The organism is Exiguobacterium sibiricum 7-3 (genome assembly GCF_000620865.1).
In the GTDB taxonomy this organism is placed as follows: domain Bacteria; phylum Bacillota; class Bacilli; order Exiguobacteriales; family Exiguobacteriaceae; genus Exiguobacterium_A; species Exiguobacterium_A sibiricum_A.
On record NZ_KK211190.1, the window covers coordinates 2,210,183 to 2,267,853 of the forward strand.

Below are 57,671 nucleotides of genomic sequence, written 5' to 3' on the forward strand. Positions count from 1 at the left end.
CCTGTCGCTTTTCGTTTTAGAACAATCAATTGGGGTAAATGTAAAAGTATTGATGATAAGGGAGATGACAGAATCATGACGGATAAAAAACAAGACTTGCCAAACGAAACAGCAGATGTCGGCTTACACCCGGATCCGGAACCCGCGGAAACATCTGATCCCGGTATCAAACCGGCTGAAACACAGCATCCGGATCCCGATCTGGAAGAATTACAAAAAGATCCCGCTGATCAATAAATAGGATTTTCCATTAAAAAAAGGTTTTGCTCTCCCATAAAGGAAAGCAAAACCTTTTTTGACGTCTTCTTATAACTTGACCAACAATTTTCCGGTATTCGAACCATCAAACAGTCCAAGAAACGCATCCGGTACTTGATCAAACCCTTCAAAAATCGTTTCTTCATACTTTAATTCACCGTTACTGACCCATTGTCCTAGTTGCTCCGCCGCCTCTTTAAAACGTTTAGCGTAATCTCCGACCAAAAAGCCTTGCATCCGTGCGCGTGACATGATCAATTTGGATTGAACACGTGGACCAACATCTGTTTTTTCATTGTATCCGGAAATTGCTCCACAGACTGGAATACGGGCAAACGGATTTAAACGATTGAGTACTGCATCACCGATTTCCCCGCCGACATTTTCGAAATAGACGTCGATTCCGTCCGGACACGTCCGGTCCAAGGCTTCTCCGATTTGTTCCGTTTTATAATTGATGACTTCATCAAATCCAAGTTCTTCTTTGAGATACTGAATTTTTTCATCACTTCCCGCAATACCGACGACCCGTGCACCTTTGATTTTAGCAATTTGTCCGACAATCGAGCCGACTGCTCCGGCTGCTGCCGAGACGACAACCGTTTCACCGGGCTGTGGATTCCCGATATCCAGTAATCCGAAATAAGCCGTCATGCCGGTCATCCCAAGTACACCAAGTGCCGTTGAGACAGGTGCCAGTGATGCATCAATTTTACGGACTTGTTTGGCATCCACGACTAATTTTGTTGCCCAATCGAGCATTCCGACGACGATGTCGCCGACTTCGAGTGTATCCGTTTTTGATTCGATGACACGGGCGACTACGCCTCCTTGAATCGGTGCATCCAGTTCAAATGGCTGAGAATAAGAACGGGAATCGTTCATTCGTCCCCGCATGTATGGATCAACTGAGATATAAAGCGTCTCTAACAAGACTTGATCCGTTTGCAACTCATTCAGTTCAATCTTTTCGTACCGGAACGTCTCCCGTGTCGGACGTCCGTCCGGTCTGTTGGCTAATACGATTTGTTGTTCTGACATAACTGTTCCCTCCCCGATTTTTACTCTTTCACTCTAGCAGTCCTATCGTGTGAGTGCGAATACTTTGCCTTTGTTTTTTCAGAAAATTCCATTTTTACCTTGACGTGCTACAGAGACTTTCGTATGATTAAACACAATTCATCGCTTTTATACTGTTATGCACAAAAGTGATACATAAGGAGTGATTTTTATGAAGACAACTTCGAAACGGTTCGACCGTCAATTCGGAATCCATGTGTTAAACGGTCTTAGTATCGGGATTTTAGTTGCACTTATCCCCGGCGCCTTACTTGGCGAACTCGCCAAAGCCTTGCTTCCGTACTTTTCTCCCGCCCAACATATCATCGACTCTACCGCGCTTGCGATGCGTTTGTTACCGATGGTGATTGGTGTCGCCGTAGCGATGCAGTTTAAGACGTCTCCCATCGAAACTACCTCGATTGGTCTCGCGACTGTCGTTGGATCAGGTGTCGCAAGCCGGACCGATACAGCAGGTTACTTATTCGTCGGCACGGGGGATGTCATCAATGCCGGACTAACGGCTGCCATTGCAACAGCTCTCGTACTGTGGATTGGCAATCGGTTTAAAACGTATACCGTCCTCGTCATTCCGACCTTAATTATCGTCGGAGCAGGCGGAATCGGTGTCCTGACCTATCCTTATGTCACAAAAATCACTGCCAGTATCGGTCAGTTGATTACTCATTTTACAGTCCTTCAACCTGTGTTAATGGGCATCACTTTAGCCGTCACCTTCTCTGTCCTGATTGTCTCACCGTTGTCGACTGTCGGAATCGCAACTGCAATCAGCTTATCCGGTGTTGCCGCCGGTGCTGCCAACTTAGGTGTTTGCGCAGCCGGTTTCGGACTTGCGATTGCCGGTTGGCAAGCGAATTCACGAGGCACTTCCATTGCTCACTTTTTAGGATCTCCTAAAATCCAAATGGCAAATTTCATCCGAAATCCCATCATGATTCTGCCAGTCATGTGCAGTGCGGCAGTTCTCGGCGGACTGGCTGGCGTTCTTGGTGTTCAAGGAACACCGTTCAGTGCCGGTTTCGGCATGTCAGGCCTGATTGGTCCGATCAATGCGTTACATTTAATGACCGGTGGTTGGACATGGGGCAATATCTCGGTTGTCTTCGGACTCTTCATCATTTTACCGATTCTTCTTTGTCTCTTATTCCACCACTTATTCCGTCGTTTCCGTCCATGGACGAATCATGAACAATACCGGCTCGATTTTGATTGATACAAAAAAGAAGCGACGCTGTCAGCATCGCTTCTTTTTTGTATCTTTATTATACGTATTTCAATACGTCCATCGGTGTCTCTAACTGATAATCAGCCGAATTCCACTCCTGTTCCGTTCCGAAACCGAACCGGCAAATCGCAACCCGCATCTGTTGGATTCGTGCAGCTTCGACGTCCGATGAACGGTCTCCCACCATCAAATATTCGACCGCACCGAATTCGTCTCGATGGGCTGCTAGAATATCGGCTTTTTGTTTACCCTGAACCGACTCCAGACATTTTGGACTTGTAAAATACGAACGAATGTTTTGACTGTCGAGCACTAGATTCAAATAGTGAACGCCGCAATTGCTTGCTGTCGAAACGATGTGTCCTTGTTTGGTCAACGTTTCTAACATTTCACGAATCCCGTCAAACAAAACATCCTGTCCCGCCATCGTCTGTTCTAGATGATGGTGACGTTTTTTTCGAATCGCACGAATGTCTTCTTCTGAAGCATCCGGAATCGCTTTTCTCCAAAAAGCATTTCCTGCCAAACCATAGCTGGACTGAACACTCTCTTTTGATGGTTTGACAAGATGCGGCATATCTTCCATCGCCAGATGAATTGCCTCTGTCATTTGATTGGTTGAATCAATCAATGTTCCATCGATATCAAATAAAATCACTGCCATGTGAACACTCCTCTATTTTTTAAAAGCGTTTTGTTTTTTCATAAGCGTTTTCTTCCGGAAGTAGATATATCCGGCTCCAAATACGAGTAACCCGATGAGCCAAGGTGTATAGTGATGGAGTTCATGATGCCGCCCCATCATACCATGCCCCAGTTTTTTCCCGCCCCAAATGAAAAAGGCCGACCAGGCGAAAAAGGAAATTGTCGTGGCAATCGTGAACGTCAACCGTGAAACACCTGTCAATCCGGCCCCGATGGCAAATCCCATCCGCCACATCGGTGACAACAACAGGATAAAACGTCCGCGTGTGTCCATTTGACGTTGAAACTGATTCATCTTCGTTTCAGAAATCCGAAACCATTTAAATACACGGGCCAGTAAGCGGTCACTTCCGAGCCGACCAATCGTAAAGAAGATGTTTTGACTGATCACAAAACTGAGTACTGAGACAATCAACATGATAATGAGATTAAATTGCGTCGTATGTACCAGGTAGCCCGCATAAGCTAAAGGTACTTCACTCGGTAAAAACGGAAACATCAACGTCAACATCATTCCGAAATAGCCATACGATTCAATCCACGAATGCCAAGCCATGATCCCCCCCCTTTCACTGGATTTTTCTTCTAACTCCAGTGTAACGAACTTTTGAGGTAGCGTACAGAAATCGTGTTCGGCTTCACGACTAAAAACCCTGTCGCTGACTCGATGTCAGTGGCAGGGCAGAATCAATTCATGCACTTAATACGCATCTTCACTTTGGAGCGGTTGCGTGCTTGCTTTTTGTTGCTCATCTTGCCAGTCACTAAAACGTGTCAATTCTTCAAACACCGTTTTTGTCACGAACAGAACGATGGCGATATCATCCGCAAAACCAAATCCAAGTACAAAATCAGGGACCAGATCAATCGGAGAAACGAGATAAATTAACGCACCGATCACTTTCAAAATCGTCGTCCGGCGAATATTTCGATATTCACCTGACTGGTAAGAACGAACCATGTCGACAAACAAGCGAACCGGTGAGAAAACAACTGATAAACTTGAATTTTTATTTATTTTATCAATTGCTCGTTTTAGCATCGAATTGGTTTTTTTAGGTTGATTAATATACGCTTTAGCTTCATCTGCATATTTTTCTTGTTCTGTTTCGAGCTTTTGATTTGATAAATCCATCAAAAATCCCCCATTCAACATAATAATAGCGTTAGCTATTTTCTATGTTCCCTAATGCCTATCTGGATAATCCTTTCTTCAAAGATCCAGTATGTTTTAATCGATTCGTTTTCGGCTATCTGATTATAGCAGTCTACTCAACTACACACTCCCCAGGAGGAATTTACAATGAATCATATCAATCATACTGTCATCATCACAGGTGCTGCTAATGGCATCGGAGCTACACTTGCCAAGAGTTATGCCAAGGAAGGTGCATCGGTCATTTTGGCCGACATTGATCAAATGACGGGTGACGACCTTGCATCGGAAATCGAAGCTGACGGCGGAACCGCTTATTTTTATCATCTGGATGTTCAAGATGAACAAGACGTCAACCTATTGATTGATAAAGCCATCGAACATACCGGCCGGATTGATATCCTGATTAACAATGCCGGCATCATGGTTCGTAAACCGTTACTTGAATTATCGCTCGATGAATGGGACCGTGTTCAACACACCAACCTGCGGAGCATCTTTTTAACAACAAAAGCCGCTGCTCCTTACCTGAAGAAAAACCCGGCCGGTGGACGGATTGTCAATTTGGCCTCCACCCGTGCCTTTATGTCTGAGCCGGATACGGAATCTTACGCGGCTACTAAAGGCGGGATTGTCGCATTAACGCATGCTTTGGCCGTTTCTTTAGGACCAGACCGAATTTTAGTCAATGCGATTGCCCCCGGCTGGATTGAAACCGGAAATTATCATGAACTTTCACCAGAAGATCATAGCCAGCATCCGGCTGGACGAGTCGGAAAACCTGAAGATGTCGCCCGGGCTGCTTTGTTCTTAACGAATCCTGATAACGACTTTTTAACGGGAGAAACATTGGTTCTCGATGGTGGAATGACTCGGAAAATGATTTACGAAGAGTAAGTCAAAACTAATTTATATAACCTTTTTCTCGATGCATCAAACGTTTCATTTTTCAGTTCTTTTTAATATTACAAAAACATATCATCCCTTTTTTAAAAGTGAATCCTTGTATTCACTTTTTTTATTTTTTCTTTTTTCCTGTTTCGCCAACAGTTTTCTCTCTCTTTTGAGAGAATTCAAAGAATGATTTACAAAAAGGAATGTTACTCCCTGATAATTTCCATATAATATTTTTAATGAAACTGTAACGGAGACTTGACCTATTTCTTGTTAGAGTAGAACAGGTAACATTTTAAAACATGTATCTGATTTAGGAAGGAATGATTGATTCAACTATGAAATCATCTTTAAAGCAAACACTCGGTCTGTCCCTCATGACGATGACATTACTCTTCAGTCCACTTGTCCATCCGGTCGGAGCGGCAAGTTCTTATAAAGAAAAACAACAGCAAAACCATAAGCAGCAGTCAAAACAAAAACAAGCTCTCTCGAAAACGACAGCTCAATTGTCCAAAGCCCAGCAAAAGGTCTATGCGCTTGATCAACAAATCAATGGATTGACGTTACAAGTCGTTGAAAACCAACAAAAAATTGATCGAAACCGTAAGCAGATTAAACGATTGGAACAAAAAATCGATGCCTTGCGCGAAAAGATCAACAAGCAGGAAAAAATGTTGGGTGATCGGTTAGCAGTCCGCCAGTCGAAAGCAGATGAGGATCCGCTTCTCGAAGCTGTTTTCGGTGCCAAGGATGTCGGAGATATGATCAGCCGGTTTAATGCTTTTAATACGATTGCTGAAAGCGACGCTTCTTTATTAAAAGATTACGAACAAAATAAACATCAATTGGCACTTGCTCAAAAAGAATTGAAGCAAACCCGTGTCGATTTGATCGATGATCGCACTCTTCTAAAACAGAAACAGCGTGAACTAACGGCAGAAAAAATCAAGCGGACAACGTTGCTGAAGCGCTTGAAGACAGAAAAACGTTCCATCGAAACAAATATCTTGAGCTTAAAAGATGCAGCCGCTCAATTGAAAGCACAGGAAGCTGCTGCCCGTTCAGCTGCTCGAGCTGCACGACTAGCAGAAAAACAAGCAGCCGCGCAATCGGCGCAACCTGCTTCTGTTACAAAAGCAAGTACAAAAGTCCTGTCAAAAGCAACAGGAAAGTTCATTAAACCTGCTGCCGGTTCCATTTCACAAGGAATGGGTGCTGCCAGCGGAAGTAACGGATATGCGTACCATAACGGGATTGATTTTGCGGGTCCACTGAATTCGCCAGTCGTTGCTTCCGCCAGCGGAACTGTCATTCAGGCAAGTTCAGGCGGCCCTTACGGTAATCACGTCTACCTCTCTCACAGCATCGGCGGAAAAACGTATACGACCGTTTATGCGCACATGAATTCTCTGACCGTCAAACAAGGTCAACAGGTGAAACAGGGACAACAAATCGGTAATCTTGGAAGTACCGGAAATTCAACCGGTCCCCACCTTCATTTTGAGATTCATGACGGCGGTTATCAATACAATGCCAACGGCCGGACAAACGAACTGAATCCAAGTGACTTCTTTTAACTAACTGTTGATGCAAAATCCCTCACCGGAATAACTCCGATGAGGGATTTTTTGATGTTTCTTTTTGAATTACAGTTTGAACTGGCTGGTTTGTTGATCGAGTGAAGTCGTCGTTTGTTCCAGTTCCAGCATAAGTTGATGAATTTGTTCGAATGATGCTTGCTGATCGCGCATCGACGCCGCCACTTCTTCATTCCCCGCGGCCAGTTCTTCCATCACGCCACTGACTGAGCTGACCTGATTGACCACTTGATTGGCTTGGTCTTTCGATTGTAGTAACTGTGTCGTCATGAACTGGACGGCTTCCGTTACATCCGTCACGTGACCACGGGTTTCTTCGAATGCTGCTGTCACCTCAGCAAAGTTTTGGACCTGATGTGCTTGTTCTTTTTCAGATTGAAGTAACGCTTCCTGCAAAATTGCTCCGTCTGCCCGAATTGAACGAACGAGTGAGAAGATAGAGCGGGTTGCTTGATGTGTTTCATCCGCTAGCTTTTTCACTTCACTCGCCACGACAGCAAAACCACGTCCTGCTTCTCCTGCCCGTGCCGCTTCGATCGCAGCATTTAACGATAGCAAATTCGTTTGTGCCGAGACACTTGAGACGAGTTGCGCCATCTGTTCGATTTGCTGTGTTTGTTGCAAGAATCCAGCCAACTTATGACCAAGCTCCTGATTTTGGAGAGTAGCCGTCGCCAGTGATTCCGCTTGTTCCTGCATGATGGTGGCACTTTTCCCCATCGTCGTATCCGCGAGTTGTCCTTGACTCAACGCCTGTTGTGCCCGTTGTTCACTTTGTTCAAACAATGTACTCATATCCGTGATCGTGCTGACTGTCGTTTGTAAGTCATCTGAGACAGTTTGCGTACCACTGGCCATTTCATTGATGGCATGTGTCATGTTTCCGGATACTTCGACGATATTTGCATTTTCAGCTGTCGCTTGTTCGCTCATCTGATTGATGGTCGACGATGTCTGGCTGATCGTCCCGATAACACCATGCAATGTCCCTTGCATTTGGGCGATTGCTGATTCGAGACGGCCAATTTCATCCGTCCGTCCTGAAACCTGCAGTTGTTGTGAGACATCCCCTTGCGAAATCTGTTCCGCCGTTTTAACGACCCGGCTGATTGGACGGGTGATGCTCCGGGCGAAATACCAATTGTAGAGTGCTAATGCAATCAGAAGGATGAATGTCGCGATTAAAACTGAACGCGTCAGATTCAACGTTTTATCTTTCGCTTCTTGTTGCAGTACATCGTAAAATTCACCGTTCTTTGTATGTAACGTGTATAAATCGCTGAGTACCCCTTCCACCTGGGCTGCATGGGAACGGATTGCGATTGGATCGAGCGCATTTAATAATGCCGTCCGTTTCTCCGCTAAGACCGTATACTTCATTTTGGCACGATTCAAATCGGGTTTAAACCGATCAATCAAATAAGCTTTTTGTAATGAATCGAGAGCTTTTTCATTTTTTTTACTCAAGGCAAGGACCTGTTCTTTTTGATTTTCTGACGGCTGGCTTGCTAACCTGTTCCAGCCTGCCTGCTCATACAGTAACTTGGTCTCCAATTCTGAAATCTCAACCAATTGTTTTCCGTAATCTTCATTGTAAGACTGGATTTGCCGCAGCTCGAATAATGTCCAACCCATCAGGGCGACGACACTGACAATCGTCACAAGTGTCGAAATTAAAAATCGTTTTCGTAACGTCATTGGACCTTCACCTTGCCTTCCAGTATTTCTTGTTTCAATTGTTCGAGTCGTTGCAGTTCCTTTGCTGTAAAGTTGGCATTACGAATCGGTGCTAATTGAATAGCTCCATCTTTGACCCCTAACACGATTTGACCGGATTGAAGACCTGATGCCTTAACGCTGTCGCCAATTTTCGTAATCGCAAGATCGACCTGTTTCAACATCGACGTCATGACTGCGTCCGGTGCAATTGCCGTTTGATCACTGTCGACACCAATCGCCTTATTTCCTTTTTCTTCTGCCGCTTCCAGAACACCACTGCCGGTAAGCCCTGCTGCCGCATATAACACATCTGCCTCTTTTTTCATTTGAGCATTTGCCAGTTCCCGTCCTTTGTCCGGCGCAGCAAAGTCCTCCGCATAATCGACAAGAACACGGATGTCAGGATTAATCGCTGTTGCACCGGCCCGATAGCCTTTTTCAAACTTTTCAATGAGCGACGACTTCATGCCGCCGATGAAACCAATCGTTTCACTGTCAGATTGGATTGCTGCCGCTGCCCCCGCCAGATAACTGCCTTCATCCTCTTTAAATGTGACGGATAATACATTCGGTAGTTCTGACACGGCATCAATCAATGCAAACTGCTGTTTTGGATACTGTTTAGCAACTTTCTCCAAGTCCGCCTGTCCCATGAAACCGAGACCGACGACAACGGTCGGCTGTTGTTTCGCTAATGCGGCAAATGCCGCTTCATATGATTTTGTTTCGCTCAATTCTCTATAATCAATGAACCAGTCTTCTTTTTCACGCAGTAAGGACATGCCGCTCATGGCTGCATCACTGAATGATTGATCCCCTAATCCGACATCGGATAAGACGACTGCCATTTTTCGACGCTCCTTCACTGCTTGTTGCGGATCATCGATGACACTTCCACAACCCGCCAGACCGATTGTCAATGCTAGTATGGACAAACTGAATCGTTTTGACATATTTCCACTTCCCTCCACTGTTCTACAATGGATTATCGGAAAGGTTGTCTGACTTCTTAACCTAAAAATCAAATTCAGAATTGTTTTAAAACAAAAACGTGTCCTTCCCGCAACAACAGTTGCAAAAAGAACACGTCGGTCTATCAGATTAAATTAGTAATCGCTGTCTGAAGAACCACCTGTGACGATGGCGATTCCGGCAGAAGCACCGATGCGTGTTGCGCCAGCATCGATCATTGCTTTTGCGCCTTCGAAATCACGAACGCCGCCTGAAGCTTTAACACCGATGTCAGGTCCGACTGTTTCACGCATGAGACGGATATCTTCTACCGTTGCGCCGCCTGTCGAGAAACCAGTTGACGTCTTGACAAAATCTGCACCTGCTTTGACTGATAACTCAGCAGCGGTTTTAATTTCTTCTTTTGTTAAGAGACAGTTCTCGAAGATGACTTTGACGAGTGTCCCGTTTGCTGCTTCGACAACCGCACGAATGTCGCGTTCAACAAGTGAAAGATCGCCGTCTTTCAATGCGCCGATATTTAAGACCATATCGATTTCTGTTGCTCCGTTTTTGATGGCATCTTGTGTTTCAAATGCTTTTACTTCTGGTGTGTTTGCACCAAGTGGGAAGCCGATGACTGTACAGACTTTAACTGCGTCGTCTGATTTCAAAAGTTCTGCTGCGAGTGCTACGTTTGTCGGGTTGACACAGACGCTTGCAAATTTGTATTCGAGTGCTTCCTTACAAAGTGTTTCGATTTGAGCACGTGACGTTTCTGCTTTTAAAGCCGTGTGGTCGATCATTCCTGCTAAATTCATGATTCATTTCCTCCTTAAGGATATCCCTTAGACTCTGTTTCCATTCTATCATGCAAGAGGTCAGACTTCTATCTTTTTACGCGACTTTTCGTAACTGTTTTTTCCGAATCAATAAACCATTTAAGGTAAAGACAAGGGCAGCCGACCAAATGAATGTAAACGCAATCAAGTGCGTTCTCGTAAAGGGTTCATCATACAGGAGAACTCCGATCGCAAGCGACAACGTCGGAGCAACGAATTGCAGAAAACCAACGACTGTAAACGGAATCCGTTGCGCTCCAAATCCGAACAATAACAGTGGAACAGCGGTAATGATACCAGTCAAAAAGAGTCCGATCATCACAAAGGGAGACGACGTAAAAGTCTCTTGCCCACTGACACCCATATATCCTAAGAACAGGATGGCAATCGGTAACGGAGCAAGCGTTTCAATCGTCAAGCTGACCGTTGATTCAAGCGGTCGCTGTTTTTTGACGACTCCATAAAAACCAAAGCTGAAGGCCAGTGCGAGCGAAATCCAAGGAAACTTTCCATAGCCGATCGTCAGGATCAAGACACCAATCGTCGCAAGTAGAATCGCGAGCCATTCAATCCGCGACAGTTTCTCCCGGAAAAAGAACACTCCGAAAATGATGCTGACAATCGGATTGATGTAATACCCAAGCGATGCTTCGACGATAAAATTATGATTGACCGCCCAGATGTAGATGAACCAGTTCATGCTAATGATCAGTCCGTTCAGGAAAAAAAGACGACGGGTGAACGGGTTTTTCAATGCCCCCGTAAACTTCGGCAATGCTTTTTGAAGGGATAATAATAACAGTAAGAAAATAAACGACCAGACGATTCGGTGGGCTAATATCTCTTCACTCGAGACGGTCGCAAGTAATTTCCAGTAGATCGGCAACAAACCCCAAATGATATAGGCGGATAATGTTGCGATGAAACCTGATTTATTCATGAATAATTTCCTCTTTTCTCAATCACGATACTTTTTTCATTTTCATTCGTCCGCTTGATATCCCACTGATTGTAAAGACAGCGACGGCCAGCCAAATGAACAAGAACGCGATGAAGTGAATCGGTGTAAAGACGTCATTGAATAAAAAGACTCCGAGAATCAAGGTCAAGGTCGGAGCGATATATTGTAAAATCCCGACATAGACGAACGGGATTTTCGGCATTCCGTATCCAAACAACATCAATTGAATGGCCGTTGCCACTCCTAACATGACGATCGCGAACAAGGCTTCCGTCGGGAGAGCAATCGGGTTCGCACCCGTTAAACCAAGCGTCAATACGGCAAACGGTAGCGTCACGAGTGTTTCAAGAAACAGACCAGATAACGGTTCTGCCGCTGCCTTCTTTTTCAGAACACCGTAAAAGGCAAATGAGATGGCGAGTGAAAACGCAATGATCGGAAACTTCCCGTAACCGAACGTTAAAATCAAGACACCCGTGATGGCACTGACGATTGCGAGCAGTTGGGCCCGATTCAGACGTTCACCGAAAAATAATAAACCGAACAAGACGCTGACCAGTGGGTTAATGTAATAGCCGAGTGACGACTCGACGAGATACCCTTCCCCGATCGCATATAAATACAAGGTCCAGTTCCCCCCAAGAACGAGTCCTGCTGCTAGAACGGTATTCCGTTGGCGTTTACTTTGCCAAAGTTGCTTGACGTGTTTAAATTTTCCTGTCAGTCGCAGTAATAACGTGACAAAGATAAAGGCACTGATGATGCGAATTGATACGACCGTCCACGCCGGTACTTCATCCGCGAACAGTTTGTAGATTGGCAACAAGCCACCAATCACATAAGCGACGAACGTCGCACTCATTCCACGTTTATCCACGATGAACCCCCTTCCATGTATACAAGTAAAGCCGCCATCATCATGGCGACTTTTTCAGCTTATTGTTGATCGAGAATCTCGAACAACGTCTTCATTTCTGACTCCGTCAAATCACGCCATTCACCGATTGGTAATTCGCCGAGTTCAACGTTCATGATCCGCACGCGTTGCAGGCGTTTGACACGGTAACCAAACTCTTTACACATCCGGCGAATTTGCCGGTTCAACCCTTGTGTCAAAACGATTCGGAACGTCCGCGACTCGAGCTGTTCGACGACACATTCTTTCGTCGTCGTTCCGAGAATCTCGACGCCGCCTGCCATTCCTTCGATGAACGTTTCCGTAATCGGTGCGTCGACCGTCACGATATACTCTTTATCGTGATTGTTTTCTGCCCGTAAAATCCGGTTGACGATATCTCCGTCGTTCGTCAGTATAATCAATCCGTCCGAGTCTTTGTCGAGTCGTCCGATCGGGAAAATCCGTTTCGGATGATTGACGAAATCGATGATGTTGCCTTCAATGTCACGTTCCGTCGTACATGTAATGCCGACAGGTTTGTTTAAAATCAAGTACTCGAGTTCTGGTTTTGCTTGAAGCGGCTGTCCGTCAATTTCGACGGCGTCCGTTTTTTCGACCTGCGAGCCGAGCTCGGCGACGTTGCCGTTAATGGTCACACGTCCGGCATCGATGAGCTTATCTGCTGCCCGGCGGGAACAAAATCCTGTTTCGCTGATAAATTTATTGATTCGCATAAGTTGATGTCCTCTTTCTCTTGTATAATCTTTACTCAGTGTAGCGTATCCGTTACCTGAAAACAAAATAATTTATCGACAGGAAAACAAAATTCGCCTTCCTGTAACCGGAAGGCGAATTCCTTTTAGATGGCTTGCTCTTTTAATGTCTCAAGGACGCGAACGAATTGCCCGTCATTCATCGGGTAACCTGCTTTTGTGATCTTGACGCGAACGAGTTGACCAATCAATGATTCGTCCCCTTCAATCGCGACACGTAAGTAATTATCAGTATAACCGACCAGACGACCGCCTGCTTCTTCCGAAAATTCTTCGGGAATGATTTCAAGCAGTTCATCTTCGTACTTCGACGCATATTCTTTGGCCAGCTGATCCGACAAGGCAATCAAGCGAGCGACACGTTGTTCTTTAACGTGCTCATCGACTTGTTCATCCATCATTGCAGCCGGTGTCCCGGTCCGTTTCGAATACGGGAAGACATGCAGTTCGCTGAACTTATGATCGTTGATGAAGTTAAACGTCTCCATGAACTCTTCTTCCGTCTCGCCTGGGAAACCGACGATGACGTCAGACGTAATCGCACAATCCGGCAGAACTTCCTTCAGACGCGTGATCCGTTCACCGAACTCGGCCATCGTATATTTCCGGCGCATCCGGCGCAAGACCGTATCCGATCCCGATTGAATCGGAACGTGGAGATGCCGGACGACGATCGGTGAATCTTTCAGGACATCCAGCACTTCATCCGTGATTTGGCTCGCTTCAATCGACGAAATCCGGAGCCGTTCGAGACCTGTCACGGATTCTAAAGCTTTTAACAACTTCGCCAAGTTATAGTCTTTTAAGTCTTCTCCGTAACCGCCGGTATGAATACCGGTCAGGACAATCTCTTTGTACCCTGCGTCGACCAACTGTTGTGCCTGCTTCAAGACATCTTTCGGTTGGCGCGAACGCATCAGACCACGTGCCCACGGAATGATACAGAACGTGCAGAAGTTGTTGCAGCCTTCTTGAATCTTCAAGGAAGCCCGTGTCCGGTCGGTAAAGGCCGGTACGTCGAGTTCTTCGTACACTTTTGCTTTCATGATGTTCCCGACGGCGTTGATCGGCATCCGTTCTTCACGGAACTGTTCGATATAACCGATCATCTTATGACGATCCTGGGTGCCGACGACGACATCGACTCCTGGAATCGCCATGATTTCAGCCGGTGACGTCTGCGCATAACAACCGGTGACACAGATGACGCTGTCCGGATTTTGACGAATCGCCCGCCGAATCACTTGTCGGCTCTTTTTATCGCCCGTATTCGTTACTGTACATGTATTGACGACGTAGACGTCGGCATGATCTGCAAAGTCGACACGTCCATATCCCGCATCTTTGAACAGTTGCCAGACGGCTTCTGTCTCGTAATGATTGACTTTACAACCAAGCGTTTGAAAGGCTACCGTTGCCATTTCACTCACCCTTTCAATTCAAAATGATACGATACGGCGGATAGGACGTAGAGTGGTGCCGTTTCCGTCCGCAAAATCCGTCGTCCGAGTGATGCCGGCACGAATCCGCCAGCGGTTAACCGCGTTACTTCTGTTTCCGTCAGTCCACCTTCCGGACCAATCACAACCAATAAGGAGTCGCCTGACTGAAGCTGGGACAACGTCGAAGCAAAGGCTGCCGCCTCCCCTTCTTTCGCCGATTCTTCGTAAGCAATCAGACACGCTGTATAGTCACCTGCACGTTGTAGGACTTCATCATACGTCACATACTCAATCGTCGGCAAGTGTGCCCGGTATGATTGTTCCGCTGCTTCTTTGCTGATTTTTTGAAGCCGTTCCAACTTCTTCGGGATTTTTTTTGCATCCCACTTCGAGACCGAACGGGCCGATTCAAACACAAGCAACCGGCTGACACCAAGTTCTGTCGCTTTTTGTGCAACGAGCTCTACTTTATCCCCTTTTGGTAAAGCATAAGCAATCGTCACATGAATTGGAAGTTCCGTCTCAATCGGGAGTTCTTCGACAATTTGGGCGACAGCGGATTGTTTATCGAGCTGGTCAAGCCGGCAACGAAACAGTCCTGTGCCGTCTAACACTAAAATCTCATCTCCGACATCCATCCGCATGACATTTTTCATGTGATGCGCGTCGTCTTTTGACAGTGTAAAGGTATTTCCCGCACGTGCGGTCTGTTCGACGAAATATCGTTGCATCGGCTTAAGCCTCGCGTTTCGCGATAATCGCGACCCAATCCTCAAGCTTCGTCGTCTCGACGATGGTGAATCCGGCGGCTACCATCGCGTCACGCACCATATCTTTTTTCTGACCGATGATTCCGGAAGCGATGAAGTGACCGCCCGGTAAAGTCAGTTCATAGGCATCGTTGACGAAAAGTAAGATGACTTCGGCTAAAATGTTCGCGACGATCAACTCAACCGGTTCTTTGAGTTCTTTCATTAAATCGCCTTGACGGACCGTGACTTGCTGGCTGACTTTGTTTAACGCCACATTGTCTGTTGCCGAACGAACCGCGACTTCATCTAAATCAAGCGCAAAGACATCTTTAGCCCCGAGTTTGGCTGCTGCAATCGCCAGAACACCTGAACCCGTTCCGACATCGACGACACGGTCGTTGTCTTTCAGATAATTTTCAATCGCCTGGATACAGAGGACTGTCGTCGGATGCGTTCCTGTTCCAAATGCCATCCCGGGATCGAGTTCGATGATCTTTTCATCCGGTTGCGGTGTGTAGTCTTCCCACATTGGAACGACCGTCAAATGACGGCTGATTTTAACGGGTTTATAAAACTGTTTCCACGAATGGGCCCAGTCTTCTTCATCGACTTGTGTCAGCGTGACAGTTCCTGCACCAATCGTCAGACCGAATTTCGTCAGCATCTGAATGTCGCGTTCGATTCCTTTAATCGTATCCGTCAAATCACTGCTTTCCGCAAGATACGCTTTGACGAGTACACCGCTGTCCGGGTATTCGTCGCGCTTCTTCTCATCCCAAATCTCACCGAAGTTATCTTCACGATGTGACATCATTTCGAAATCTTCGACGTCCTCGATGACGACACCGCTTGCTCCTGCTTCATGTAAGATGTTCGAGACTGCTTCGATTGCTTCTTGTGTCGTATGGACACAGACTTCTGACCATTTCATTTCCTGTCACGCTCCTTTAGTGATCACCCTGTAAAGAATGTTTTGATGCGGCTGAATACGCCTTCGTGTTGTTCTTCGACACCTTTTTCATCACTGATTTCGTTGAACTCACGAAGCAGTTCTTTTTGACGATCCGTCAGATTTTTTGGTGTGATGATGACGACATTGACATACTGATCCCCGTGATGGCCTGAACGGACGTTTGGCATCCCTTTGCCACGCAGACGGAACCGTGAACCGGTTTGTGTACCGGCCGGAATTTTCAAGCTGACTTTCCCGTGAACAGTCGGTACTTCGATTTCATCTCCAAGCGTCGCTTGTGCGAAAGTGAGCGGCATATCCATGACGATATGGTCATCAACGCGTTCAAATAATTCATGTTCCCGAACACGGACGACGACATACAAATCACCGAACGGTCCGCCGTTCACACCGGCTTCCCCTTTACCTGCTAACCGGATTTGTTGACCATTGTCGATCCCGGCTGGAATCTTGACGCGGACATCTTTATTTTTACGGACACGACCGGCTCCCCGGCATGTTTCACATGGTTCTTTGACGATTTGTCCACGACCGTGGCATGTCGAACACGTCGTTTGATTGACGACACGTCCAAACATCGTATTTTGCTCGACGTTGATGTGTCCTGATCCACCACAACGTTTACATGTTTCCGGATGTGTTCCCGGTTTAGCACCTGAACCGTGACACGTTCCGCAATCTTCTTCGACTGGAATCGTAATGACTTTCTCGACACCAGAGAAAGCTTCCATGAAGTCGATTTCTTCGACATATTGTAAATCCTGTCCTTTACGCGGGGCATTCGGATCTTGACGGCGTCCGCCACCGAAGAACATATCAAAGATGTCGCCGAACCCTTCTGCTCCACCAAAGCCACCGCCTCCTTGCGATGGATCCTGGTGACCAAACTGGTCGTAACGGGCACGTTGATTGTCGTCTGACAAGACTTCATAGGCTTCCGACAACTCTTTGAATTTTTGATCGGCATCCGCCTCTTTATTGACATCCGGATGATAAGTCCGAGCTAGTTTTCGGTAAGCTCGTTTAATCTCTGCTGCTGAGGCATCGCGCGCGACGCCTAACACTTCATAATAATCGCGTTTTTCCACGTGCATTCTTCCTCTCTTTAGGTCCGATTCATTTCATACTGTTTGATTTTACCGAACTTCAGGCGACATGGAAAGAGCCAAAGCGCGGATTACGCTTTGGCTCTCTCTAGCGCCCGAAAAATCGGTCGGTTACTTATTTGTTGTCTTTGTCGTCGACTTCTTCAAATTCAGCGTCCATGACATTGTCATCTTGTCCGCCTGCTTGCGCACCTTCAGCGCCCGCTTGTTGTTGAGCCATGTTTTCGTAGACTTTTTGTGTCAATTCTTGAACAATCGTTGATAATTCGTCTTTTGCAGCACGAATCGCTTCGACGTCTGTTCCTGCGAGTGCAGTTGTGACTTTTTCTTTTGCCGCTTCAGCTTTTTCTTTATCTGCTGCGTCAATTTGCTCGCCAAGATCTTTGACTGCTTTATCTGTTGCGAAGACGAGTTGATCCGCTTCGTTGCGAAGTTCTACTTCTTCTTTACGTTTGTTATCAGCATCTGCGTTTGCTTCTGCATCTTTGACCATTTGGTCGATGTCCGCTTCAGTCAAGCCGCTTGATGATTGGATTGTAATCGATTGTTCTTTGTTCGTACCAAGATCTTTCGCTGATACGTTAACGATTCCGTTTGCATCGATATCGAATTTAACTTCGATTTGCGGCACACCGCGTTGTGCTGGCGGAATGTCCGTCAATTGGAAACGACCGAGCGTTTTGTTGTCTGACGCCATTGGACGTTCACCTTGAAGAACATGAATGTCAACGGCTGGTTGGTTGTCAGCAGCAGTTGAGAAGACTTGTGATTTCGAAGTCGGGATCGTCGTGTTACGGTCGATCAGTTTCGTCATCACGCTACCCATTGTTTCGATTCCGAGTGAGAGTGGTGTTACGTCGAGAAGGACAACGTCTTTGACGTCCCCTGTCAATACGCCACCTTGAACAGCTGCTCCGAGGGCAACGACTTCATCCGGGTTAACCCCTTTGAACGATTCTTTGCCTGTGAAGTCTTGAACAGCTTTTTGAACCGCAGGAATACGTGTTGATCCACCAACGAGGATGATTTTGTCAATTTTGTCCGGTGTCATGCCAGCATCGCTGAGGGCACGACGTGTTGGAGCCATCGTCCGTTCTACGAGATCAGCTGTTAAATCGTCGAACTTCGCACGTGACAATGTCATTTCAAGGTGAAGCGGACCTGCTGCGCCAGCCGTGATGAACGGAAGGCTGATTTGTGTCGAAGAGACACCTGAAAGATCTTTCTTCGCTTTTTCAGCAGCATCTTTTAGACGTTGAAGCGCCATTTTATCTTGGGCAAGATCAATGCCGTTGTCTTTTTTGAATTCTGCAACCAAGTGGTCGATGATTTTTTGGTCAAAGTCATCTCCACCAAGACGGCTGTCACCGGCAGTTGAAACTACTTCGAAAACACCGTCTCCGAGTTCGAGGATCGAAACGTCGAATGTACCGCCACCTAGGTCATAGATGAGGATCGTGTGGTCTTCGCCTTTTTCAAGACCGTAAGCAAGTGCTGCTGCCGTCGGCTCGTTGATGATCCGTTTGACGTCAAGACCAGCGATTGTCCCTGCATCTTTTGTTGCTTGGCGTTCTGCATCGTTGAAGTAAGCAGGAACCGTGATGACCGCTTCCGTTACTTTTTCACCGAGGTAGTCTTCTGCTTGTGCTTTGAGTTTTTGAAGAATGATGGCAGATACTTCTTGTGGTGTGTAGTCTTTGCCTTCGACTTCAACTTTATAGTCTGTACCCATGTGACGTTTGATCGACATGATTGTGTTCGGGTTTGTGATGGCTTGACGTTTTGCGACTTCCCCGACTTGACGCTCGCCGTTTTTGAAAGCAACGACAGATGGTGTCGTACGGTTTCCTTCAGCGTTTGCGATAACGACAGGCTCTCCGCCTTCCATTACTGCGACACATGAGTTTGTTGTTCCTAAGTCAATACCAATGATTTTTGCCATGATAAATTCCTCACCTTCGAATAGTTAGTTTAGTAGTGTTAAATCAGATCGTAACGTAGATTATTCTGCGACTTTGACCATACTTGGACGAATGACACGATCGTGTAATTTGTATCCTTTTTGGAATTCCGCTGTGACGACACCTGATTCGTGTTCTTCACTCGGCTCTTGAACGACTGCCTGATGCAGGTTCGGATCAAAGGCTTCTCCAACAGCTGGAATCTCAACGACGCCCTCATTTTGGAGTGTTTCCGCCAATTGACGTTTGACCATCTCGACACCCGCTAAAACAGACTTCGTTTCTTCGTTGTCCGATTCGATTTGAAGCGCACGGTCAAGATTATCGACTAATGGAAGCAATTTCTCGACGATGGTCTGAGAAGAATACTTCGCACGGTTTTCGGCTTCAATCCGGTTCCGGCGTTTAAAGTTGTCAAAATCCGCACGAAGGCGTAATTCTGATGCTTTTGCTTCCGCAAGTTGTGCTTCAAAGTCGGGTGCAGCCGGTTCTTCAACGAGATCCGCCTGGACGACCTCTTCTTCTGTTACTTCAACTGTTTCTGCTTCTGTTTGTTGCTCGGTTGTTTCTTCAGTATTGAGGTTTTGATTCTGCTTATTTTCTTCCACTCTGAATCGAGCCCCTTTCTATATTCAATCCAAGTTGTTTTTACGCAACTCGGTTTGGAATGCTTGTAAAAGATGAATGATCGAATTGATGCCTCGATTATAATCCATCCGTTTTGGACCAATCAGGGCCAATGTTCCGAGCGAGACGCCGTCAACGGAGTAATGAGCACGAATCACACTGCAGTCTTTCAGGGCATCGACGTTATTTTCGCTGCCGATTGTAATCAAAATCTGATTATCCAGACTTGGACTCAAGAAATCGAACAATGCTTCCTGTTGCTCGATCAACTCGAGGACCGGACGCAGTTTCGCGACATCCTGAAACTCAGGTTGATCAAACATGTTCGCTTTCCCCCCAAGATAAATCAAGGGACGTTCCTCATGCTGATCCGTCAAGACGATGTCGAGTGCTTTTGACAGCAGGGTCGTCTGCTCCGAATGTTCGGAACGGAACCGTCTGATTTCTTCGAGCAGACGGAGACGCAATTGACTGAGCGGCGTTCCGCGTAACGTTTGGTTCAGCCGTTCCATCAGGCGACTTGCCGCCTCACGTGAGAGGGCTTCCGCGAGCTGAAGTGTCTTATGTTCGACGTGACCGGTTTCTGTCACGAGAACGATAACGACACGTCCTTCCGCCAAGGGAATCAGTTCTAAATGATGGAGACGTTGTCCTTCTTCTTTTGGACCTAATACAAGCGTCGTATAATGTGTCAATTCGCTCAACAAGTCCGCTGTATGTCGGATCAACCGATCATTTTCATTCACGGAATGGGCAAATAACGATTTTAACGCTTTTGCCTCTTGCGGTGAGATGCTTTCCGGACGAATCAGATGATCGACATAAAATCGATATCCGAGCTCGGATGGAATTCGGCCGGCAGAAGTATGCGGCTTTTCAATCAATCCCATTTCTTCGAGGTCCGCCATCTCATTTCGAATGGTCGCGGAACTGAACGTCACGTCACTCCGTTTCGAGAGCGTCCGTGAGCCGACGGGTTGAGCGGTTTTGATATAATCATCGACGATTGCACGTAAAATCAACAATTGGCGATCCGTCAGCACCTTCTTCACCACCTTATTTTGTTAGCACTCACTTTTGGCGAGTGCTAATTACATCTTTACTATAAGGAATTCTGGAAATGATGTCAACCAATTTGCTGAACCCTTTGAAGACTTTCCCATTCTGCGATACAGTGAAACAAACAAGAAAAGGATGAGGTATATGCTCGAACTGTTTTCAATGGCCGGTGTGTTCGTCTGGGTGTTCATCGCGATCATCGGAACAACCGCCTACTTTTTACGAAAACCCAAAAAATAAAACGGCGTCCGCATACTTTTGTATGGACGCCGTTTTCATTCGTACGGATCTTAACTATTCAGTTCCCCTTCGACTTCCGCTTCTCCGATGAACTCGGCAAATACTTCGTTTGCGAGCGGTACACCGGCATCCGTTAAACGCAGATGAGTCGCCGTCCGCTCAACGAGTCCGCGCGGCAATAACTTCGCAATCGTCTGCCCGAAGACGTGATCGAGTGAATAGCCGTATTTTTCTTCAAAGTGTCGTTCCGACACTCCTTCTTTCATTCGTAACCCGAGAAACATCTCTTCTTCCATCCGTTCAACTTCCGTTAACGGTGTCTCATTGCGGACCGGTAAACCTTCCGCTTTAATGTAGTGTGGAATCGGTGCGATGTTTGCCCGGCGTGTCTTGTTAATATAACTGTGCGAGCCGGCACCGAATCCATAATATTCGTCGTTTTCCCAGTAGACCCGGTTATGCCGGCTTTCCCGACCCGGTAAGGAAAAGTTTGAAATCTCATATTGTTGCAATCCGCCGGCTTCAATCGTTTCAATCATTAAACGGTACATATCCGCTTCTAAATCCTGCGTCGGTAACGGCAACTTCCCTTTTCGATCCTGAATCGCAAAAACTGTATGCGGCTCAAGAATCAACGAGTACGACGAGATATGCGTGATCGGCAAACGTAATGCCCGTTCGACATCATACCGGACTTGTTCAAGCGTTTGGTTCGGTAAGCCGAACATCAAATCAACCGAGATGTTGTCAAACCGTTTTGCCGCATGATCAAGTGTCTCGGCAACTTTCGCTTCCCGGTGCGTCCGGCCGATCCGCTCGAGTAATCCGTCGTCAAAGGACTGAACCCCAAAGCTGACCCGGTTGACGCCGCCTGCTTTCATGATGTCGAGTTTTTCTGGTGAGACGCCGTCCGGATTGGATTCGACCGTATATTCGAGTGTTGCGTCCGTCAGCGGCAGGAGATGCTTCGCGATGATATCCATCAGACGTTGCATCTGGACTTCATTTAAAGCTGTCGGTGTCCCACCACCAATAAAGATCGTTTCGAGCCGATCGGTCGGATACTGTTGTAATGTCAGCTCGATTTCCCGTTCTAACGCATCGAGATATTCCGCAACCGGCTGATTTTTTAAAAAGACTTTATTAAAGTCACAGTAATAACAAATATGTTCACAAAACGGAATGTGGACATATGCGGCGCGTGGAGTCATTTCGCCTCATCCTTTCTTCACTTAAACAGACTTTCTTTACTTAAACAGAAAAAGGGTGCGCCAGAAACGCCCCCTTTGTGTCTTCTTTAATCTTCATCCATCGACAGAACCGACATGAAGGCTTCTTGCGGTACTTCTACCGAGCCTACCATCTTCATGCGTTTCTTACCTTCTTTTTGCTTCTCGAGCAATTTACGCTTACGCGAGATGTCTCCGCCGTAACACTTGGCGAGAACGTTTTTCCGTAACGCTTTGATTGTCGAACGGGCAACAATCTTCGTTCCGACGGCCGCTTGAATCGGTACTTCAAACTGCATCCGCGGAATGAGTGCTTTTAATTTATCAACGATGACTTTCCCACGTTCGTACGCAAAATCACGGTGAACGATGAAGCTCAAGGCATCGACGTTTTCATTATTTAATAAGATATCCATCTTGACGAGACGTGATTGCTGATAGCCGATTAATTCATAATCCAGTGACGCATAGCCTTTTGTGCTTGATTTTAACTGATCGAAGAAATCATAGACGATTTCCGATAACGGAAGTTCATACGTGATTTTAACCCGTGCCGTATCGATGTATTCCATATCGATGAACGTTCCGCGTTTCTTTTGACAAAGCTCCATGATGGCACCGACATAGTCGTTTGGTGTCATGACGGCTGCTTTAACGTATGGCTCTTCGATGAACTCGACTTTTTGCTGTTCCGGCATCTTCGACGGATTATCGACATGGAGTACTTCTCCGGCCGTCGTCGTAACATGATAGATAACCGATGGAGCAGTCGTGATCATATCGATGTTGAATTCGCGTTCGATTCGTTCTTGAATGATTTCCATGTGAAGCATACCAAGGAATCCACAACGGAAACCGAATCCGAGTGCCTGTGATGTTTCCGGCTCGAATTCAAGTGCTGCGTCACTCAATTGAAGACGCTCGAGCGCTTCGCGTAAATCATTATAGCGTGCAGCGTCAATCGGATACAGACCACAGTACACCATCGGGTTCATCTTCCGGTATCCCGGTAAAGCTTCTGTCGCCGGTTGTTTCGCCAAGGTAATCGTATCCCCGACGCGGACATCACCGACTGTTTTAATGGAAGCCGATAACGTACCAACGTCTCCGACCGTTAATTCTTTTTGACGGAGTGGCTTCGGTGTCGAGACAGCGAGTTCCAAGACTTCAAAGTCTTTTCCGGTCGACATCATCCGAATCTTGTCACCGATCTTAACCGTCCCGTTGACGACACGAATCGACGCGACGACACCACGATAGGCGTCATAATACGAATCGAAGATCAACGCTTCAAGTGGTGCTTCCGGGTCACCCGTCGGTGCCGGAACTTTCGCAACGATTTGTTCGAGGATTTCTTCAATCCCGATACCGGCTTTCGCGGATGTCGGAACAGCTTCAGAAGCATCCAGTCCAATCACGTCTTCAATCTCTTGACGGACACGTTCGACGTCTGCTGAAGGCAAATCAATCTTATTGATGATCGGCAAGATTTCCAAGTCGTTATCCAGTGCCAAATACACGTTAGCAAGAGTTTGCGCTTCGATTCCTTGCGCCGCATCGACGACGAGGACCGCTCCTTCACAAGCAGCAAGGGAACGGGAGACTTCGTATGTGAAGTCGACGTGTCCCGGTGTATCAATCAGATGGAGGATATATTCCTCACCATCTTTTGCCGTATACTTTAATTGAACGGCATTTAATTTAATGGTAATCCCGCGTTCACGTTCTAAGTCCATCGCATCGAGTGTCTGATCTTTCATCTCACGTGATGTCAAAGCACCTGTTTTTTCTAAAATACGGTCTGCAAGTGTCGATTTCCCGTGGTCGATATGGGCGATGATAGAGAAATTACGAATACTTTTTTGCCGCTTTAAACGATCTGCATTATTCATGTTTATAGTCACCTTACCTTATAGTCAAACGTACATACGCTTCATTATACCAAAAATCACACGGGGTGCACCATCTCGTTTTGTTTTCCCAAAAAACAAAAATCGAAAGAAACCCTAGAGCTGTTATTGCTTTTAAGAAAAACGTTTGCTACAATTGTGTTTGTTCTGTTGAACGATAAATGCAGATATGCGAATATAAATCTCGAATGAGTTTTCTTGGAGGTGAATCATCCATGGCTAACATTAAATCAGCAATCAAGCGTGTTAAAACAGCTGAAAAACGCCGCGTCGCTAACGTACAACGTAAATCGTCTATGCGTTCAGCTATCAAAGCAGTCGAAACTTTCGCTACTGAAGGCAACAAAGAGCAAGCGCTCGTAGCTTTCAACACAGCATCTAAGAAAATCGACAAAGCTGCTGCTAAAGGTCTTATCCACAGCAACAAAGCTGGTCGTGACAAATCACGTCTCGCTCGTCTCGTAAACGCACTTTAATTCTTCTTTGAAGGATACAGTGATCGATCACCGCTCGGAGTCCGCTCCAGTGGTGATTTTTTTGTGTTTAAAAAACCATCCGGCTGTTTGTCGGATGGTTTTTTATTTCCGTCAGAAGCAATCCACCATGACATGATGTGGACCGATTCCTTCGATTTCGAATGACTCGCTCGCAACCGTCAAACCCAATCGTTCATAAAAAGGAACAGCATTGAGTCGAGCGTTACACCACCAACCGTCTGCACCTTTTGCTTTCAGTCGATTTCGTGCCTCTTCTAACAATGCTTTTCCATATCCTTCTCCACGGACAGCAGGACTCGATGCCATTCCGCGTAATTGATAGGTCAATTCCGGATACGCCTCATGAGGACGATTGGAGAAAGTACCGATAGCTACAATCCGTCCGTCTTTGACGGCTCCTAAATGAAAAGTGGATTCGAGATCATCGTCCGGATAGACACACATTTCAATCGGCTGGTTGGGACGTAAAACTTCTTTTCGAAGTGGAATGACCTCTGTTGCTGAAATGATTCGAATCTCCATCTGCTCTGCCTCCTATAATGTAGCAAGCCGGACAATCAGGGCGTCAAACAATATCCGCTTGTCCCCTCGGCCCGTCTTCATACCCTCGTCTGTCGTCGTGATTGCGATCAATGCCTGTTCGAGCTGCGCGAACGTAAATCGTTTACCAGCCTGTAGGGCGAGTTTGATCGCATATGGATGCGCCCCGACTTTGGACGCGATTTGCCGTTCCCCGTACCCTTGTTCCGCTAGACGTTTGGACAACAGCATCATCCGGTACTGTCGTGCCATCAGACCAAGTAACGCCAACACTTCCTGTCCCTGCTTTTCGAGATCGCGAATCAATCGAATCGCCGGTTCAAGTTGTCGTTTCATCAGATAATCCGTCAGTTGGAACACATTATCCTCTAACGTCCGTGGCACCAGTAAATTAACATCTTCCAGTTCAATCGTCGGATGATCTCCGGCATAGAGCATGAGTTTATCCAGTTCATGTGTCAGCGTCGCCCACATCTCGCCCGTCAGGAAAATCAATCGTTCGATGGCAGGCCGTTCCATCCGGTACCCTTTGTCATTGACAGCATCCATCACGAAACGAAACAGTTCTTCCGTCGTCGGTTTTTTTGCTTCGAGTACGACAGCCCGGTCTTTTAACCGTTTGACAATCGTTTTTCGCTCATCCAGTTTTTCCGCCTCGACAATCAAGACGACAACTGCATAATCCGCAGGTTGGACGATGTATTCAGTCAATCGCTCTACGTTATGTGTTTTCTTGTCTTTTGCACCAGTCAAAAAAGTCGCCGGTTTAGCGATGACGACACGGTAATCACTCAAAAAAGGGACCGTTTCCGCTTCATCGAGTACTGCATCGAGTGGTTGATCGTTTAAATCAATCTTCATGTAATCAAAGCGTTCACCATCCGGCAAAGCGGCTTTGACGATTTCACGTTCCCACTCTTCCAAAAGGTGTCGTTCCGTTCCATATAATAAATAAAGGTTCGCCAGTTTTCCGTTGACAAGCCAAGGTGTTTTCATCTTCCCCACCACATTTCACAGTTTGTTCTTAACTTCATCATAGATAATCCTCTTTTATTCCGCTATACTAGAAGCGGAATCTATTTTTAGGGGGAATGCAGCATGGCACATTCAGTACGTCCACCAAGTGAGAATGCGTTTGAAAACGACATTCAGTCAAAACGTAATGACGCGCTTGACTCAGCGGTCGGTTTTGGCGCATCGTTCGGTTTTTTCGCAGTCTTGTTCATCATTGGCGTTGTAATTAAATTCTTAAGCCTATAACCAGTAAAACAGCAACCTTGGGGGGTTGCTGTTTTTTATTTTAGCATAGGTTCACAGCCCGTTGCAGAACAAGTTATCATTCCCGATTGATCGGTCCGCATGACAGTCCGGTTCCTCGTTCGCTCCAGTACTTCTGCATGAGGATGACCATATCGGTTATTTCGTCCTGCCGATATGATGATCAGGTTCGGATCCGTTTTCTGCAAAAGCTGTTCTCCGGTTGACGTTTTCGAACCATGGTGTCCCGCTTTTAAAATATCGACTTTTTGGACAGACCATGTCTCCTCTTGATCAATACTCGCATCTCCTGTCAATAAGACGCGCTTCCCGGCAATGTCGGCAAGTAACACGACCGACCGGTCATTTTCTTCTTCTTCGCTTGCTGCAGGAGCCAACACCTTGAGCCAGGGACGAATCTGCTGTCCTGAACGAATGTATTCAATTTTTGTTCCTGTCGCTTCAATCTGTTCAATCAACGCGTGCCGTTTTGGATCTTGATTGTCGAACTTTCCCATGTAAATGGTGTCCACTTGAATTTTTCGCAATACCCCCAACAATCCACCGATATGATCATGGTCTGCATGTGTGACCACCAATCCTTCAATGTGCGTTTCTCCCCGTGTGTGCAAAAACGGAGCTACGATTTGTCCACCCGGATCGAATGGTCGTAAAGGAGGACGGATCGATAAGGAGAATGCCCCTCCGGTATCGATGACAAACGTTTCTCCCGCTTTTTCGATGATTGTACTGTCGCCCTGTCCGACGTCAAGAAAGGTGATTTGCTCCGGCGTTTGTTGATCCATATAAAGGCTCGCTGCGAGCAGCCCGACCAGTGGGACCAGATGCCCGAACCATTTGCGTTCGGCCAACCACCAGCCTGTAAGGACCACTCCTGCCACAATCAGAAACACAGGAAGTGAAAAAAGATGAACCGCAACGGTCGGGACGGGTAATTTTTCCGCCCAAGCCAATGCTTGATCCAAGAATGAAGTAGCCTGACCATGCAGGCGAACCAGATTATCAGACGACGGAATCAGCACAGCTGCACTGACAAGGAAAGACAGCGGTAGAATCACCCACTCAATCCATCCTCCGACAATCAAATTTAACAGCGGTGACCAAAGGGAAACCTCCGTCTGTTGAGCTAATTGCAGGACAAGACTTGTCATGATTTGAGCCCAAAGGCTAATCAGCAACCAGTTCCAGGGACGTTTGATCGTTTCCCACATCTTGCGGGACAGTAATAAGAATATCGTCAATCCGACGGTCAGTTGAAACCCAACGTCATATAGATAAGTATACGAGACCGCCAATTGAAGCGCTCCAATCGAACCAACGACCAATAAGGGATCAGGTCGCCGGTTAATCCTGTGACAGAACAACAATACCATGGCGACACACACCGCACGTGTGACTGGAGCACTCCACTCCGTCAACCATCCATATAACGGCAAGGTCAACAATAGAAATTCAAATCTCCGCTCCCGCGTCAACCGCAGTTTTTTTAAAAGCCATAACATCGTTACAATCAAAAACGCAATATGTGAACCGGAGATGACAATCGCATGGAGTAAACCGAACTTTTTGAAACGTTCCATCGTCATCTGATCCATTAAACGATCTTCCCCTAATACTAAGGCTTCCACATACAGTGCTTGTTTGATGGGAAGTTGTTCGATCCGCGTCATCCACTGCTGACGAATACGCCGTCCATTCGCTTCGAATCCCGGCGTCTCCGAACACTTCCCCCACCGGACAACCTCATATTTTCCCTGTAATTGTTCAATCTGCATCCAACGGGATTCGTCAAATCCGCCCGAATTCACTCGAGGCAATACCGTCCGCTCTTCCAGCTCGACTTCACATCGTTGCCCGATCCGCTCATAGTCACGATCCGTTTTTTCATCCAGCGTGGTTGCGACAACGATTTGCTGATTATGGGCTTCTGCGAGATAACGGATTCTGTCGCCATTCTGCTTGGCATCCAGAATATCGATGACTTTAACCGGTCTGACGACCTGCTCCGTCGTCATATTCAGTAAAAATACGAAAGTCAGGCCAATGAGTGATAACACAGAATACGTCGACATCGACCAAGATTTCAGTACAAGAATCATTGAACAGACCGCTACCAGCCAGAGGGATTCTTTTAAGGCGATGAGCCCGATCATAAAAAATAAAGGCAACAGCGGCATCAGTAGACGATGAGATAAGCTTTCAGATTTTCCAATGTCTTAGGTCCAAACCCTTTCACATCGCCAAGATTCTCATACGCTGCAAAGCCACCTTTTTCTTCCCGGTATTGTAAAATCGCACTGGCCTTCGCAGGACCAATCCCTGGCACTTCCAATAGTTGTTCTTCAGTCGCTGCATTTAAATCAAGTAATCCTTTTGGCACTTCCGCTTGTTCAGACTTTTCCGGTACTACCTTCTTTGATGCCTTGGTCTTTTTCTTAGTCGGAACAATCACTTCCTGACCATCGATTAAACGTGCTGCCAGATTGAGTTGTTTGATGTCTGCTTCTGCAGTCACTTCTGCACGTTTAATGGCATCTTGAACGCGATCACCGAGTCGAAAACTGTATGGACCGGGTCGTTTGACCGCCCCTTTGATATCAACCATGATTTTTTTCTGGACCAGTGTCTGATCCGCCGAATGGTCTTCTGCCCGTGCTTCCTGTTCTCGTTCAACGATTGCTGGTTTTTCAACCAATGCCTCGTTCGAACATGAAGGCAGCGGAACAAATAAGACAACGAGCAGTAGGAGAACAACCGCGATCGTTGCTACTTGCTGTAAGCGTGGAATCGTCATCCATATCCCTCCTGTCTCTTCGACTGTATCAATCTTTCCGCCGCTTCTGAACAGGACTAACCTCCATTATCCAATGATGCTCCTCTCCCTACGCTCGTTTTTATTCTCCTTGATCAAACCATCTGCCTTTCTAACCCAAAACAACATAAAAAAAACCATCAACAGGATATCCGTTGATGGTTCGATAGTTTATACTTTTTCAGCAACGAAGAAAATACGTTCTGCTGTTTCAGTCGGTGCATCGGATGTGAAATCACCTGTTACGGCACACACACGGAAACCTGCTTCGCGTAACCAGGTAATGTATTGTTCCGGCGGATACGTCCGTTGATGATGTGTCTCATCGACACGATCGTACCGTCCGTCCTCCCCTTCAATAAAGAAGGTCAATTCATGGACGACCGATAACGGGTCTTCACCAGGATCCGCGAACCAGATATACGAACTTTGCTCGGCATGGGTCGCATACGTTTTCCCGTTAAATAACGTCTCCATCTTATAAGGGGAATGAACATCAAACAACAACTTTCCGCCGTCCGTCAACAGACGTGCTGCACTATCGAATGTCTGTTTGACGTCCGATTCCGTCTGCAAATAATTCAAGGAGTCACATAAAATCGTAATCGCATCCACCGAATCCGGCAATTCAAGTTCCCGCATGTCCTGTACCCAAAAATCAACGTGTCGATTTGTCTCCATTGCTTTTTCCTGAGCAATTTCAAGCATCTCTTCCGATAAATCGACGCCGGTGACCTCATAATGGTCGGCCAGTAACAAAGTTGCCGTTCCGGTACCGCAACCGATATCCGCGATTCTTTTACCGGGCTCTACCTGTTCGAGTACCCATGCAACCCATTCAGGATACGGTACGTCTTGCATCAGTTCGTCATAGACATACGCAAACTGTTCGTACGCCATTAGTCGATCTCGACTTCTACTTTAGGAGCGTCTGCCCATAGTTTCTCAAGGTTGTAATAATCACGGTCGTCACGGTGGAAGACATGTACGACGACGTTCTCAAGATCCGCGAGGACCCAACGTGCCGCATCCATTCCTTCTAGCCGTTTGATCGGTAATTCGTTTTTGTGTGCCACTTCTTTCACTTCACGTGCGATGGCTTGAACTTGTTTTTCTGAGTTCCCTTCACAAATCACGAAGTAATCCGCGATCGGTGAAATACTCGACATGTCGAGTACGACGATGTCCTCAGCACGCTTATCATCAATTGCATTTACGATTAATTTTAATTCTTGTTCGACTGTCATAGGACGGTCCCCTTTCGTTTTTCCGGCACGAACGCATTATACGTCTCGATCGTCAGCGGAAAAATCACTGTTTGTTTTTTGCATAAAAATGAAATCGTCTGGACAAGTGTCGCAATGACGGCTTGCGTCAAATCTTCCTGCGCAATCTGCCGAAGCTGTTCGACACCCGGATACTGACGATTCGGTTCAATCGCATCTGCGACAAAAATGATTTGATCGAGCAACGGCATATCCGGAGCACCCGTCGTATGATTGGCGATCGCTTGATAAATATCAGCGTCCTCAACGCTGAGCTCTCGCTTAACGAGTTCTGCCCCGACTGGTGCATGCAACAATTCTTCATCATAGTTGAGTAATTCATCCAGTCCAAGTTCTACTGCTACTGTCTGCATCTCGGACACATTCCGATATTTCGCATAATCGTGTAACATGGCTGCTAAAGCAGCTTTTTCTTCTTGAACCCCATATTGTCGAGCTAGTTGAATTGCCGTCTCGACGACGCCAAGCGTATGGATGTAGCGTTTTTCGGGCAATGTTTCCTTAATGATTCGTTTCGCTTCTTCAAGTCGCATAGAGTTTCCACTCCTCGATTAGTTGTCGGACCGGTTCCGGCACGAGATAACGAATACTGCGCCCTCTCGCTACCCGTTGTCGGATGTCGGTCGAAGAAACTTCAAGCAATGGCATATCGACTGCCGTGACACGCGCACCTTCCGGAATCAGGTAACGACTGCCTGGACGCGCGACTGCCCCAAACTCAATTTCCTTGTACAATTCTTCCGACCGGTGCCATGTTCCTAAACTGACTAATGAGTCCGCACCGATCAGAAAAAAGAACGCATGTCCGGGATAACGCATCTTCAGTTCACGGATCGTATCAAACGTGTACGATTTCGTTTCCCGTTCAAACTCGATCTCGGAGACTGAGAAATCCTTGTTGTCCCGGACTGCTTCTCGGACAAGTTGCAACCGTTTCGCCGCACTCGTCACCGTCGATTGTTTATGCGGCGGAAGTTTTGCCGGTAAAAACCAGACCGCATCCAGTTGAAGTTGCTCTTTCGCTTGTTCGGCAATCAGCAGATGACCGATATGGGGCGGATCGAATGTCCCGCCCATCAAACCGATCTTCATCGTGGTAATTGAAGTGTCTTATTCTCTTTCGATTCCTTGTAGAGAACGATGACTTTTCCGATGACTTGAACGAGTTCTGCATTCGTTCCGTCAACGAGCTCAACCGCGACATCTTTCGGAGCGTCAGCACAGTTTTGCAGAACTTGAACTTTCAAGAGTTCACGTTTTTCAAGTGCATCCATCAAATCTGCACACATCGCTTCACCAACACCGTTTTTTCCGACTTGGAAAATCGGGCTTAAGTCGTGAGCCGTTGCGCGTAAATACCGTTTTTGTTTACCTGTTAACATATTATGATTCCTCCAATTGCTTTCTAATCACCTGCTCGCCGAGCGCGAGATCAGGCGGATGACCGGTGAAGCGTTCAAACGCTTCAGCCGCTTGTAGTACAAACATCAAAACACCATCTAGTGTATCAAGCCCGTTTGCGGTCGCTTCCCGCAAAAAACGGGTCGGGGTCGGTCGATAAATAATATCACAAATTAAAGCTCTCGTCGCTGTCAATTCGATTGGCGTCTGATCAATTGCGGGAGCCATCCCGACAGAAGTCGTATTGATGATGACATCATACGGCAGCAAATCCAGTGTGTTCGACCAAGGGACAGCAGATTGTCCGAATTCAGCAGCCACCTGTTCAGCCGTCTGATTCGTCCGGTTCATGACTGTAACATGACCGGGAAGCATCGGAATGATACCACGTGCCGCGCCGCCTGCCCCAATCACTAAACTGTTCTTCGCATTCGTTCGCGTCGCAAGGGCGCGGGCAAATCCGGTTCCGTCCGTATTGGTACCGACCAGTTCCTCCCCGTCCCAATAGACAGTATTGACGGCACCAGCGCGTGCTGCCGCCGGCTCCAGACGATCAAGAAACGGAATGATGGCCGACTTATGGGGAATCGTCACATTGATTCCATCAAACTGCCGTTTTCTTACCTTCTGAACGAACGCTTCCAGCTCGTTCACTTCGACATCTACCGTGGTATAACAACCGAAAAGCCCAGCCGCCTTCAGCCATGTTTCGTGCAACATGGGTGAAAGCGAATGGGCAATCGGATGACCGATGACAGCAAATTGCATCAGACAAGCGCCTCACGTAATGAGACAGCAACACCTTTTGGTGCGTAGGCAGCAACTCGTCCGCCTTTTCCGTGAACTGCAACCCAACCGAGTCCACTGAAAACGATATCCGTTTTCATGTTATCGCGTAGACTGAACTCGTGTCGAACGAGCGGCGGAAGCATCTCAAGCGTCTTCTCATTCGGCGGTGATAACAATTCTCCGTTATGATTCGCATACAGATCGTCTGCTTTATCGAGCTTCGTCCGGTGTACTTTCAAATCATTCGACATATAGATGACGAACGATCGTTTGTTGCCTTCCATGTAGTCAAGACGTGCCAGACCACCGAAGAACAACGTTTGTTGCGGATGGATTTGGAAAACTTGCGGCTTGATTTCTTTTTTCGGTGTAATCAGCTTCAAATCCCGTGCATCCACGTAGTGTGCCATTTGATGATGATTGATGATTCCCGGTGTGTCGTACAGGTTACAGTTGTCGTCAAGCGGGATATCGATCAAATCAAGCGTTGTTCCCGGGAAGTGACTGACTGTGATGACCGCCTCTTCTTCTTCTCCGAAACGCTTGATGACCTGATTGATCAATGTCGATTTTCCGACATTCGTACAGCCGACGACATACACGTCGCGTCCTTTACGGTAGTAATCAATCTTTTCTGCCAGTTCATCCACACCGTGTCCTTTTTTCGCACTGATCAGATGCACATCGACCGGGCGTAACCCCAACTCTTTTGATGTTTGACGCATCCAGTTCATCAGACGGTTCGGATTGAGTGATTTCGGTAGCAAGTCGGCTTTATTTCCGACGAGCAAAACATCATTTTTTCCGACAAACCGGTGTAATCCCGGTAACCAACTTCCATTAAAATCAAAGATATCAACGATTTTAACGACTAATGCATCTTTTTGACCGATTCCATCTAAGATTTTGACAAAATCATCGTCCGTTAATGCGACGTCTTGAATTTGGTTGTAATGCTTCAGTTTAAAACAACGTTGGCAAATGACCATTTCCCGGTCAAGTGCAGATTTAGGCGCATAACCAGGTGCTTTTGGATCCTCTGTCTGGATCGCGACACCACAGCCTGCGCAATTGATTTCTTCCATGTGTGTGTTGAGCCGCATCGGGACTTTCCCTTCTCTATTCAACGTAGCGCCCTGCACGCCACTCCAAGAGCGTAACTTCCGACCTTTCGCCGTACATGTTGCGACTGCTGCCTATCCTTTCATCTACCGGTATGACAGGGTCATTGCTGCTTATCTTGACGGAGTGTTTCAATCGGATGTTTTAACGCTGCCGGATCTTCTTTGACACGTTGCGTCAATTTGTAGATTCCTTTACGTTTCATCCGACGGAAAATCAATCGTTCCATCAAGCGATTAAATTTTGTGACGACACCGTCTGTCTTGACGACGGGTTGAACGTGGATTACTTCGATACCTACTGAATTTGCGCCTAACACATCCGTAAACAGTTGATCTCCAAGGAAAACAACTTCCTTCGCGTGATAACCAAATTCCGTCAACGCGCGTTTGAAACCAATCGGTAAAGGTTTACGGGCCGGTGCAATATAATGTAAGCCAAGTGGATCCGCAAATTTCTTGACTCGATCGCCGTTGTTATTCGAGACGATGATGACGTCAAATCCGTATTGGTTATTCACCATATCGAGCCATGACACCAATTCGTCTGGAGCATCGGCAATATTCCAAGCCACAAGTGTATTATCAAGATCCGTCAAAATTGCTTTGACACCGTTTCGTTTTAACATCTCTAAGTCGATATCATAAATCGACGCCACAAAATGTTTTGGATAAAGTCGTTTAAACAAGAATAAAACCTCCAGATAATGGTCTAGCTCTATAGTTAAGTTTAAGAAACAGTTATGTTCTTATCGTTCGATTATAGCACAATCCATTTGATAGAGCGACGACCAAAAGAAAACGAAAGAGCACAGGTCTCTTCCGTTTCGTAATTTCTGTTCAATAATAGCGGATCCATAAATAAAGTTGCGAAATAATCAGCGTTACGATGGTGATCGGGGCCCCGTAAAGTAAGAATCGTCCGTATGTGAACTTCTCCCCTTGCCGTGTGGCTAATCCTGCGACAATCACATTGGCTGATGCTCCAATCAATGTTCCATTCCCTCCAAGACATGCTCCGAGCGACAAGGACCACCATAACACGTCGACTTGTTGACTGTCCGGCGACAAACCAATTCCTGTCGCAACATCGTTGATTAAAGGAATCATCGTCGCGACGAACGGAATATTATCGATCGTCGCACTGGCAATTCCGGATAACCAAAGAACAGCGGTTGCCGTCGTCTGGATGTCTCCTCCTGTCAACGTAATCGTTTTTTCTGCCAAGAAGCGGATAACGCCTACTTCCTGAATTCCACCTACCAAAATAAATAATCCGGCGAAGAAAAAGATCGTTGTCCATTCCACCCGGGCGAACACTTCTTCCAATTGGTGATTATTCTCAATCGTCAGTAGCATTAAGACGGTCGCTCCAAGGATTGCGATGGCCGGTGCTTCCAAATGAAGCCCGATTCGACTCAGTAACGGATGAATGACGAACAACGCAATCGTACTTAACAAGACGATACTGCTGCGCATGACTAATTTGCGGCTGACAATGTAGCTGTTTTCGTCGATTTCCATTAATTTTTGTTGATTCTCCGGTTCTACGTGTAAGTGTTTACGGAAAATCATATACAAAATACCGATCGTCACGATTGTAATCAACACAATCACAGGTGCGAGGTTCAGTAAAAAGGCATTGAACGTCAAATGAGGATTAGCTGCTCCAATCATGATGTTCGGAGGGTCGCCAATCAACGTGGCCGTTCCACCGATGTTGGCAAACAGGACTTCGGCGAGTAAAAACGGAAACGGCTTGATTTTTAAGACCTTTGTAATCGAAAACGTAATCGGAACAATCAACAGGACCGTCGTGACGTTATCTAAAAAGGCAGATCCGAGTGCCGTCAATCCGGACAGTAAAATCAAGATTTTTACCGGATCTCCTTTTGTTTTTTTAGCCGCCCGAATGGCAATGTATTCAAACAATCCCGATTGATTGGCAATCGTCACTAAAATCATCATTCCGATCAATAAGACGATTGTTCCCCATTCCACATATTCGAACAAGGCAGATTCCAACCGGACGATGCCGAATATCACCATTGCCAATGCACCTAACAGCGCTACAATCGCCCGACTGATTTTTTCACTGATGATAAAAGCGTACGTCACTAAAAAAATGAATAAGGCCGCGTAAATTTGAAGCGACGAGCTCGACGCTTCCGTAAACATTAAAACCTGCATGACAGCTTCCTCCTAAGCATGACGAAACGCTCCCTTCGTGACGGGAGCGTCTTCATTCATGAATTCCAATAACCGATGCGTTGCCCCATCAAAACCGGACCTTTGATGTCCACTTCTAATGTGATGGCATCTTTCGGGCAAATCAAGACGACCGTTGAACCAAATGAAAAATAACCGAACTCGTCGCCCCGTTTAACTTCTCGATTTTGATTCGTCTGGACGATTGTATTCACATTCAAGGCACCGACCATGACATGTTCAAGTGCATGTTCACCATGTGTGATACGTGTGACCCGACGATAGTTCCGTGTCAACGGTCGTTTCCCATAGGAAAGACCCAGATCATTGACCGGTGCCGAATCACGTCCAAGCGTATAACTTGTCCGGATCGTCCCGTCTATCGGTACATGAACACGGTGGTAATTTTGCGGACTGAGGTAAAAAATCAATACCCGTCCCCCGATGTAGTGATCGGCGCCATGATGCGAACCGAGCAATTCGGAAACTGAATATGTCTGTCCTTTGACAGTAAAACGACTTTCTTCCGTCAAATCCTCGACAACGGATAAGACACCGTCACACGGACTGACGACAGCTTGTTCTGATCCATCAATCGGACGAACCGTTTCTTTTAAGTTTCGAACGAACAATTCATGTAACGTCGTATACGATTCAAGTGGCTGACTTGCCTCTTGCATCTGTAAATCATACATCTTGACGAACGGTTGGATCAGCGGTCGACTGACCGGACTCATCGCAAAGCGGCGCAGTTGTTTCGCGACGGTCGGATGACCGTTCAGTTCAAACAGTTGCGTAAAGAACCATTTTTTAATCATTTAAATCACCTGACGACTCTTCTTCAGAATTTTTAACGGCTTTACCGGCGAAAAATTCTTTGTAGGCGTCTTCTGTCTGCTCACCGGATACCCGGCTGACTTCTTTTCCATCTTTGAAGTGAACGACAGTTGGTGTCCCTTCGATCGCAAATGTATCCCAAGCCGACTGTTCGACTGCCAGATCAATTTGTTCAAATGGAATGTCCTGCTTCTCACCGAGTGGTACTAAATACGGTTTTACTTTTTCACAGTGCACGCATCCCGTCTGATAAAAATACGTATAAAATTCATCACCGGACTTCAGCTTATCAGCCACTTGACTGGCCGTTAAATTGCCGTTTTTCGATGCAGAATCCTCTCGATCCGTAAACAGTAACATCGTTGCCCCGATCAAGACGATCAGCGCAATCACACCAGCTGTAATCCAGTTGGCTTTCGACTGCGGTTTTTTTGTTGGTTTTACACGGTTAGATTTCTTCGACACAATATCCCTCCGTCATTTTGGCAACAGCCATTTTTTCTGAATCATTATAGCATGCCCCTCTGCAAGAATCGTATCGATTTGCAAAGCGTCATCAATCAGTAACAGATCAGCACGTTCGCCTTGCCGGATGCTTCCTCCGGAAATGCCGTACGCCTCTGCGACGTTTGATGTAACCGTTTGGATGGCGTCCTCTAATTGTACGCCATGTTTCACCGCGTCACGAACTGCATCAAAAATCGATGACGGCTTTCCGGTCTCGAGACGAAGCAGTCTTCCACTTTCATCAAAGGCGGGTAAGCTGGCGCCAGCGTCACTCGACATCGTAATCTGGCGTAACGGGATACCGGCAGCAAGAGCACGCTCTAGTGCCTGGCCTGCTGGTATTTCCCCTTCTTCAATGAACGCCTTTGTCGTACAGGTCGTAAAATCAATACGCCCGCCCTGTTTCGCCCAACGTAAACCGGCGTCAAAAATCCGTTCGCTGCGGTTAATGTGGGTCGGTAAAAATTGTGTAATCGGAATATCGGTCGTTTCGACCACTTCTTCCAGCAGGCCAAGCCCACGTTTGCCGTCCCCGATATGAACATTCATCGTTCCCCGGACTCCCTTTAAAAGACCGGCAATCCGCGCTTGCGAAGCAAGACGTGACAGTTCATGAACAGTCGGTTGTGTCGAACGATGATCATTAATGGCAATCTCACCAATCCCGATGACTTCATTAATCAACAGGATGTCTTCCGCAATCGACTGCGTAATCGAAACCGGCGGGACAGCGTAACTGCCTGACAAGAGGAAAGAACGGATCCCTTGGCTCGTGTAACCCCGCATGTGCGCAAGCAGATCGATTCCTGTTCGTGTCCAGCCATCTGTTCCAAGTAATCCGACGACGGTCGTGACACCTGCTTCTAAAAAATCAGTGGCCGAAAGCGGCGGTGTTCGTGTTGCGAAACCACCTTCCCCGCCCCCGCCGATCGGATGGACATGTCCATCAAGCAGACCCGGAATCAGTTGTTTGCCCGTCCCGTCAATCGTCTGAGTGATCAGCCGTTCATCCACCGCATAGGAACCGATGGCAAGAATCTTTCCCACACCAATCAGTACATCCGTCGTTTCACCGGCTACTGTCACATTTTTAAGTACTATCATCACATGCCTCCTAAATCATAAAAAGCGAGCCTATCGTCCGAATGACGATATCTCGCTTTTACCTTATTCTGCCTTTGTCCCTTGACCAAGACCAAGATCTTCATTGACTGCATCAAGTGCGAAGACGACAAGTGAAGTCACGACTGACATAGCTGTCGCGAATCCGAAGTTATACGTGACTGCATCGACCGCTGATACGATGAACACAGCTGTGTTCACGAGTAAGAACGACCAGAAGAATGTAACGAGAAAACGCATTCTTCCCCCTCCATTTCTTAACTTACTTTTTAATGTCCTACGTTTCGTAGTATATCATTTTTTAGGACAGCGGACAGCTTTTCTCCGATTTTTTTAAACGCTTTCCTGAATTCAAACCACAGACAATTTTAGTTATTTTTCAGTCGATTATGCTACAGTAAACGTAATGAATCCAGAGTGGAGTGAGTATCCTATGCAACGTCATCTGATTGCCGTCGATTTAGACGGAACATTATTACGCGACGACAAAACCATCAGTCAGGCCAACTTACACGCGTTGAGAACTGCACGCGACAATGGTCATGAAGTCGTCATCGCCACAGGGCGTCCTTTCCGGCACGCCAAACGCTATTACGATGAGCTTGGATTGACGACACCGATCGTCAATTTTAACGGCGGACTTGTTCATCATCCGCAGGATCGCCATTTCGAAGTCAGCCATCATCCGATTCCCCTGAAAACCGTTCAACACATCTTGGAGTCGGTATCGGACTCGAAAACACAAAATATCGTCTGTGAGGTGACGGATCATGTTTACTTCCAAAATGATCCGATTGGTATTTATGAATTTTACACGGATCATGCCTTATCCGTGACGACCGGCGATTTACGAAAGGTCCTGCAACATGAACCGACATCGCTGTTGATTCACGCCAAAGGCGAACATGTTCAGGAAATCCGATCCGAACTTTCAAGCATTCACGCTGAAACGGTCTTAAACCGCCAGTGGGTCAAACCGGAATATATGGTCGAGGTCATGCGAAAAGGTACGAGTAAAGCGATTGGCTTACAACAAATTTCGCGTCATCTCGGGATTGAACAAAAACAGATCATTGCTTTTGGTGATGAAGAAAACGACCTGGAAATGCTCGAGTATGTTGGGCATGGTGTCGCGATGGGCAATGCCATCGGCGCGTTAAAACTGGTTGCTAACGGCACGACCAAGACGAACCAAGAAGACGGGATTGCCTACTATCTGAAACATGTTCTCGGTCTGATTTAATGTCATCAAAAGAAGCCGGCTTCTCTGTCCATCAGACAGAAAAGCCGGCTTTCTTATTTAACCTCATCCTTTGCGGAAGTACCCGACTACAGAGTCTGTTGCGACGACGTTGATGAACACCGTTTCGTCTGCGTCGCGGCAAATCCGCTCGATATCGCGCAACTCATGCCGTTCGATGACCATCATCAGCGTCGACTTCTCAGCCCGTGAATACGTGCCGATTGCCGGCATCTGGGTGATGCCGCGAATGATGTGTTGGTGAAGTGCCGTTGTAATATCGTCGGCATGATTCGTAATGATGAAAATCGTCAACCGTTGATTGCTTGTATGGATTTCATCGACGACTTTCGAAGTGACATAAATGAAGACAATCGTGTACAGGGCCGTCGACCAGCCAAATAACGCTCCAGCGAGAATCGCAATCAGGAAGTTCAATACAAACAGATATAATCCGACACTACGGTCAGAGAAACGTGCAAAAATCAACGCAACGATATCAAAACCACCCGTCGATGCCCCGAATTTAATCGTAATCCCCGTTCCGATTGCCAGCAAGACACCGCCAAACACGGCATTGAGTGTTTGATCACCCGGAATGACAGCATACTGAGGAATAAGTCCGATAAAAATCGTTGTCGCCAAAACAGAAATCAATGTAATGATGGTAAAACTGCGTCCTAGCATAATCCATGCCAAAACAATCAATGGTAGGTTCAGGGCTAAAAACCAGACGTTTTCCCCAAAAGCAAACGCCGTTCCTTGCAATACCTGCGTTAAAATCTGGGCCAATCCTGTAAATCCTGTCGAGTAAACACCACTTGGAATCAAGAACCAGTTCATCGCTACTGCGATGACGAACCCGCCAATCGAGGCGACAATTACTTTTAACATACTTTCCTTTACAACCGCTGTCACACCGTGTTCTCCTCTCATTCATAAACTATCTTGGAACACTTTAGCACATAACAATTGTGTCCGGATAGTCAAGATGATGAAAGAATTATATTTCTTTTTTTGGTAACGCTCTCATTTTCAGAAGTTGAACACTTTCTTTCTCAAACAAAAAAAAAGGCGGCAGATTTGAAATCTGCCACCGTGATTCATGAGAACATGACGGTTTGCCTTTTCTTGATTTCATCATACAGTCATCGAAGCCGGGATCGTAACCGTTCCTTCTGACGGGACTTCAACTGTTTCACCATGAAGCTGTAACGTAAATGCTTCACCTGCATTTTGTTCGATACATACTTCGTTCTGTTTGACCTGAACCAAGATGTGATGTCCGCGCCATTGCATCCGGAACGAATAACTTGTCCAGCCCTTCGGCAACATCGGTTTGAAGGACAGCGTTCCCTGCTCGACACGAAGTCCGGCAAACCCGTGAACGATCGACATCCACGATCCGACCATCGATGTGATGTGGAGACCATCCTCTGTATCATTGTTGTAGTTATCAAGATCAAGCCGTGCGGAACGTTGATAAAGTTCCATTGCTTTTTCTTCATAACCTACTTCGGCCGCGATGATGGAATAGATACACGGTGAAAGTGAGGACTCATGGACCGTACGCGGCTCATAAAAATCAAAGTTCTTCTTCTTCTCTTCGATCGAGAAACGATCCGTCAGGAAATAGAGTCCTTGTAAGACATCGGCCTGTTTGATGAAGACAGAACGTAAGACACGGTCCCACGACCAATTTTGATTTAAAGGAAGATGTTTTGGATCAAGATCCGCGACCATAATCTGTTCTTTATCCATAAAACCATCTTGTTGCATGAACACATCTGGAACGGAATCGTCTTTCGGATAATACATTTTTTGATCAATATCGGCCCAGTGAGCTAATTCTTCATCCGTAATAGCTAATTGATGAATCAATTCTTCCAGACGCGCCGGTTCTTCTTGCTCGAGATGACGATAGACCGTCTGAGCGTATTCCAGACACCAAGCAGCCATTAAGTTCGTATACCAGTTGTTGTTGACGTTATTTTCGTACTCATTTGGTCCTGTGACACCAAGAATCATATAGACATCTTTATGAGGGACGTAGTTGACGCGACTTGCCCAGTAACGTGCGATTTCAACAAGTACTTCAAAGCCGTATTGTCCGAGGTAGGATGTATCTCCTGTGTAATTCGTATAGTTATAAATGGCATGGGCAATCGCACCATTCCGGTGAATTTCTTCATGCGTGATTTCCCATTCATTGTGGCACTCTTCCCCGTTCATCGTCACCATCGGGTATAAAGCACCCTTCATCCCAACATTCTTATCCGCATTTTCTTTTGCTTGCGGCAGTTGGTTATGACGATACTTCAATAAGTTCCAAGCAACGTCGGGCTTCGATGTCGCAAGATAGAAGTTCAGGCAGTATGCTTCTGTATCCCAATATGTCGCTCCGCCGTATTTTTCTCCGGTAAATCCTTTTGGTCCAATGTTCAGGCGGGAATCTTCGCCTGTATACGTTTGGAACATATGGAAGATGTTAAAACGAATCCCTTGTTGAGCTTCAACATCGCCTTCAATCTTCACATCTGCCTCTTCCCAGTGTTTCAACCAGGCCGCTTCATGTGCTGCAAGTACAGTGTCAAATCCACTCTCAAACGCATCATTCACACGTTTCATCGCCTGCGCCAATAAGTCTTCAATCTCATAGTCACGATTCGTCACGAGTGCTACTAACTTTTCAACTGTCACCGCTTCACCCGCCGGTACCTGTTTCGTGAAACGATTCGCGACATACTGTAATGTACTTTCAAGCACTTCACATCTCGCGCCCTCAACATCAGTAATCATGGCAGCCGTGACGTGCCAATCCAGTTTCTTCGTTTTAGAAGTAACATAGGCAAATCGTTCTTCGGCTCCGTGCTCTACCGGAAGCCAGAATTTCTCATCATAGTTGGAGTCTTCGTTTTCGACGTCAGCGTCAAGGTATGATTCGATGACCACTTCCGCATCAAAGTTAACGGGTGTGACTGTATATCGAAGTGCAGCCAGTTCTTTATCGACGATCGAGAAGAAACGTTTTGATTCAATTTTTGTTTCTTCCACACCATTTTTGATCAGCATCGTCCGTGTCAGAACACCATGTTGCATATCGAGTTCCCGTTTGAAATCGACAACTTCCCACTCGTTCAAATCGACATTTTTCCCATTGACTGAAACACGAAGTCCCATGATGTTCACCGCATTCAAAACTTTTGCGAAATATTCCGGATAACCGTTTTTCCACCAGCCGACTCGGGTTTTGTCTGGGTAGTAGACACCAGCGACGTACATCCCTTGATGCGTGTCTCCAGAGTAATCTTCTTCAAAATTTCCGCGCATTCCCATATGGCCGTTCCCAATCGCTGTCATCGATTCAGCAAGGCGGTTATCTTCTGGATGAAAACCTTGTTCCGTAATTTTCCACTCATTAATATCAAACAATCGTTTCATTATAAGTCGCTCCTTTATTCTTAATCAAATGGATGCCCAAGCACCTTTTTGTAAGCGTTTTAATTTTCTCTACATTCTTTATTCTACACATAATCATCGTTAATGCAATCGTTTGCACGAAAATAAAAATCTTTTTCGATCCGTGTGGTCATTTCGTGTTCCCGATTGGTTTATGGTTCCTTTTCTTCAACAGAAAACACCACTTATCCTAACCGGACAAGTGGTGTTTCGGGAGAGTATTTACTTCACTGTACCGCCACAAGATTGACGAACAACTAAATAATGAGGCACGATGACACGTTTCCCATATGGTGTCGCCTCTTCGTTCATTTGTTCAATCAGGCAGTTGGTTGCTTCAAACCCTAAACCGAAGATGTTGATTTCAACCGATGTCAACGGCGGACTGGAAAACTCCGCGATGAACAGATTGTTGAAACTGACGACCGCCATCTGATCGGGTACACTGATTTCCATCTCATTCAGCGTACTCATGACACCAAGCGCCATCATGTCATCACTGACGACGACAGCCGTCGGCGGGTGTTCTAGCGACATCAATCGTTTGACGGCGTCCGCTCCGCCAGTCGTCATGAACGGTGCACTGACGATATAGGATTCATGGATTGGTAGCCCTTCTTCCATTAAAGCTGTTTTATAACCACCGACCCGTTCCTGCGTGACCGCTAAGTCTTGCGATCCTCCGACAAACGCGATGCACTCATGTCCGAGTTGATGTAAATACTTCGTGACCTCACGTCCTGCGAGATAATTGTCCGTATCAACATATGTGACATGCGAGGAGTCACTAAATGGTTTCCCGACGACGACGAATGGAAACTTCGAATCTTGCAAAAATTGAACGACCTTGTCATCTGTCCGGGAATACAAGACGACGACACCATCGACTCGACGACCCTGAACCATCGAGACAACACCTTCGTAAACTTCTTCTTCCGAAACCCCTGTCGTCATATATAAGGAATAACCGTTTTGATGTGCTTTCGTACTAATGCCGCGGATTACTTCCGAGAAAAACGGATTTTGAAGTGTTTTCGTTGCCGCACTAGGCATGACAAGACCGATGGCTTGAGTCGTTCGATTGGCAAGACTCCGGGCATGGACGTTCGGATAGTAGCCGAGCTCTTCCATCGCCTGGCGGACACGTTCTTTTGTTTTTTGACTGATGCGCGGACTGTTGGCAATTACACGTGAGACCGTTGATGGTGCAACGTTCGCTTCTCTTGCGACATCCTTGATTGTTACTTGCATCCCTTTCACCTCATCATTTCCCTACAAATGTATTTTAGTGTGTTTCCTTTGTCCGATTGATCCGTCGTCGATGGACGAATAAAATGATTAAGGCAAGGATTGGAGCGATTGATCCAATCGCAACGAGCGAGACCCAATTGACCTGTGAACGTTCCACGACATATCCGTTCGCGCTGCTCGCATCGAGCGTCACTTCATAGGCATCTCCGTCTTGACGTACCACGTCAGAGAACAACAATCCCCGAAGGCGTTGATCATCACCGATTTCTGATGCTTTCACACGCAACGTCGTTTTCTTTTCCCCTAAATTGATGGCATATAAGACAGACTGGTCTTTGGCTTTTCGTTCGAAGACAGCCATATGATCGGTTTTAGCCACCAACCGTTGTTTCCCTGTTTCGAAAGCCGGATAGTTCTTACGCATCTTATTGAGCGTCTGTACATATTCCTGCATCTTATCGTTTTTATCAAATTCCATCATCATTCGATTTCCCGGATCTTCTCCACCAGGCATCGCGACCTCTGTTCCTTGATAGACGATTGGCATACCGGGTGCTGCATACAAGGCGAACAAGGCTAAACGCAGTTGTCGTTCCTCATCAGCGGTCCCACCAATTTTTGCTTCCGTAATAAAGCGTTTCAAATCATGATTATCAATAAAGTTCGCTAGTGACATCGCTTTCGGATTAAACGTAGTATCTCGATTATAAACCGAATCCAGCTCTTCCGCTGAACCATTTTTGCGGGCGAACTGATCCTTGATCCCATAGTAAAACGGGAAGTTCGTCACGGAATCAAATCCTAATTTCGAATAGGTCGCAATCTTACGCGGATCACCGTCAAATACTTCGCCTAATAAAAAGAGATCCGGGTGCTCTTTTTTGACGGCCGGTATGAATGTTTTCCAAAAAGCCGGTGGCACGTGACGGACGGTATCGAGTCGGTAACCGTCGATTCCGGTCTCATCCACCCAGTAGTTCGCGACGTCAATCAAATACTTCACGACTTCTTTATTTTCTGTATTAAAGTCCGGTAAATCAAACAGCCAATTGTTCTCGACTTCCGCTTTATTGTTCCAGTTCATAATCGTCTGTTCTTTATGGAACCAGTCCGGTTTTTCTTTTACGAGCGGATGATTCGGACCTAAATGGTTAACGACTAAATCGAGCACCACTTTAAGATCACGTTTATGTGCTTCTTCGACCAGTGTTTTAAATTCTTCTTTTGTTCCGAAGTGCGGATCAATCTCATAATAATCGTCTGTCCAATACCCATGATAACCATTTGGACGGTTCTTAAAGATGGGTGTCAGCCAAATCGATGTGAATCCTTCATCCTTGATGTAGTCCAAACGTTTCGTGACACCTGCCAAGTCACCGCCTTGGAAAGCTTTTGGATCGTTTGGATCTGCCTCTAAATCATTACTTTTGTCACCGTTCTCAAACCGGTCGACCATGATGAAATACATTCGTTCTTTTTCCCACCCTGCAGCTTCGCTTGTCTGCGGAAACATTCCGATAGACAAGAGAAGCGGCAAGAGGAGAAGCATCACGCCTCGTCTCATGCCGCTGATTCCCCCTTGATTGATTAACCTTTCGTTCCACCTGCCGTCAATCCAGATACGAAGAAACGCTGGAAGGCGAAGAACAGAAGAACGATTGGTACTGCTGATAATACGGCACCTGCCGCAAACAATGTGAAGTTGTTATCGAATTGCTCCGAAACCATGTTGTACAGTCCAACAGCAAGTGTCTGTTTCTCCGGTGAACGGAGAACAAGTGACGCCAGGATAAAGTCGTTGAACGGTGCCATGAAGTTGAACAAAGCAATAACAGCAACCATTGGTTTTGCAAGTGGAAGAATGATCTGCCAGAAAATCCGAAGATGTCCTGCTCCATCCATCCGTGCCGCTTCATCCAGTTCTTTTGGTATTGTATCAAAATATCCTTTCGCAAGATACGTGTTCATCGGAATCGCTCCCCCTGCATACAGGAGAATCAATGCCAAATGCGTATCAAACAATTGCAACATGTTCAACAGAACGTAAATCGCGATGATTGCAACAAATTGCGGAACCATCTGCAGTACGAGGAACAGGATCAATGAATTTTTACGTCCGACGAACCGGTAACGTGAAAAGATATAACCTGTCAACGTAATCAATGCGACTGAGACGACCATTGTAATGACAGCGATTTTGATGGTGTTCAAATACCACATGCCATAATCCGTTTGTGTTGCATCAAATAAATCAAAGTAATGGATTAATGTCGGATTGCTTGGGAAGATATCCGAAGTGATGCTTTTCCCCGGGTTAAGCGATGTGCCGACAACCCATAAGAGTGGATACACGATAATTATCGAGGCGATCGTCAAAATGAGGTATGACAACGCCATATTGATTCGGTTTTGTTTTCTCATTAGATCATATCCTCATCTTTGAATGATTTTGAACGTTTAAACTGAATGACTGCAATCGTCATGATGAAGAACGAAAGCACGAGTGTAATCGCCGCGGCAAATCCGTATTGCGGATTCGAACCAAGCGAGAGTTTGTAAATCCAGGAGATCAAGATATCCGTTCCGCCGGCCGACTGACCCGGAACAGCCGGTCCCCCGTTGTTAAAGAGATAGATGATGTTGAAGTTGTTGAAGTTAAATGTATATTGCGTAATCAAGATTGGAGCTGTCGCAAATAAGATCATCGGTAATGTGATCAGGCGGAATTTTTCACCTGAAGTCGCACCGTCAATCGTTGCCGCTTCGTATAAATCTTCTGGAATCGACTGCAGAATCCCCGTCGTCAATGTCATGATGTAAGGGAAACCGAGCCACCACTGAATTCCGATCAAAGCAAGCTTCGTATACGTCGGATCTGTCATCCACTCGACACCGCTATCAAGGCCGATGGCAGGAAGCAATGTCGTATTAAAGACACCAAATGTCTCATTGAACATCGAACGGAAAATCAAAATCGTGATAAATGCCGGTACAGCCCACGATAGGATTAAAATCGAACGGAAGAAACGTTTTCCTTTTAGTCCTTTTTGATTTAACAAGACGGCAAGACCAATCCCAATCGCAATGACACCAGTTGTCGAAGCAACAGTCCAGACGAGCGTCCATCCTAAGACACTGACGAACGTGTCACGGAAGATATCGACCGTAAAGATGTTCAGGAAGTTTTGAATCCCGATCCAGTCGACAAGCTTTGCAGGCGGTGAGTTGTTGAACTTATAGTTTGTAAAGGCAATCAAAAACGTGAAAATCAAGGGTAAGACGACCGTGAAGACTAGGAGAACCAACGATGGAATCAGCATGGCATACGGGAATCCATTGTCTCGGAAGTTCCGCAGCTGCATTTTCAAAGAAGGTACTTCTAATTCCAAATCACGGAGCTTACCGATTCGATACGCATCGATAAAGTTCCAGACGTAAATGGCGATACCAAACACAAGCAGAATCAATGCAATGATTCCCTCGACCATCAAGAAGATCGAGTGATCCCCCCTTACGCCTGCTACCTCACCGAGTGTAATCAATCCCCAGATCGCTCCGCGATCTCCAGGACCGTTCCCAGCACCTTTAAAAAACAGTTCGAAGTTAACTAAAAAATATGACAGAACGACGATAAAGAATGTCGCACCCTTTAAAAATTGTTTGTTGTACAGTTGTCCCATTCCTGGAACGATCGATATCGCTGCTGCAATCGTCCGGTGATTCGTTTTTGGCTTTGGTGTTTTCGTGGGTTGTGGTGTCGCAATGGCCGCCATCGTCTGTTCTCCTTTCCAAAGGTCATGTCTGACCTCAGGCTTCTCTTCCAACCATAAAGATAAGGGGGAATCCAAGATCCCCCTTTCTTTAATTCTGTGTCAGTGATTCAGTTGATTATTGATTGTTTGCTTCGATTTGTTGCTTGATTTGTTTTACAGCGTCATCAGCTGATTTTTGTGCATCTTGTTTGTTTGTAGCAACGAGTTGAAGTGCTGCTGCCATCGGCTCCCAAACTTGACCCATCTCAGCGATGTTCGGCATTGGTACACCGTCTTTAGACTGTGCGAAGACGGCTGCTGCCACTTCGTTATCTTTGATTGTTGCATCTTCTTGAAGTGAAGTGACCGGTGGGATTTCATTGTATTTCTCAAACATCGCTTTCGCGTTTTCTTCGCCAGTCAGTGACGCGAGGAACTTTTCTGCCCATTCTTGGTTTTCAGAGTAAGCTGAAACAGCATACGTCTTAACACCTACGAATGTTTTAATCGCTTCACCGTTTGGAAGCTTCGGAAGTGCTGAAGCACCTAAGTTGATGCCTTTTTCTTTATAGCTTGCGACTGCCCATGGTCCGTTCATGACTGCGACTGCTTTCTTGTCGCCGAACAATTGGTCCATTGCTTGACCACCGCCACCGCCAATCAAACCTTTCGGGAAGAGTCCTTCTTTGTACCATTTACCGATGTAATCCATTCCTTCAACTGCACCCTTGTTATTGAGACCGATGTCAGCAGGATCAAGTTTTCCACCGTTTTCTTTAAAGACGTACCCACCGTATCCACCGATTGGACCGTGTGCGAAGTAGAAGTTATCCCAAAGTGCGAGGAAACCGTATTTCCCGTCTTTTTTCTGTTCTGTTGAAATTTTGTATAGGTCATCCATTGAAGCCGGTGCTTCTTTTAACTCATCTTTGTTGAAAAGAAGAATCGGTGTTTCGACAGCTTTAGGATAGCCGTAAACTTTACCGTCAAATGTAACGGCAGATTTAGCTGTATCGATGAAAGGTTCGAGTGCTTTTTCACCGTCTTTGAGTTCAGCAATCAACCCTTGGTCAACGACTGTTCCGATTTGATCATGTGGAAGAAGAATGATGTCCGGACCTTTTCCTGCTGGACCATCAAGAGCGACTTTCTTTTGTTGATCCGTCATTTTAACTTCTTTGACTTCAACTTTGACGCCTTCTTTTTCTTCAAATGCTTTAGCAGCGGCTTTAGTTGTTTCCGCTTTTTCTGTATCTTCCCAAATCACGATTTTAGTTGGTTTTTTACCGCCTTCTGAACTTGTATCAGAAGAACCTGAATCCGTTCCACCACCACATGCTGCAAGAGCACCGATTGCCATGACAGATACTGAAAGACCTGCTACTAATTTTTTGATTTCCATGTTCGAAAATTCCTCCCCAAGTTAACGTACGAATGATAAGTTCTGATGCACAACGTTTGCATAAAGGCACAACCATTTTCTCATGATAACAACCGAGCGGTTGTAAGCGTTTTATGAAAACGTTTGCATCACCTTTACATTTTTATTATACAATCTAAAATCCTTTTGACAAGTCCTTTTCTTTAAATATTTCCTTACATTCAAAAAAGATTTCCGAAAAGTATTCTTAACAAACGATTCGATGCATTAGTAAAATCATTTTAAAAAGAAAACGTTTACATTCATTCCGTTTGCACAACTAAGTGCAATCGATTGCGCTAATATGGAAGGATTCCCTGTCCGCCTTGTTTTTTCTGGAATTCCAATTGACTTTAAGAAAGCGCTTCACTATTCTTAGGTCGAGGACAATTATATTAGAATGCAAGCGATTGCACATAGGGAGTGACCAAAATGCTGAAAGAAGCTGTTTTCCACCGCGCGATGTCACCGTTCGTCTATAAGTATGATGACAAAACGATTCATGTTCGATTGCAGACGAAAAAAAATGATGTGGATCACGTCGATCTTATTTGGGGAGATCCGTATGATTGGCATACTGAAAACCCGGATGATGCCGATTGGAATTTTGATCCGTCCAAATCAAACTATTGGAATACTTTCGAAACTCCTATGAAACGGAGCGGGTCAGATGAGTTGTTCGATTATTGGTTCATTGATGTCGTGCCTCCTTTTCGCCGTCTGCGCTACGGATTCCGGCTCCATGATGGACATTCGAGCCAAGTGTTTACCGAACGTGGTTGGTTTGATGAAAAACCGTTAGATGATACCGGATATTACTTCTGTGTACCTTATTTAAACAAAGTTGATGTCTTCCATGCTCCGGACTGGGTCAAGGATACGGTTTGGTATCAAATATTCCCCGACCGCTTTGCCAATGGAGATTCAAGCAATGATCCTGCCGGTACTCTTCCTTGGAACAGTACTGCACCTACAACGACAAATCTGTTCGGTGGCGATTTCCAGGGGGTCATTGATCAAATCGATTACTTAGTTGATCTTGGAATCACCGGTATCTATTTCTGCCCGATTTTTGAAGCCAAGTCCAATCATAAATATGACACGATTGATTATCTAGAAATCGATCCCCAGTTCGGAACAAAAGAAAAGTTCAAGGAAATGGTTGATTTACTGCACGAAAACGGTATTCGGATCATGCTCGATGCCGTTTTTAACCATGCCGGTTTCCATCATAAAGCATTTGCCGACATTCGGGAACACGGTAGCAATTCTTCTTACCGGGACTGGTTCCACCTCCGGAACTTCCCGCTCGTAACCGAGCCGATGCCAAACTATGATACGTTTGCATTTGTTCCGGAAATGCCGAAGTTCAATACGGAAAACCCGGAAGTGAAAGCATACTTACTCCATGTCGCCCGTTACTGGGTCGAAGAATTCGGAATCGACGGCTGGCGTCTTGATGTTGCCAACGAAGTCGATCATGCCTTCTGGCGTGATTTCCGTTCTGTCGTTAAAGAAGTGAATCCGGAGACGTATATTCTCGGAGAAATTTGGCATGACTCACAGGAGTGGTTGCTCGGTGATCAATTTGATGCCGTCATGAACTATCCGTTCACGAATGCTGCGCTCAATTTCTTTGCACTCGATAAAACATCCGCTTCTGCCTATGCCAACGACATGTCGCATGTCCTATTTTCGAACACGGTCAATGTCAACGAAGTGACGTTTAACTTGATTGGTTCACATGATACGCCACGTGCCTTGACGCGTGCCGGAAACGATAAAAATAAGATGCGCCTGCTGCTGTTATCCATGCTGACATTCTCCGGAAGCCCGGTCATCTATTATGGAGATGAAATCGGACTAGATGGTGATCAAGATCCAGGTTGCCGGAAATGCATGCCGTGGAATCCGGAAGAGCAGGATTTGAACCTACTGATGTACACGAAACATTTACTTCAGTTGCGAAAGCAGCATAAGACACTTGCCAATCACGGGCATATCTCATTCGTCCATGCCGACGATGAAACGAATACCATCATCATGCGCCGTATGAGTCAAGACGGGACATATTACGTCTACTTTAATAACTCCAATCATCAAACTACGATTCCAGCTCCTCAATCTGGTCAAGGAATGGATCTCTTTTCAAACACGCCGCTTTCTTCATTAGAGGTGACGCTCGCTCCATATACCGGAACAATCATTCAAGTAATTTGATTTTCAGACAGCCTTTTTGCTCAATAGCAAAAAGACTGTCTTTTTTCATTTCTGTTACAAGCCAATTAAGGCTTTTGATTTAGGGTAAAGAGGAAAGAAAGGGGGGAATACTCTCTCATGGAAATATTTCTTTATGCGGGGTTGATTCTGATTGGCTTATTCGCAGTCAGTTATCTCAGTGAACGGTTTCATCTCCCGAGCATTCTTGCCTTCATCCTGATCGGAATTGTACTTGGCCTTTACTACGATTTGCCGGAAGAGTTAAAGCTGGGTGGGGAAGCTGGCATCATCGTCTTGTTTTTCCTGTTAGGTCTAAAGTTTTCTGTCGCTGACTTATTAATCCAGTTTCGGAATATTTGGAAAGCAGGACTGATTGATCTTATCCTGTCGTTTGGCGGTACCTTCCTCTTGACCTTGGCCTTTGGGTTTTCCGTACCCGAGGCGTTTTTAATTGGTTGTGTCCTTTATGCAACAAGTTCATCGATTTCCGCTCGTCTGCTCGACCGGGAGCCAGACAAACACAAAGACGTGAATCGGTTTGTCCTCTCGTTACTCATCTTTGAAGATTTGGCGGCACCCCTTTTATTAACAAGTGCCCCGTTTGTTCTCGGAACACAAGAGTTCACCTTCGTAAAAGTCGGAACGATTTTTCTTGGATTTATTTTCTTATTCAGTGCATTGATTTTTTTAACGGTCTTCATCCGCCAAAAATCGAGAGTCGTCGACTCCCTTTATCGGCACCCGGACGCCGGGATCGGAATCATCGGATTAATTTTGACTTTCTCAGGAATTGGAATCATGTTTGGGTTGTCCGAAGTCCTTGGTGCGTTCATCGTCGGGATTTTACTAACTGAAATCAAAGAGACACGTTATTTGAAAAGACTAGTCACACCATTCCAAGATTTACTGTTACCTTTATTCTTCATTTCGTTCGGGATGTCGTTTGAGATGACGGAAGGACTTCCATTAGACTGGTTTTTCTTTGCATTAGTCGTTTGGGGACTTTTGTCGAAATTTCTTGTTGGTTTCCTGGGTGGACGATCGTTTGGACTCTCCAACTATCATGCGATTGAGTCCGGGTTTTGTTTAGGACCACGCGGAGAATTCTCGATTCTCTTCATCACGCTTGCTAGCGGAGCTTTCGTCACGTTAACTGGATTGTATATTTTCGTTTCTGCTTTCCTCGGAATCATTTTATTCAGAACCTCGACCGCATTAACGGATCGTACTCATGCAACCGCCCAAAAAATCAAACAGAAAATCAAATGAATGCTAAAAAGGACTTCCCGGCATCTTACCGGAAAGCCCTTTTTATCTTCCATCATGTCATCAACGCCCAATGAAGACGGGCGCTTTTTTTTCTAAAAAAGCTTGAACGGCTTGCTGATGATCTTCTGTCTTTCCGGCACGGGATTGGTAAATGATCTCTTGAGCCAACATATCCTCGAGTGTCGATTCAGAGCTCGCTGTTTGTAATTGTTTGATATACCCAATGACTTTCGTCGGCCGATTGGCAAGAAGTTTGGCAAAAGAAGCCACTTCCTGTTCAAACTGTTCGGCGGCAATGCTTTTCGTCACCAAATGGTAGTCGTACGCTTGTTGTGCCGTAATCGTTTCACCTAATAAGGCCAGTTCCAGTGCTTTAGCCGATCCAATCAACCGGGGTAAGAAGTACGGAGCACCGGCATCTGGAACCAATCCGATATTGATGAAGCCGAGCGATAATTTTACATCATCCCGCACGATTCGGAAATCGCAGGCTAATGTCAGAGATAATCCTGCCCCCGCAGCGACACCATTAATGGCAGCGATAGTTGGTTTTTTCGTCGTCGCAAGTGCTCGAATGACTGGATGATAGTATTGTTTTAAGTATTCTCCATGATCCATGCCAGGTTGAACGGTTTTTAAATCTTGTCCCGCACAAAATCCACGCCCGGCCCCTGTCAAAACGATAACCCGCACGTTATCATCTTGATTCGCCTCTTCGATGGACTCCGCTAATTCAGTTAAAAGTGTCGATGTAAGTGCATTTAGTCGTTCCGGACGTGACAACGTGATGGTCGCAACCTGCTCTGCAACGGTATAACTGACTTCACTTTTCATTCCATTCCCCTCCATTTCAAAAATGAACATCCATTCATTATGATGTATTCGTGATGTTTTATGAAAATCCTTTTAAATACCTTCTTTTTTTATGAAAGCTCCACTTTTCCTCTTTCATTATGAAAATTGAAGGCGTATAGTTTCCAAAAGATACAGAAAGACAATACGTTTTACGGACTTAAAGGGGAATTAAATTTATGAAAACAGTTAAACAACAATCATTATTTCAAATTACATGGCCGCTATTCATTGAAATCGCGCTTCATATGAGCCTCGGAATCATCGCTACATTGATTCTGAGCTATTATTCGGACAGTGCAGCAGCTGCTGTCGGTGTTTCCAATCAGGTGCTTAACATTTTTATCATTCTGTTTAACATCACATCCGTTGGAGCGACCATCATCATCGGTCAATATTTAGGTGCGAAACGGATTCAAGATGCTCGCCAGACCGCACGATCTGCTTTTTCCATCAACCTATACATCGGTTTAATCATTTCCGTACTCGTCGCTTTGTTCGGAAAACAATTGCTCGGATTCTTCTCTTTAGAAGGAGAAACATTAGTGTACGGCGAAACGTTCTTAAAGATTGTTGGTCTCTTCTTATTCTTAGAAGCCATCTCTCTTACACTCGGTGCTATCTTACGCAGTCATGGTTTCACAAAAAATGCTATGTATGTCACGTTATTGATGAACTTCGTCAGTGCCTTCGGTAACGTCATCGCTGTCCTCGGATTATTTGGTATTCCTGTCCTTGGAGTCGCCGGAGTCGCCTGGTCGATCGTCGTTGCCCGAACAGTGGCAGTCGTTTTACTCTTTTTCGTTGTTTACCGGAAACTGTCTTTACGCTTTAAATTAAAAGATTTGATTCAAATTAATCGACGTGATATCAAAAGTATCATGAATATCGGAATTCCTTCTGCCGGAGAAGGTGTCTCCTATCAATTTTCTCAATTGATCATTACCGGCTTTATCGCCACAATCGGTGAGTCGGCTCTTTCTGCACGCGTTTATGTCTCGAATATCACGATGCTTTGTTTCTTGTTTACATTAGCTATCGCACAAGGAACACAATTATTAGTCGCCCGCCAAGTTGGAGCGCAACAATTTGAAGCAGCACATGCCCGTGCTGTAAAAACGCTGAAAATCGCTGTTTTTGCAAGCTTCGTTTCTGCCGTTGCACTGGCATCAGTCGGAACATCGATTCTGTCGATGTTCACATCAAGCCCGGAAATCATCGCTATCGGTATTCCATTATTATGGGCAAGTGTCATTCTTGAACCAGGTCGTGCCATGAATATCGTTCTGATGGGAACGTTGAAATCAGCCGGGGACGTCCGTTTCCCTGTCGCCATCGGTATTCTCTCGATGTGGGGAATCGCCGTTGTTCTTAGCTATACACTCGGCTTGCAATACGGACTTGGCTTACTCGGTATCTGGATCGCCTTTTCTGCCGACGAATGGTTCCGTGGCATCTTTGCCTTAAAACGTTGGAACAGTCGGAAGTGGGCTCAATACGCTGTCGTCAAAGGAGACCAACATGATCACAACGAACGTCGCGAGACTTCTAAAGCAGTCTGACATCCCGTTCGACTTGCTTTCCTATCCTGTTGATGAACAGGATTTATCCGCTCAACATGTAGCTAGAAAGATTAATTACCCGCTTTCGTCTATTTTTAAAACATTAGTTTTAGAAACAGATTCACATCAACATGTGTTTGCTGTCATTTCCGGCGAAGAAGAAGTCAGTTTAAAGGCCGTCGCACGAACAGTGTCAGCCAAGAAAGCACATTTAGTGCCAATGAAAGACTTGAAGCAACTAACGGGGTACATCCGAGGAGGTGTCGCCCCGATTGGTGCGAAAAAACCTTTTCCGGTCCTTTTATCGGATTCGGCCCTGAATCAAGAATTCATCATTATTTCGGCTGGGAAACGTGGTCTGCAAATCAAACTCGCTCCTGATGATTTTCTGCGCTTCACGAACGGGGTTGTCTTCATGAACCGCTGATATCTACCAGTTGTTTATGATATGATGGATAGTATCGAAGAAGTGGCAGGAGGAATCATTTTGTGGAAAGAACGTGTACGTAACTCTATTCCGAACCTCTTTACGTTCGGAAATTTATACTGTGGTTTTCTTGCCATCGTCATGGCGGCGCGGGGAGATTTTCAAAATGCGACCTTACTGATCGTCATCGCGATGATGTTAGATAGTTTGGATGGTCGGATTGCCCGAATGCTTGGTGTCGCAGGTGACTTTGGAAAAGAATTGGATTCACTAGCTGATGTCGTGACTTTTGGTGTCGCTCCAGCCATGATGGCGTATTACACTTATTTTTATGATTTCGGAGAAATCGGTTTGCTGATTGCGGCTTTGTTCCCTCTATTTGGTGCATTTCGCTTAGCCCGTTTCAATCTCTCGGCTACTAATGTGGCTTCTGCTTATTTTTCCGGCGTCCCGATTACAGCGGCTGGAGGTATTTTAGCCGTCGTCACCCTATTCAGTGGACGTATGAATGATTTAATGGTGCCACTCGTCTTTACTGCACTCGCTTTTTTAATGGTAAGTCGAGTCAAAATCCCGAGCTTCAAAGATATTCCGGTACCTAGACATACATTCGTCATCACGTTTACGTTACTGTATGTGACTTATGTGATGATTGCCCGCAGCAACGAGTGGTCGACCTTCTGGTTCGTCGCAGTGCCATTGTATATCGCATTTTTATTGTTTTCCTTCATCAAAAAGAAAAAACAAAAAAGTCATCAAATCGATTAAACAGACCGATTCACTCGGTCTGTTTTTTTAATACAGTGAATTCCACCTCCATTCTGGCTCGTCGCCCATTCCTACAGGTATACTAATATCAGAATACATAGAGATGGAGGACACACTTATGATGGATCGGTTCCAAAATAAACTTTGGTTATTTTTTACGATTTGGTTTTTCATCGGACTGATTTTAGTCGGTTTTTCCTTACTGCCCCCTTGGCTTGAATGGGCAAATGCCGTTTTTTTATTTGCATCTGGTTTATATGCCGCTCTTTATCTCTGGGATGTCTTGCCAAAAGGACGTTTCATCATTCCAGTCATTTTCTTTGGTTCAATCCTCATCGAATCCATCGGCGTCCATACAGGTTGGCCGTTCGGCACATACGCATACGAAGCAGATTTTGGTGTACAACTGCTCGGTGTACCGATTACGATCGGTGCCGCCTGGTTATCCGTCATGGGAGCAAGTCTTGCCTTCTCACGCCGGTTTCCATTTCGCTACAATACTGTGATTCTGGTGCCGTTGTTTGCCGTTTGGTTGGATTTAGCGATTGATCCGGTAGCAGCTAACGTCAAATCGTATTGGATCTGGCAGGATGGCGGATTGTATTATGACATCCCGACCCAAAACTTTTTTGGCTGGTATGGAACAGCACTTTTCTTTGCTCTCCTGATTGCCCGGTTCGAACAACAGGTC

At 46.0% G+C, this 57,671-nt stretch carries 57 protein-coding genes (1 of these 57 cut by a window edge); 13 read left to right on the forward strand and 44 right to left on the reverse strand.

The genetic code is table 11. From position 1 onward, the window contains the following. Positions 1-75 precede the first annotated feature (75 nt). Positions 76-237 carry a hypothetical protein gene (locus tag P402_RS17075; RefSeq protein ID WP_200868722.1) on the forward strand — a complete coding sequence of 54 codons (162 nt, stop codon included), beginning with the start codon at positions 76-78 and terminating at the stop codon, positions 235-237. Between the two features lie 69 nt (positions 238-306). Here the strand turns inward: P402_RS17075 and P402_RS0112495 are convergent, their stop codons facing one another. Further along, entirely contained in the window at positions 307-1,299 is a 993-nt protein-coding gene (locus P402_RS0112495) for an NADP-dependent oxidoreductase (RefSeq protein ID WP_026829003.1), read from the reverse strand. A gap of 190 nt (positions 1,300-1,489) precedes the next feature. Between P402_RS0112495 and P402_RS0112500 the strand changes: the two genes are divergently transcribed. Further along, complete coding sequence (locus P402_RS0112500; RefSeq protein WP_026829004.1) at positions 1,490-2,551, forward strand: PTS transporter subunit IIC; 1,062 nt, start codon at positions 1,490-1,492, stop codon at positions 2,549-2,551. Between the two features lie 49 nt (positions 2,552-2,600). On the opposite strand, the gene P402_RS0112505 is transcribed toward P402_RS0112500, so the two are convergent. The 3 genes from P402_RS0112505 to P402_RS0112515 all read right to left on the reverse strand — a co-directional run bounded on the left by P402_RS0112505 (position 2,601) and on the right by P402_RS0112515 (position 4,403). Continuing rightward, a complete protein-coding gene (locus P402_RS0112505) occupies positions 2,601-3,227 on the reverse strand; it encodes an HAD family hydrolase (protein WP_026829005.1) in 627 nt (208 codons plus the stop codon). Between the two features lie 12 nt (positions 3,228-3,239). Continuing rightward, positions 3,240-3,824: a DedA family protein gene (locus tag P402_RS0112510; RefSeq protein WP_026829006.1), complete on the reverse strand. Its 585-nt coding sequence runs from the start codon at positions 3,822-3,824 to the stop codon at positions 3,240-3,242. A gap of 144 nt (positions 3,825-3,968) precedes the next feature. Continuing rightward, entirely contained in the window at positions 3,969-4,403 is a 435-nt protein-coding gene (locus P402_RS0112515; RefSeq protein WP_026829007.1) for a YkvA family protein, read from the reverse strand. Positions 4,404-4,571: 168 nt separating this feature from the next. Here P402_RS0112515 and P402_RS0112520 point away from each other — a divergent pair, with 168 nt between their 5' ends. Continuing rightward, positions 4,572-5,321 carry an SDR family NAD(P)-dependent oxidoreductase gene (locus tag P402_RS0112520; protein WP_026829008.1) on the forward strand — a complete coding sequence of 250 codons (750 nt, stop codon included), beginning with the start codon at positions 4,572-4,574 and terminating at the stop codon, positions 5,319-5,321. Between the two features lie 335 nt (positions 5,322-5,656). Continuing rightward, the gene (locus P402_RS0112525) at positions 5,657-6,898 is read left to right on the forward strand and encodes a murein hydrolase activator EnvC family protein (RefSeq protein ID WP_235188878.1); all 1,242 of its coding nucleotides are present in this window, start codon (positions 5,657-5,659) and stop codon (positions 6,896-6,898) included. Positions 6,899-6,967: 69 nt separating this feature from the next. Here P402_RS0112525 and P402_RS0112530 read toward each other — a convergent pair whose 3' ends face one another. The 15 genes from P402_RS0112530 to lepA form a co-directional block, all read right to left on the reverse strand. Continuing rightward, positions 6,968-8,617 carry a methyl-accepting chemotaxis protein gene (locus tag P402_RS0112530; protein WP_026829010.1) on the reverse strand — a complete coding sequence of 550 codons (1,650 nt, stop codon included), beginning with the start codon at positions 8,615-8,617 and terminating at the stop codon, positions 6,968-6,970. Further along, positions 8,614-9,591, reverse strand: coding sequence for a BMP family lipoprotein (locus P402_RS0112535; protein ID WP_026829011.1), 978 nt, complete (start codon positions 9,589-9,591; stop codon positions 8,614-8,616). The genes P402_RS0112530 and P402_RS0112535 overlap by 4 nt, the downstream gene beginning before the upstream one ends. A 153-nt stretch (positions 9,592-9,744) precedes the next feature. Beyond that, the gene (gene deoC / locus P402_RS0112540; RefSeq protein ID WP_026829012.1) at positions 9,745-10,410 is read right to left on the reverse strand and encodes a deoxyribose-phosphate aldolase; all 666 of its coding nucleotides are present in this window, start codon (positions 10,408-10,410) and stop codon (positions 9,745-9,747) included. A gap of 76 nt (positions 10,411-10,486) precedes the next feature. Continuing rightward, on the reverse strand, positions 10,487-11,371 hold the full coding sequence (rarD, locus tag P402_RS0112545; RefSeq protein WP_026829013.1) for an EamA family transporter RarD: 885 nt from the start codon (positions 11,369-11,371) through the stop codon (positions 10,487-10,489). A 22-nt stretch (positions 11,372-11,393) separates the two neighbouring features. After that, positions 11,394-12,269, reverse strand: a complete 876-nt coding sequence (rarD, locus tag P402_RS0112550; protein WP_026829014.1) for an EamA family transporter RarD — start codon at positions 12,267-12,269, stop codon at positions 11,394-11,396. A 59-nt stretch (positions 12,270-12,328) separates the two neighbouring features. Next, complete coding sequence (gene rluF / locus P402_RS0112555) at positions 12,329-13,024, reverse strand: 23S rRNA pseudouridine(2604) synthase RluF (RefSeq protein WP_026829015.1); 696 nt, start codon at positions 13,022-13,024, stop codon at positions 12,329-12,331. A 125-nt stretch (positions 13,025-13,149) separates the two neighbouring features. After that, a complete protein-coding gene (gene mtaB, locus P402_RS0112560; RefSeq protein ID WP_026829016.1) occupies positions 13,150-14,484 on the reverse strand; it encodes a tRNA (N(6)-L-threonylcarbamoyladenosine(37)-C(2))-methylthiotransferase MtaB in 1,335 nt (444 codons plus the stop codon). A 5-nt stretch (positions 14,485-14,489) separates the two neighbouring features. Then, complete coding sequence (locus tag P402_RS0112565) at positions 14,490-15,236, reverse strand: 16S rRNA (uracil(1498)-N(3))-methyltransferase (protein ID WP_026829017.1); 747 nt, start codon at positions 15,234-15,236, stop codon at positions 14,490-14,492. 4 nt (positions 15,237-15,240) lie between these two features. Further along, a complete protein-coding gene (gene prmA / locus P402_RS0112570) occupies positions 15,241-16,188 on the reverse strand; it encodes a 50S ribosomal protein L11 methyltransferase (RefSeq protein ID WP_026829018.1) in 948 nt (315 codons plus the stop codon). Positions 16,189-16,211: 23 nt separating this feature from the next. After that, positions 16,212-17,318: a molecular chaperone DnaJ gene (gene dnaJ / locus P402_RS0112575; protein WP_012369687.1), complete on the reverse strand. Its 1,107-nt coding sequence runs from the start codon at positions 17,316-17,318 to the stop codon at positions 16,212-16,214. 133 nt (positions 17,319-17,451) lie between these two features. After that, positions 17,452-19,278: a molecular chaperone DnaK gene (gene dnaK, locus P402_RS0112580; RefSeq protein WP_026829019.1), complete on the reverse strand. Its 1,827-nt coding sequence runs from the start codon at positions 19,276-19,278 to the stop codon at positions 17,452-17,454. A gap of 60 nt (positions 19,279-19,338) precedes the next feature. Then, the gene (gene grpE / locus P402_RS0112585; protein WP_026829020.1) at positions 19,339-19,905 is read right to left on the reverse strand and encodes a nucleotide exchange factor GrpE; all 567 of its coding nucleotides are present in this window, start codon (positions 19,903-19,905) and stop codon (positions 19,339-19,341) included. Between the two features lie 24 nt (positions 19,906-19,929). Beyond that, complete coding sequence (gene hrcA, locus P402_RS0112590) at positions 19,930-20,967, reverse strand: heat-inducible transcriptional repressor HrcA (protein ID WP_026829021.1); 1,038 nt, start codon at positions 20,965-20,967, stop codon at positions 19,930-19,932. A 306-nt stretch (positions 20,968-21,273) separates the two neighbouring features. After that, complete coding sequence (gene hemW, locus P402_RS0112600) at positions 21,274-22,434, reverse strand: radical SAM family heme chaperone HemW (RefSeq protein WP_026829022.1); 1,161 nt, start codon at positions 22,432-22,434, stop codon at positions 21,274-21,276. An 86-nt stretch (positions 22,435-22,520) separates the two neighbouring features. Continuing rightward, positions 22,521-24,344, reverse strand: coding sequence for a translation elongation factor 4 (lepA, locus tag P402_RS0112605; RefSeq protein WP_026829023.1), 1,824 nt, complete (start codon positions 24,342-24,344; stop codon positions 22,521-22,523). Between the two features lie 233 nt (positions 24,345-24,577). Between lepA and rpsT the strand changes: the two genes are divergently transcribed. Further along, a complete protein-coding gene (gene rpsT / locus P402_RS0112610) occupies positions 24,578-24,838 on the forward strand; it encodes a 30S ribosomal protein S20 (protein ID WP_012369681.1) in 261 nt (86 codons plus the stop codon). A gap of 111 nt (positions 24,839-24,949) precedes the next feature. Here the strand turns inward: rpsT and P402_RS0112615 are convergent, their stop codons facing one another. Then, entirely contained in the window at positions 24,950-25,381 is a 432-nt protein-coding gene (locus P402_RS0112615; protein WP_026829024.1) for a GNAT family N-acetyltransferase, read from the reverse strand. Between the two features lie 12 nt (positions 25,382-25,393). Continuing rightward, a complete protein-coding gene (holA, locus tag P402_RS0112620; protein WP_026829025.1) occupies positions 25,394-26,395 on the reverse strand; it encodes a DNA polymerase III subunit delta in 1,002 nt (333 codons plus the stop codon). Positions 26,396-26,497: 102 nt separating this feature from the next. Between holA and P402_RS16885 the strand changes: the two genes are divergently transcribed. Continuing rightward, positions 26,498-26,659: a YqzM family protein gene (locus P402_RS16885; RefSeq protein WP_012369678.1), complete on the forward strand. Its 162-nt coding sequence runs from the start codon at positions 26,498-26,500 to the stop codon at positions 26,657-26,659. A 35-nt stretch (positions 26,660-26,694) separates the two neighbouring features. Here P402_RS16885 and P402_RS0112630 read toward each other — a convergent pair whose 3' ends face one another. From P402_RS0112630 to P402_RS0112700, 15 genes are all read right to left on the reverse strand, one after another. Further along, the gene (locus tag P402_RS0112630) at positions 26,695-28,830 is read right to left on the reverse strand and encodes a DNA internalization-related competence protein ComEC/Rec2 (RefSeq protein ID WP_235188879.1); all 2,136 of its coding nucleotides are present in this window, start codon (positions 28,828-28,830) and stop codon (positions 26,695-26,697) included. 23 nt (positions 28,831-28,853) lie between these two features. Further along, entirely contained in the window at positions 28,854-29,471 is a 618-nt protein-coding gene (locus tag P402_RS0112635; protein WP_026829027.1) for a helix-hairpin-helix domain-containing protein, read from the reverse strand. Positions 29,472-29,660: 189 nt separating this feature from the next. Further along, positions 29,661-30,389 carry a class I SAM-dependent DNA methyltransferase gene (locus P402_RS0112640; protein WP_026829028.1) on the reverse strand — a complete coding sequence of 243 codons (729 nt, stop codon included), beginning with the start codon at positions 30,387-30,389 and terminating at the stop codon, positions 29,661-29,663. Further along, a complete protein-coding gene (rsfS, locus tag P402_RS0112645) occupies positions 30,389-30,736 on the reverse strand; it encodes a ribosome silencing factor (RefSeq protein WP_012369674.1) in 348 nt (115 codons plus the stop codon). The genes P402_RS0112640 and rsfS overlap by 1 nt, the downstream gene beginning before the upstream one ends. Next, positions 30,733-31,308, reverse strand: a complete 576-nt coding sequence (yqeK, locus tag P402_RS0112650; RefSeq protein WP_026829029.1) for a bis(5'-nucleosyl)-tetraphosphatase (symmetrical) YqeK — start codon at positions 31,306-31,308, stop codon at positions 30,733-30,735. The genes rsfS and yqeK overlap by 4 nt, the downstream gene beginning before the upstream one ends. Next, positions 31,298-31,867 (reverse strand): nicotinate-nucleotide adenylyltransferase, encoded by a 570-nt coding sequence (gene nadD / locus P402_RS0112655; RefSeq protein ID WP_026829030.1) that lies wholly within the window; start codon positions 31,865-31,867, stop codon positions 31,298-31,300. The genes yqeK and nadD overlap by 11 nt, the downstream gene beginning before the upstream one ends. After that, positions 31,864-32,157, reverse strand: a complete 294-nt coding sequence (gene yhbY / locus P402_RS0112660; protein ID WP_026829031.1) for a ribosome assembly RNA-binding protein YhbY — start codon at positions 32,155-32,157, stop codon at positions 31,864-31,866. Before yhbY ends, nadD begins: the two co-directional genes overlap by 4 nt. Position 32,158: 1 nt before the next feature. Then, positions 32,159-32,944, reverse strand: a complete 786-nt coding sequence (gene aroE / locus P402_RS0112665; protein ID WP_026829032.1) for a shikimate dehydrogenase — start codon at positions 32,942-32,944, stop codon at positions 32,159-32,161. Further along, positions 32,944-34,050, reverse strand: coding sequence for a ribosome biogenesis GTPase YqeH (yqeH, locus tag P402_RS0112670; protein ID WP_026829033.1), 1,107 nt, complete (start codon positions 34,048-34,050; stop codon positions 32,944-32,946). The genes aroE and yqeH overlap by 1 nt, the downstream gene beginning before the upstream one ends. A 140-nt stretch (positions 34,051-34,190) precedes the next feature. After that, positions 34,191-34,775: a YqeG family HAD IIIA-type phosphatase gene (locus P402_RS0112675; RefSeq protein ID WP_026829034.1), complete on the reverse strand. Its 585-nt coding sequence runs from the start codon at positions 34,773-34,775 to the stop codon at positions 34,191-34,193. A 151-nt stretch (positions 34,776-34,926) separates the two neighbouring features. Further along, positions 34,927-36,276, reverse strand: coding sequence for an ArsB/NhaD family transporter (locus P402_RS0112680; RefSeq protein ID WP_026829035.1), 1,350 nt, complete (start codon positions 36,274-36,276; stop codon positions 34,927-34,929). Between the two features lie 56 nt (positions 36,277-36,332). Beyond that, positions 36,333-37,112 carry a phosphatidylserine decarboxylase gene (locus tag P402_RS0112685; RefSeq protein WP_026829036.1) on the reverse strand — a complete coding sequence of 260 codons (780 nt, stop codon included), beginning with the start codon at positions 37,110-37,112 and terminating at the stop codon, positions 36,333-36,335. After that, on the reverse strand, positions 37,105-37,596 hold the full coding sequence (locus P402_RS0112690) for a thioredoxin family protein (protein ID WP_026829037.1): 492 nt from the start codon (positions 37,594-37,596) through the stop codon (positions 37,105-37,107). Before P402_RS0112690 ends, P402_RS0112685 begins: the two co-directional genes overlap by 8 nt. Positions 37,597-37,608: 12 nt before the next feature. Next, positions 37,609-38,742, reverse strand: a complete 1,134-nt coding sequence (gene iadA / locus P402_RS0112695; protein WP_034769988.1) for a beta-aspartyl-peptidase — start codon at positions 38,740-38,742, stop codon at positions 37,609-37,611. Between the two features lie 63 nt (positions 38,743-38,805). Continuing rightward, a complete protein-coding gene (locus P402_RS0112700; protein WP_012369663.1) occupies positions 38,806-39,000 on the reverse strand; it encodes a YjzD family protein in 195 nt (64 codons plus the stop codon). A 193-nt stretch (positions 39,001-39,193) separates the two neighbouring features. Here P402_RS0112700 and P402_RS0112705 point away from each other — a divergent pair, with 193 nt between their 5' ends. Beyond that, a complete protein-coding gene (locus tag P402_RS0112705; protein ID WP_026829039.1) occupies positions 39,194-40,003 on the forward strand; it encodes a Cof-type HAD-IIB family hydrolase in 810 nt (269 codons plus the stop codon). Between the two features lie 63 nt (positions 40,004-40,066). Here P402_RS0112705 and P402_RS0112710 read toward each other — a convergent pair whose 3' ends face one another. From P402_RS0112710 to P402_RS0112740, 7 genes are all read right to left on the reverse strand, one after another. Then, on the reverse strand, positions 40,067-40,894 hold the full coding sequence (locus P402_RS0112710; RefSeq protein WP_152538835.1) for a YitT family protein: 828 nt from the start codon (positions 40,892-40,894) through the stop codon (positions 40,067-40,069). Positions 40,895-41,140: 246 nt separating this feature from the next. Next, positions 41,141-43,441 (reverse strand): glycoside hydrolase family 65 protein, encoded by a 2,301-nt coding sequence (locus P402_RS0112715; RefSeq protein WP_026829041.1) that lies wholly within the window; start codon positions 43,439-43,441, stop codon positions 41,141-41,143. Between the two features lie 240 nt (positions 43,442-43,681). Further along, positions 43,682-44,710 carry a LacI family DNA-binding transcriptional regulator gene (locus tag P402_RS0112720; protein ID WP_026829042.1) on the reverse strand — a complete coding sequence of 343 codons (1,029 nt, stop codon included), beginning with the start codon at positions 44,708-44,710 and terminating at the stop codon, positions 43,682-43,684. Positions 44,711-44,744: 34 nt separating this feature from the next. Then, positions 44,745-46,274, reverse strand: a complete 1,530-nt coding sequence (locus tag P402_RS0112725; protein WP_026829043.1) for an alpha-amylase family glycosyl hydrolase — start codon at positions 46,272-46,274, stop codon at positions 44,745-44,747. A 23-nt stretch (positions 46,275-46,297) separates the two neighbouring features. Then, positions 46,298-47,131 (reverse strand): sugar ABC transporter permease, encoded by an 834-nt coding sequence (locus P402_RS0112730; protein WP_012369657.1) that lies wholly within the window; start codon positions 47,129-47,131, stop codon positions 46,298-46,300. Beyond that, positions 47,131-48,483, reverse strand: coding sequence for a carbohydrate ABC transporter permease (locus P402_RS0112735; RefSeq protein ID WP_026829044.1), 1,353 nt, complete (start codon positions 48,481-48,483; stop codon positions 47,131-47,133). Before P402_RS0112735 ends, P402_RS0112730 begins: the two co-directional genes overlap by 1 nt. 115 nt (positions 48,484-48,598) lie before the next feature. Continuing rightward, positions 48,599-49,858, reverse strand: a complete 1,260-nt coding sequence (locus P402_RS0112740) for an extracellular solute-binding protein (protein WP_026829045.1) — start codon at positions 49,856-49,858, stop codon at positions 48,599-48,601. Between the two features lie 456 nt (positions 49,859-50,314). Here P402_RS0112740 and P402_RS0112745 point away from each other — a divergent pair, with 456 nt between their 5' ends. Next, positions 50,315-52,102 (forward strand): glycoside hydrolase family 13 protein, encoded by a 1,788-nt coding sequence (locus P402_RS0112745; protein ID WP_026829046.1) that lies wholly within the window; start codon positions 50,315-50,317, stop codon positions 52,100-52,102. 117 nt (positions 52,103-52,219) lie between these two features. Next, entirely contained in the window at positions 52,220-53,371 is a 1,152-nt protein-coding gene (locus P402_RS0112750; RefSeq protein ID WP_026829047.1) for a cation:proton antiporter, read from the forward strand. Positions 53,372-53,431: 60 nt separating this feature from the next. Here the strand turns inward: P402_RS0112750 and P402_RS0112755 are convergent, their stop codons facing one another. Continuing rightward, positions 53,432-54,205, reverse strand: a complete 774-nt coding sequence (locus tag P402_RS0112755; RefSeq protein WP_026829048.1) for an enoyl-CoA hydratase/isomerase family protein — start codon at positions 54,203-54,205, stop codon at positions 53,432-53,434. Between the two features lie 197 nt (positions 54,206-54,402). On the opposite strand from P402_RS0112755, the gene P402_RS0112760 reads away from it, so the two are divergent. The 4 genes from P402_RS0112760 to P402_RS0112775 all read left to right on the forward strand — a co-directional run. Next, entirely contained in the window at positions 54,403-55,785 is a 1,383-nt protein-coding gene (locus tag P402_RS0112760) for an MATE family efflux transporter (RefSeq protein ID WP_026829049.1), read from the forward strand. Then, positions 55,745-56,212 carry a Cys-tRNA(Pro) deacylase gene (ybaK, locus tag P402_RS0112765; RefSeq protein WP_026829050.1) on the forward strand — a complete coding sequence of 156 codons (468 nt, stop codon included), beginning with the start codon at positions 55,745-55,747 and terminating at the stop codon, positions 56,210-56,212. Before P402_RS0112760 ends, ybaK begins: the two co-directional genes overlap by 41 nt. 21 nt (positions 56,213-56,233) lie before the next feature. Next, positions 56,234-56,980, forward strand: coding sequence for a CDP-diacylglycerol--serine O-phosphatidyltransferase (pssA, locus tag P402_RS0112770; RefSeq protein ID WP_200868723.1), 747 nt, complete (start codon positions 56,234-56,236; stop codon positions 56,978-56,980). A gap of 118 nt (positions 56,981-57,098) precedes the next feature. Continuing rightward, positions 57,099-57,671, forward strand: partial view of a carotenoid biosynthesis protein gene (locus tag P402_RS0112775; RefSeq protein ID WP_152538836.1) — the 5' portion only. The gene runs 186 nt beyond the window's last position; only the first 573 of its 759 coding nucleotides appear in the window; its start codon is at positions 57,099-57,101; its stop codon lies off the right edge, out of view.

What these genes read in the sequence shown, in the direction of transcription:
- P402_RS17075 (WP_200868722.1), top strand. Translation starts at nt 76, where the DNA reads ATGACGGATAAAAAACAAGACTTGCCAAACGAAACAGCAGATGTCGGC.
- P402_RS0112495 (WP_026829003.1), bottom strand. Translation starts at nt 1,299, where the DNA reads ATGTCAGAACAACAAATCGTATTAGCCAACAGACCGGACGGACGTCCG.
- P402_RS0112500 (WP_026829004.1), top strand. Translation starts at nt 1,490, where the DNA reads ATGAAGACAACTTCGAAACGGTTCGACCGTCAATTCGGAATCCATGTG.
- P402_RS0112505 (WP_026829005.1), bottom strand. Translation starts at nt 3,227, where the DNA reads ATGGCAGTGATTTTATTTGATATCGATGGAACATTGATTGATTCAACC.
- P402_RS0112510 (WP_026829006.1), bottom strand. Translation starts at nt 3,824, where the DNA reads ATGGCTTGGCATTCGTGGATTGAATCGTATGGCTATTTCGGAATGATG.
- P402_RS0112515 (WP_026829007.1), bottom strand. Translation starts at nt 4,403, where the DNA reads ATGGATTTATCAAATCAAAAGCTCGAAACAGAACAAGAAAAATATGCA.
- P402_RS0112520 (WP_026829008.1), top strand. Translation starts at nt 4,572, where the DNA reads ATGAATCATATCAATCATACTGTCATCATCACAGGTGCTGCTAATGGC.
- P402_RS0112525 (WP_235188878.1), top strand. Translation starts at nt 5,657, where the DNA reads ATGAAATCATCTTTAAAGCAAACACTCGGTCTGTCCCTCATGACGATG.
- P402_RS0112530 (WP_026829010.1), bottom strand. Translation starts at nt 8,617, where the DNA reads ATGACGTTACGAAAACGATTTTTAATTTCGACACTTGTGACGATTGTC.
- P402_RS0112535 (WP_026829011.1), bottom strand. Translation starts at nt 9,591, where the DNA reads ATGTCAAAACGATTCAGTTTGTCCATACTAGCATTGACAATCGGTCTG.
- deoC (WP_026829012.1), bottom strand. Translation starts at nt 10,410, where the DNA reads ATGAATTTAGCAGGAATGATCGACCACACGGCTTTAAAAGCAGAAACG.
- rarD (WP_026829013.1), bottom strand. Translation starts at nt 11,371, where the DNA reads ATGAATAAATCAGGTTTCATCGCAACATTATCCGCCTATATCATTTGG.
- rluF (WP_026829015.1), bottom strand. Translation starts at nt 13,024, where the DNA reads ATGCGAATCAATAAATTTATCAGCGAAACAGGATTTTGTTCCCGCCGG.
- mtaB (WP_026829016.1), bottom strand. Translation starts at nt 14,484, where the DNA reads ATGGCAACGGTAGCCTTTCAAACGCTTGGTTGTAAAGTCAATCATTAC.
- P402_RS0112565 (WP_026829017.1), bottom strand. Translation starts at nt 15,236, where the DNA reads ATGCAACGATATTTCGTCGAACAGACCGCACGTGCGGGAAATACCTTT.
- prmA (WP_026829018.1), bottom strand. Translation starts at nt 16,188, where the DNA reads ATGAAATGGTCAGAAGTCTGTGTCCATACGACACAAGAAGCAATCGAA.
- dnaK (WP_026829019.1), bottom strand. Translation starts at nt 19,278, where the DNA reads ATGGCAAAAATCATTGGTATTGACTTAGGAACAACAAACTCATGTGTC.
- hemW (WP_026829022.1), bottom strand. Translation starts at nt 22,434, where the DNA reads ATGACTCCACGCGCCGCATATGTCCACATTCCGTTTTGTGAACATATT.
- lepA (WP_026829023.1), bottom strand. Translation starts at nt 24,344, where the DNA reads ATGAATAATGCAGATCGTTTAAAGCGGCAAAAAAGTATTCGTAATTTC.
- rpsT (WP_012369681.1), top strand. Translation starts at nt 24,578, where the DNA reads ATGGCTAACATTAAATCAGCAATCAAGCGTGTTAAAACAGCTGAAAAA.
- P402_RS0112615 (WP_026829024.1), bottom strand. Translation starts at nt 25,381, where the DNA reads ATGGAGATTCGAATCATTTCAGCAACAGAGGTCATTCCACTTCGAAAA.
- holA (WP_026829025.1), bottom strand. Translation starts at nt 26,395, where the DNA reads ATGAAAACACCTTGGCTTGTCAACGGAAAACTGGCGAACCTTTATTTA.
- P402_RS16885 (WP_012369678.1), top strand. Translation starts at nt 26,498, where the DNA reads ATGGCACATTCAGTACGTCCACCAAGTGAGAATGCGTTTGAAAACGAC.
- P402_RS0112630 (WP_235188879.1), bottom strand. Translation starts at nt 28,830, where the DNA reads ATGATCGGGCTCATCGCCTTAAAAGAATCCCTCTGGCTGGTAGCGGTC.
- P402_RS0112635 (WP_026829027.1), bottom strand. Translation starts at nt 29,471, where the DNA reads ATGACGATTCCACGCTTACAGCAAGTAGCAACGATCGCGGTTGTTCTC.
- P402_RS0112640 (WP_026829028.1), bottom strand. Translation starts at nt 30,389, where the DNA reads ATGGCGTACGAACAGTTTGCGTATGTCTATGACGAACTGATGCAAGAC.
- rsfS (WP_012369674.1), bottom strand. Translation starts at nt 30,736, where the DNA reads ATGACAGTCGAACAAGAATTAAAATTAATCGTAAATGCAATTGATGAT.
- yqeK (WP_026829029.1), bottom strand. Translation starts at nt 31,308, where the DNA reads ATGCGACTTGAAGAAGCGAAACGAATCATTAAGGAAACATTGCCCGAA.
- nadD (WP_026829030.1), bottom strand. Translation starts at nt 31,867, where the DNA reads ATGAAGATCGGTTTGATGGGCGGGACATTCGATCCGCCCCATATCGGT.
- yhbY (WP_026829031.1), bottom strand. Translation starts at nt 32,157, where the DNA reads ATGTTAACAGGTAAACAAAAACGGTATTTACGCGCAACGGCTCACGAC.
- aroE (WP_026829032.1), bottom strand. Translation starts at nt 32,944, where the DNA reads ATGCAATTTGCTGTCATCGGTCATCCGATTGCCCATTCGCTTTCACCC.
- yqeH (WP_026829033.1), bottom strand. Translation starts at nt 34,050, where the DNA reads ATGGAAGAAATCAATTGCGCAGGCTGTGGTGTCGCGATCCAGACAGAG.
- P402_RS0112680 (WP_026829035.1), bottom strand. Translation starts at nt 36,276, where the DNA reads ATGCAGGTTTTAATGTTTACGGAAGCGTCGAGCTCGTCGCTTCAAATT.
- P402_RS0112685 (WP_026829036.1), bottom strand. Translation starts at nt 37,112, where the DNA reads ATGATTAAAAAATGGTTCTTTACGCAACTGTTTGAACTGAACGGTCAT.
- iadA (WP_034769988.1), bottom strand. Translation starts at nt 38,742, where the DNA reads ATGATAGTACTTAAAAATGTGACAGTAGCCGGTGAAACGACGGATGTA.
- P402_RS0112700 (WP_012369663.1), bottom strand. Translation starts at nt 39,000, where the DNA reads ATGCGTTTTCTCGTTACATTCTTCTGGTCGTTCTTACTCGTGAACACA.
- P402_RS0112705 (WP_026829039.1), top strand. Translation starts at nt 39,194, where the DNA reads ATGCAACGTCATCTGATTGCCGTCGATTTAGACGGAACATTATTACGC.
- P402_RS0112710 (WP_152538835.1), bottom strand. Translation starts at nt 40,894, where the DNA reads ATGTTAAAAGTAATTGTCGCCTCGATTGGCGGGTTCGTCATCGCAGTA.
- P402_RS0112715 (WP_026829041.1), bottom strand. Translation starts at nt 43,441, where the DNA reads ATGAAACGATTGTTTGATATTAATGAGTGGAAAATTACGGAACAAGGT.
- P402_RS0112720 (WP_026829042.1), bottom strand. Translation starts at nt 44,710, where the DNA reads ATGCAAGTAACAATCAAGGATGTCGCAAGAGAAGCGAACGTTGCACCA.
- P402_RS0112725 (WP_026829043.1), bottom strand. Translation starts at nt 46,274, where the DNA reads ATGAGACGAGGCGTGATGCTTCTCCTCTTGCCGCTTCTCTTGTCTATC.
- P402_RS0112730 (WP_012369657.1), bottom strand. Translation starts at nt 47,131, where the DNA reads ATGAGAAAACAAAACCGAATCAATATGGCGTTGTCATACCTCATTTTG.
- P402_RS0112735 (WP_026829044.1), bottom strand. Translation starts at nt 48,483, where the DNA reads ATGGCGGCCATTGCGACACCACAACCCACGAAAACACCAAAGCCAAAA.
- P402_RS0112745 (WP_026829046.1), top strand. Translation starts at nt 50,315, where the DNA reads ATGCTGAAAGAAGCTGTTTTCCACCGCGCGATGTCACCGTTCGTCTAT.
- P402_RS0112750 (WP_026829047.1), top strand. Translation starts at nt 52,220, where the DNA reads ATGGAAATATTTCTTTATGCGGGGTTGATTCTGATTGGCTTATTCGCA.
- P402_RS0112755 (WP_026829048.1), bottom strand. Translation starts at nt 54,205, where the DNA reads ATGAAAAGTGAAGTCAGTTATACCGTTGCAGAGCAGGTTGCGACCATC.
- P402_RS0112760 (WP_026829049.1), top strand. Translation starts at nt 54,403, where the DNA reads ATGAAAACAGTTAAACAACAATCATTATTTCAAATTACATGGCCGCTA.
- ybaK (WP_026829050.1), top strand. Translation starts at nt 55,745, where the DNA reads ATGATCACAACGAACGTCGCGAGACTTCTAAAGCAGTCTGACATCCCG.
- pssA (WP_200868723.1), top strand. Translation starts at nt 56,234, where the DNA reads ATGATGGATAGTATCGAAGAAGTGGCAGGAGGAATCATTTTGTGGAAA.